The organism is Arenibacter certesii DSM 19833 (genome assembly GCF_000429545.1).
GTDB classification, from domain to species: domain Bacteria; phylum Bacteroidota; class Bacteroidia; order Flavobacteriales; family Flavobacteriaceae; genus Arenibacter; species Arenibacter certesii.
In genome coordinates, this window is sequence record NZ_AUCB01000003.1 from 115,344 (window position 1) to 173,014 (window position 57,671).

Sequence of the window (57,671 nt, forward strand, 5' to 3'; positions counted from 1 at the left end):
TTGATTTAGGAAAGCTGGTTCCAGGACTCTCTACCAAAATTTCAGGAAACTATTTAGGGTCTGATTATATGAGAAAAAAGTACTTAACCTTCCAGAAGAACTATGTATTTAATCAGGCTGATCCTGATGGCAATAGGTTTATTCCAGCAGCACCAGACCCAGATAAGACGAATACGTTTACATTTTCACAAAATCAAGAGTTTCTGAGCTATGATATAAATACACTATGGAGTTATCAGTTAAACTGGCAAATAAATTATTTAAAGTCGTTCGGTAAGAATGATGTGAGTGGTATGCTGGTATTGGAACAAGGTGAAAATGGAGGTTATGGAGCATTTGCCAAGGCAGAGGATCCTGTTACCAATTATGATCAGATGTTTGTATATTCTACGGATTCTGAACGAAGGTATGGTGATGGCTGGGAACAAATAGGTGCAAGGCAGTCAGCTATTGGTCGATTCAATTATAACTACGATCAGCGTTATATTGCGGAATTTTCTTTTCGATATGATGGAAACACCTTGTTTCCAAAGAACAAACGGTGGGGGTTTTTCCCATCCATGTCTTTGGCTTGGCGCCTGAATAATGAAAATTTTATGAGTAAATATGACAGTTGGTTGGATGACCTGAAAATAAGGATGTCCTATGGAACTACTGGGAACGATTTGGACGTAAATAATAGGAATATACGTGCATTTGGATATAGGCAGGTTTATCAGAATGCTGGCTCATATATTTTCGGCAATAATTTATATAGAAGTATTGCGCCAGGTGTAACGCCAAACCCTTATCTAACTTGGGCTACCTCCACCACCTATAATTCGGGTTTTGATATTGCTGTCCTGAGAAATCGGTTGGTTGGTATATTCGATATTTTTTACAAAAAGGAGGAAGATATTTTAGGGTCACGACTCGTAACACTTCCAGACAATTATGGACAGGATCTTGCACCCGAGAATTATGCTGCGAGATCGTGGAAAGGTGCAGAATTTTCTGCTATTTGGCGTGACGTGCTCCTAGAAAACGAGTTGTCATATTCTATCAATGCCAATATAGGATATGCAAAGGATAAGTGGGACATATTGGATGAAGGTGCCTCTTTCCAAGAAGGAGGATCACGTGCTTGGGAAAGCAAAATTGGACAGCCTTCCAATAGAATAATTGGATTGAAGCATGTGGGAATGGTTAGGACTCAAGAAGAACTAGATGGGTTATTGGCTTCTGGATTTAAACAATATGGTAGAGATCCTTATCTGGGTGGTCTACTGTTTGAGGATATTCGAGGTGACGGATATTCGGAGGGGCCTGATGGTAAAATAGATGGTAATGATATGCAAGTACTCTCCAATAATGCCGCGCCACGTATCAATTACGGGTTTGGTTTTAATCTTGAGTATAAAGGCTTTGTTGTAAACACACACTTTCAAGGTGTGGGTATGTACGATAGGATTGTCTCCAATGCAGAAGGGCCTGGAATGCGTCAACATGGTGGTTCTATTAGGCCATATTATCCAATCTGGGCAAAAGATGTTTGGACTCCGGATAATCCAGATGCAAAATATCCTCGTCCTATTGGAAAAAACTGGTATGAATCTGGAACAGGTGCATCCTCATTCTGGATTAGAAATGGTGCATATTTAAGATTGAAAAATCTTAATGTAGGTTACAATTTACCGAAAGCGTGGACTTCACTTATTAATATTAACCATGCCCAAGTGTTTTTCAATGGAACCAACCTTTTTGCAATATCAGAGTTGAAGGAATTCCATGATCCTGAACAAAAGGAGTATGATTCTTACCCGTTGATGAAATCATTTACGCTTGGACTTAATTTAAACTTTTAAATAGGATTAAGATATGAAGATTAAACAGAAGAAATCTAAAATAAATTTCATAGCCTCTTTGGTTATGTTAATGATAAGCTCATTCTATTTTGTTAGTTGTGAGGATGTTCTAGATATTGAAGATATAAATAATTACGATCCCGAGCAAATATGGAATGATGAGAATTTGGCTAATGCGTATATGGCCAATCTTTATCCTTTATTCGGTAATTGGAGTATTGGTCAGGATAGTTATTCCCAGCAATTAACGGGAATAAGGTTTTATCCGGATATGATTACAGTTACCAATGGTAATTTCAAAAACTGGGATTATGATCGTATTAGATTAATAAATCAAGCAATAGTTGATGTTCAAGAAGGGACTTTACCTCAAGATATGAAAGATCAAATTTTGGGACAGGCCTATTTTATGAGAGCTTATATTTATTTCGATATGATTAAATATCACGGTGGGATTCCATATATCAAAGTACCTCAGGATAGATATAACGACGATCTCCATGTGGCGAGAAATTCAACAAAGGAAAGTTTTCAATATTTAGTTGAAGATTTAGATAGCGCAATTGCATTACTACCTGAACGTATTGGTCCGAATTCAAATGAGTATGGGAAAATAGATGGAAATTTTGCTTTAGCATTTAAGGCTAAAGTAGCGTTATACAAAGCATCGCCACAGTTTAACCCTAGCAATCCATGGTCCAACAGTTATTGGGAAGATGCTTATACAATAAATAAACAGGCATATGACCAATTATCTTCCCAAGGGTATGCCTTAACAGATGATTATAGTGATATTTTTCTGGAAGAAAGAGGACCAGAGGTAGTTTTTGCAGTTATTAATACCTACCCTAACAAAACAGCCAATTGGGATGTAGGTGCACGTCCTGGTTCGGAGAGCCGTGGACCGGCATCGGTAACCCCTACATGGGAGTTTGTAAAGGAATTTCCAATGTTGGATGGGAAAATGTATAATGATCCTAGCAGTAGTTACTTTAAAACAGATGAAGAGTTTTTAATGGATTATTGGTCTGATAGGGATCCTAGATTTGATAAATCAATTGTGTGGAACGGAAAATTATATGAAGTTTCGGGCAAATCGGGTAAACGCCAGTATACTGCCTTGGGAATAGCCCACGAGCTAGATGACTTTGGAGTTAATCCCCAAGCTGCAGTAAACTCTACAAACCTTGATCGATATAGTGGTTTTTTTGTGTTGAAAGCATCAAAACTCAGTTATACTCAGGCTGAAGTTGAGCAGTACGATGTTGATTACGTTTTAATGCGCTTTGCTGAGGTCATGATTAATTACGCCGAAACAGCAAACGAAACAGGAAGATTAAACGAGGCAATGGAAATTCTTAAAGTTATAAGGAAGCGTGCTGGAATTGAACCTGGAGTAGATGGGAATTATGGGATTAGTGCAACAAATCAGGAGGAGATGAGAGAGGCTATATTGCACGAGCGAAATATCGAATTCAGTTTTGAAGGACATCGCTTTTGGGATTTACGTAGACTTAGAATGTTAGATCGTTTAGATAATACGACTAAATCTGGTGTGGAAGCCATTGCAATTAAACCGGATGGGACTGCAATGCCTATAGGGGAGGCCCGTAATAAAGCGGACAATTATGAATTGGTAGAATCTGATTTTAAATATAGCGTGCTTCAAGTGCCTTTCAGTGGAGTTAAAGTAAACTCTGTTCCTGAGACTTATTATTTCTTTCCAATACAACAAGAAATTTTAGATCGAAATAATAATCTTGAACAAAATATTGGATGGGGTGGAACTTTTAATCCTACTTTAGAAAATTAATCCGATTATTTAGAAATCCTAAATTAATGAAGGAAAGGGTGTTTATATTTTATAGGCACCCTTTTTTATAATTAGATTTTTGGTAGGCTCATTCAAAATCATTTAAAACAACCGTATTTATTTATAGTTTAGGGTAACCATAAGAATGTGATGTCTATGCAAGTGAGAGCTACTGAATGCTAATTTTGATATTCACAGATATTCTTGTGGTGTCCGTAATTGGTAAAATAATAAATAGAATCTTATAGCCTGCTACTGAGGTGCAATGTTAGGCTTGGAACAGGTAGATCATAAATTTGTATTGCAGATTCGTTTAAGTGCCCATGGCATGTTGTACAATAGGCTCGTATTTAATATGTGAGTAGTGGGCTTTTATATAACACAAAACTAGCAAAGAAGTCATCTCCGCTAGTTTTGCGATTAACAAGCTAACAAAATTTCCATTCGTATTATTTGGAAAAGTTTATATCCGCCAAAACAGGTCTATGGTCCGAGGAAGTGGAATCTTCAATAACGTCCGCTCTTTTAATGGTTATATTGGTATTATTCGCCTTATAAACAAGGTAATCAATTATTCTGGTTGGTTTTGTGGCCGGAAATGTTGGCTTGCAATCAATACATGTATTGGTGAAGTTAGCTTCTGCAATTTTAATTACATCTGACTCTGGAACCGCATTAAAATCTCCAGCTATAATAATATCCATATCCTTTACCTCATTCGTAATATTCACAATTTCTTTCATCTGTAGAACTCGGTTTTCTGATGATTTAGATGAATTTAAATGGGTATTTCCAAATAATATATGAGTACCTGGAGCAATCTCTATTTTAGCGGTTGCCAATACCCGATCTTCTTCATTTCCCTTTGTGGGTAATTTATGTATAGTTGTTTCTAATAGTGGGAACTTGGATAAAATTGCTACTCCATACGCTCCGCCACCAAAATCTATTGCTTTGGCAAAAAAATAATGCATATTTAATTTTTTCGCAATCATTTCCGCTTGGTTACCTTTCCCTGAACGTGCTGTATTTACGTCTACCTCTTGCAAAGCTACAATGTCGGCCTTTTGTGCTTCTATTGTTTTAACAATGGCATCCAAATCTATGGTATCCTTCAAACTTGGCGGATTACAATGATGGATGTTGTAGGATATGGCCCTAATGGTAGTATTAACTGTTGTGTATGGTAGTTCTCCATACGCAATTTTATCATGCTCTTTCTTTTCAGAATTACATCCTGCCAATAGGACTAAAATAAGCGTAATGGATAATATAGTTGAACCTGTACTTTTTGTCATAAAGGTTAAATTTTAGTTTTGAATGATTAATCCAATAATTAATGATTTCCATCCGTTAAGATGTAATAAACTCATTGACCCGTGATGTAGCCAATAATAGTATTAATTAATGGTTTATTTTAATTTTGAAAATAAAAATGGGAGTGGTTTACATCCACTCCCATTTTTACAATGGATTAATAACCTGGGTTTTGCTTTATTCCCGGGTTTACCCTTAAAGTGTTCTCATGGAAAGGCCAGAGGTAATTGTTGGATTTAAAGGATCTATCTTCTATTTTGATCGATTGAAGTTCTCCATTTACTTCCATTGTATGGCCTAGAGCTGGTTTATTAAGTACCTTATCCGCAATTTTCCAGCGAATAATATCATCGTATCGTAACCCTTCTCCGGCTAATTCTACCCTTCGTTCATTTCTAATGAGTTCTACCCATTGGTCATTGGTATATGCGCCATAGGTTGGTAAGGTTACGTCCGCAAAAGTCATATCTAAGCCAGCCCTTCTCCTTACGTCATTTATAGCTGATTTCGCTAACGGGTCTATCTCATTGAGCATAATTTTGGCTTCTGCATAAGTTAGTAGCACTTCGGCGTAACGCAGAAGAGCAAATTCCATATTCCCACTACCTTTAAATGCATCAGCTTCATCAACGAATTTTTTAAACCAATATCCAGATGCACTGGCCCTTTCTTTTTCGTAGTACATGGGGTTGTTCCCATTAAAAATATCAATTTCTTCTCCATAAAATATATCGCCATGACCTATTATACTTGCGCTATACCGAGGGTCTCTATTTAGACTGGGGTTTAATTCGTATTCCTTCTTAGAATGTAGAAGGCTATTATCAATTGGCTCTCCTTGTAAGGTCCAATACGAATCTACCAATGATTTTAAGGGCACTACATAGGATTGTCCGTTTCCGGTTCTAAAATGTGGACCTAAGTCTCTAAAAGTATAGGTGCTACCACTGTAGCTCTCCCTATTGTAGTGCATTATAAATTCCTTGTTATTAGAGGAAGCCTTATAATTAAATAAATCAGCGTATTCTGGATGAAGTTCATAAGCCTGGCTATCCATTATTTCCTTGGCCAATTTTGCTGCTAAAGCATACCTATTGTTGTATAGCGCATAACGCATTACCAAAGCCTTAAAGGAATAGTGATTAAACATAAACTTATCCGTAGCATACTCTTGTTTTGGCAAGTTATTTGCGATTTCTTCATAATTTGAAAACAAGTAATCCAAGATATCTTCCTTTGGCGTAGCAGGTTTTCTTGCGGTATCTAAGTCTGCTGGCTCAAGTGTAAATGGCACATCTCCCCATCTAAACGTTAATTCGAAATAATGCCAGAAACGAAGGCCCTCTAGTATACTTTTATAGCGTTGTCTAACAGATTCATCTTCCACATACGGCACATCAATATTGGCGATAAAAGTGTTTAGACGGCCTAGATGCTTCATATGTAGTTCATAATAATACAAGAAATCCCTACTTGAACTGTTGAAATTCCCATTTCCAACGTTTTGGTGATAATGACTTTGAATTCGACTATAGGCATTATCCGATTTTCCATCCTTGAGGTAGAAATTAGTTTGATGACTACCATTGTTGGTGAATACATCCCTATAACTACTATATACTACTCTCCTAAGATCGCCTTCATCGTTAAAAAATTCTACAAACGTAGTAGCGTTGGGATCCGTTTTATCTAGGTAATCTTCGCATGCGAACAAGGTGAAGAGCACAAGAACATATATTATATTTTTCATTTGCTTTATATTCAATAATTAAAATATGGTTAATTTGGCGCCTAAGGTATAGGTTGCCATTTTTGGATAATTGCCATTACCGCCATTTCTTTCTGGTTCTAGACCCTCCCATTTTGTGAAGGTAATAGCATCTTGAGCATTCAGATATATTCGGATATTTCGAATACTATTACCCAAGGATGGAATCGTATATCCAAGTTGAATAGATTTAAATCTAAAAAATGCAGCATCGCTTAACCAGACATCACTTAATACGGCATTAGGGCTAGAACCGGTCCAGACTCTAGGAAATCTACTATTCGGATTCTGTGGTGTCCAGCGTTTTTTCATATACTCAACTCGTGGTGTTCCTAAACTGTTACTGGAACCATCTACCAATACTGGATATCCTTCCATTCCGTTTAACCTCCCCAATCGTTTACCAACGCCTTGACCCAAAATGGAGAAGTCCCAGTTTTTATATCTCATATTTATATTGATAGAATAATTCATATGAGGAAAAGGATCCCCAAGATTAATTTTGTCTTCGTCATTGATAATTCCATCCCCATTTTGATCTACATATTTTATGTCTCCAGGTATAGTGTTGGGCAATTTGGCCTCTGTAGCCTCCACTTCTTCTTGTGTCTGGAAATAGCCATTACTTTTGTACCCATAATAGTTGTCCACGGCTATCCCACGGTACCAAATTTTATCATTATTTCCTTTAAAGATTAAGGTGTCATTTTGAGAATAACCTGCTTTTAGCACTTTGTTCTTATTGTCAAAAACCATTCCTTCTATGCTATAGGAGAAATCTCCAATCTTATCGGACCATTTAGCAGAGGCTTCCCATCCTTTGTTTTGAACCTCCCCAATGTTTACTGAAGATTCTAAGGACAGTGATCCAGTTAATGGGGGGACTGGAAAATTGGAATATATTAAGTCATACGAGTCTTTTTTATAGGTGTCAAAAGATATATCTAACCTATTGTCCATAAGCGTTAGGTCAAATCCTAAATTAACTTGCTTTTGTTTTTCCCAAGTAAAAGAAAGATTAGGAACCCTCATGGTCCAACCCCAATTATTCACAATTTCCTCCCATAAGTAAGGGCTAACATTTTCATTTCCAATTTTTCCATAAGAAGCTCTTAATTTTAAATTGTTTACTATCCCTTGGTTTTTTAAGGAAGACATAAATTGTTCGTTATGCATATTCCAACCGATAGATCCAGAAGGGAATACGCCCCATCTGTTGCCGGGTGCAAACTTACTACTGCCATCTGCTCTGATAGTACCTTCTAAAAGGTATTTATTTTCGAAGGAGTAATTTAATTTTGAAAAGAAAGAAGATTTAGATATTTCCCTATAATCTGAATAGGTATAGTTCATAGCCTCAGTCCCTAGAACTAGATAGATCTGATCCTTGTTGCCCCTTAATTGGGTTTCATAATTTAAAAGAGCACGGGCAGTAATCTGACTTTCACTAACGCCTTGGGAAGAGCCTACCGTATGCCCCCATGTTTCTACAGGTATTCCGTCTCCATCATAGAATTTAAACGTTTCCCGCTTATGTTTACCAGCAGATTTGTTCATCATATAGGACACATTGGCTGCAATGTGCAGTTTGTCATTAATGTAATAACGTGGCCTAAGGTTAATGGTGCTTCTATCGTGAAGATTGTTTCTTAGTCCTCCCTCCATAATACGAGCTAAAGGGTTCATGTTATTGTTATGCAACATATAATGGTCCTTTAATTCTGAATCATAAAATACATCTTGGGTAGGATTCATCCACCAGGCTCTTTGGTATAACCCATGACCGTCATCGTTCATATAAAGTCGGTCTACTTGTAACCTATGGGCATAAAAATCAGCCAATAGAACAAATTTATCTCCCATATTGATATTGGTATTGAAGCGGGCGCTAAATTTTTCTGTGCCTTCATTTACATTTAATCCATTTTCCTTAATGTGTCCTAACATAAGATTAAAGGTACCCACACCGCCACCACCGGAGATATTTGCCGAGGTATTATAAGAGTGAGATTTTTGTCTCATTACCACATCAAACCAATTCACATTTGGTAACTCCCCATTCTGGGATTTCATAATGTCCTCTTCTGAATACAATAAAGTTTGCCCTTGCATCTTTCTGGCTTCATTGTTTAAGCGCATGTAGTCGGCTGAATTTACTATATTGGGAGTATCTGTAGGGTCTTGCACAGACAGCCAAGTGTGTACTTCCGCCCTAAATTCACCTGTGGCACCACGATTGGTCTCTATTATAATTACCCCATTAGCACCTCTAGAACCATACATGGAAGCCGCCGCCGCATCTTTTAAAACGCTAATGCTCTTGACTTGATTGGGATCAATATCGTTTAACGATTGCTCCATGCCATCCACTATTACTAATGGTGACGCATTTTGTAAAGTGCTCAATCCTCTAATGGAGATCTCACTTCCAGAGCTGCCAGGTAAATTGTTTCCTTGCATACGTGTCACTCCGGGTATTGTACCGCTAAAAGCTTCATTTAGTTTAACAATTGGCCTAGAACTAATCTTGTCCATGTCCATCACCGCAATGGAGGATGCAAGATGTTTTCTTTCTATGGCGTTATATCCTACCGAGACAACAACTTCGTCCAAGGTTTCAACATCGTCTTCTAAAATGACATCTAAGATGTCTTTGTCCTGTATGTGTACTTCTTTTTCCTTGTACCCCATGCTACTGAAAATAAGGGTAGCATCACTTTGAGCCATTATCTCATAATATCCAAATTCGTTGGTAACAGTTCCCACGGTAGAACTTTTAACCAACACATTGGCAAAAGCGATCGGTTCTCCTTTACTATCAGTGACCGTTCCCGATACTTTAGATTGTATAGGTTGCCCTTTAAGATTTAAAACATTGTTTAAAGTCAATGCTATTTCCGTGCGATTTAAATCTGAATTTGCCTGAATTTGAAAAAAAAGAGATAACAGGACTAAAGTTGATAGCTGAATTTTAAGTTTAAATCGCAAGGGAATCCCTATACGAGTTACATAATCATTATAATTTCTCATACATTAAATAGTGTTCTGGTTATTAAATTTGTTTAGATAATAGAATACTAGCAGAGGGTGTTTACTACATCTTCTGGTTATAATTTTTTAGTTTAGCTTCATAATAACATTATCTCATAGGCATTTTAATTTTTTGGTTAATTGATAGTGAAGTAATTTTTTTATATTATTTTTCTTTCTACTATAGTGATAAACAACCTTTTAATTGTAGTTAAATTTTTACATTTAATTTTTTGACAATGCAAATTCTATAGGAAAAGCTCTCTTTTGCTTTTCACCATATTTTTTCAGTAAAGCAGTTTGATTTATGTTTTGCTATAAACGCAAATTTCAGATGCTAATAGCTCTAGCGTTGAGGTATTTAAGCTGATCCACCTTCTAACTAGGTCCACTCCTAACATATCCAACGTAAAAGCCCTGTTTATCCTCCTGCCGGGCAGTTGAAATAAAATGCACATAACTAAGACCGTGGATACTTTCTCGGTTTAGAAATAAAGTGGCTATTTCATTTCCGGCCTCATCCGTAACAATACAATTCTTATTCTTACCGGAAAGATCATAATTAAAAACCAAGGTTTGCCATTGGTTTGGTTGCAATTCTTTTATTGCAAAATTGTACATGGCAAACTTATAAGCGGTGGTGTCAGATGGATTAAACCAGCGGTCATTAAGACTTATTCTTCCCCCATGGCTGCCTTCAGGAATATATACCGAAGTTTTAAAGCGACCTTTTTGCAAAGCAGGGAAATTCCATACTGCTCCTTGGTTGGCTATTTCCAGGTCTTCACTATCCTTTCTAACAATTTTAAGGACTTGCTTTTTAGGTTCTTCTGGGTCTGCAACTAAATGAGCTCCTTTATCTCTATTGTAAGCACAATGACCAACAATTCCCTTCTTGTAAAGGAAGGTACTCCAGTTTTCCAATCCTGTAGAAAAATTGTCTTCTCTGCTTGTTTCATTGAGCCATTCTGAATCAAATAATAACATTTTTCTATGTTCTGCGTGCTGGCCTAGAGAGACTAATATCTTACCGCCTTGTAATTCAACAGACTGTGTTTGGTGAACGCTCATATCCAAGCTTAAGCTCTGATCAGCTTCTCCATAGTCGGGATCATTTCTGTTAGGGTTTAGGATTAGCTCTCGAAAACCTTTCCATGTTTTTCCGTCATCTTCAGAAATAGCGGCATGCAATACATCCCTATTGGTGAATACGTCTTCCCAAACACCATCATTTCCTTCTTTTTCCGGTAATGGGGTGGTGTTGTTCCAAATAAAAAGTAATCGACCATCTACCAGTCTGTTCATCGTTGGCATTGTAATGGTTCCATAAAATGGAGAGGGTGTTAATTCGCTCCATGTTTCACCGCCATCCTCAGAAAAACTTTCGTAGTGTTCATCTTGTGCCGTCCGGGCTATCATCCATATTCTTCCATCCTGTAATTCAATAACTGTGGGCTCTACAGCACCATGGTTCCATCGTTTACCTAAATGAACTCCTCCTGGTTGGTGATGGGGCGACTGAACAAACTGAGAACGTTTCCAGCTATCCCCATCGTCATCGGAATAGAAAACACCACATCCAAAACGTGCAGTGCTGTGGGCACCAACAAGGATGCGTGTACCTTTCCTAATGGTAACAGGCGGTTTTAACATAATATAACTGCCTTCGCCTTCTTTGGTTTCATAAACCAGGCTCTTCGTCCAATCTCCATCGATACTTCCGTTAGAACGGAGTGCCAATACACCGTTTTCACTTGTTTCCAAGCGGATATATTCTCCACTTATAGGACTTTTTACATCAGCTCCTATCCACTTGTTTTCCACTTGTATGGTGTCCCAAGTAAATCCGTTATCCTGGCTTCTGATATAAAATGAGTGGTCTTCTTTATTACCTTCGCCATAGTTGTAATGACGAATTTCCCCATTATCTAAACGTACTAGGCCAATAAAGGCATTATAAGGAGGGGTGCCAACTAAGGTGGGTTCATATATCTTATCTAACCGACTGCCGCAGCTCGTACTAAGTATAATAAAGGAAATTCCTATATTTCTAAGAATACTTGATCTAATCATACTGTGAGGCTGAGGTGTGCTTGTTATTGGCGCTAATTAATTGGTTTTCTATATTCAAAACACCCAAAAATATTAATTTCCGTAATTGTTATAGAGTTCCGTTATTTTCTACTAAGAACCTTAAAAAGTAGTTCTGGTTCATCCGTGGTGATATAATCTACTTTTTGCTCTAAAAAGAAATTCATATCCTCTTCTTTATTTACGGTCCAAACATTGACATTAAGCCCTAAATCCTGTGCTTCTTTTATCCAAGTTGGGTTATTTTTATAAACTTTGTGATTGTAGTCGATCCCTGTATAACCTACCTTTTTGATTTCCGCAGGAGTTTTGTCACCATTTAAATAGGCTACCTCTGCTTTGGGATCTAATTGACTGACCAATTTACCTGCATCGTAATCAAAGCAGATATATTCTACCATTGACTGCCCATTTAATTCATGGACCATTTCAACAGCTAACTCGGTCAATTTTAGGGTCCTTTCTTTACCGGAAGGCGCCGATTTAATTTCTAAGATCAATTTGGTATTCTTCTGTTTTAGGCCCTCTTCTAAATAAGCCTTCAAGGTTGGAATTTTCTCCCCGTTTGGAAGATCCTTTACTAACAGCTCTTCATAGGTAGAAGTTTCAATGTCAATCCCTAAGAAGTCTTTATCGTGATTTACCACTGGAACATTGTCTTTGGTAAGGTGAACATCGAATTCGGCGCCAAAACATTTCAATGTAATGGCCTCTTGCAAGGAAGCAATAGAGTTCTGTGGAATTTCTTGGGTTTTCCATGCACCTCTATGGGCAATAACAGGATTCTGTTTCTTCACTGCGCAACTGCCAAACAGAAGGATGAAAATTAGAAATATACCGCATCCTTTACTCTTTTTATTGGTTGAAAATATTGTCGTCATGTCTTTTTTTAATTTATTTTTGGAAAATTAAGGATTCTCGTCTGAACTTTTCTAAAGAACGAATCCTATATGGTACTAAATGGCAAATTAATCTTTACTTTTTAACGGGTTAATGGCTAACCTATGGGTGTTTAATTCGAACAGATTCTTTTTGATAATTCAGGATCAACTCATATTTAAAGAAAAAGCTTTTGGGCGCACCATGTTTTCTGTATACACGTTGCCAAAACGGTCGGTCACTTTAATCTCTAGTGTAGTACTGGGAGCCGAGGCCGTTACTTTAAATAAATGTGCTGTATCGTTCGTAACAAAAGCGCCCGTTGGGGTGGCTCCAACATTAAGCCGTAAAGCGTCATAGGAAATTATATGTAAGGGGTCTTTTGTATTTACCCGCGTAACATTAAGTTTATTATTGTTTTCAGTTACTTCAATTTCCCATTGGCTATCGTAGCCCCATATATTAATCAACACTTCGTTGTTTACATTTTTTTGCGTATACGGTCCGGCATAAGGCGCAAGCGTTTCCTCTGTAGTGTTAGGGGCAAACTCTGATGCGGTAATGTGAACTTGGTTCAGGTCATAGGAGCGAAATTGGTAGTCTTCTTCATAACCTATGCTCTTATACCGCCATTGAACATCTTTCCCGTTCATTTGCCAAATACCGTAACCCCCAGGGCTTCCATCCTTGCAAATGTGGTTCCCAGCATAACCATTTCTGCCCGTCCACCACCATGTAGCACATATAGCTGCGGTATTATGCTCCATAATATTTTCTTCCTCCTCTATCCTGTAATTCACATGGGTATGTCCAGATAACACGTGTACAGTGGAGAAATCCTTTAAGCAATTGATTAGAGTGCTTCCATTGTCCAACGCATGATTATTTACTTGGTCACCATAGGCATCCAGTGTTGGCCTTCTATACAAAGGTGTATGCATGGCAATCACAATGGGTGTGCTTTTATCTGTAATAGCTGCTAGATCTTTTTTTAACCATTCTATTTGTTCTGGACTAATATTGGTTTTGTAATTACGATCGCCAACTGTACCAATGGCTCCGCCGGTATTTATATACTCCACGTCGTCTAACACAACATAATGTACCTTTCCAAGATTGAAGGAGTAATAGGTAGGACCTAATACATCCCTATATTTATTTTCTGCCTCCCAGTCATTGGCATAATAAGGATCATAATCATGATTACCTATTACGTTAAAGACAGGGCAGTTCAGCATATTCATATAAGGGATATACTCATTCAGCCCAAAATCATTGTTGTACCAGTAGGTATCCCAAGTCATATCTCCCAAGGTTAGGACATAAACTTTGGTGCCGTCGGCTGAGTATTGATCGATAGCTGTATTTACATCGGGTAAAACCGTCCCAGTAAATTGGTCTATATCGTTGTTTCTATTTGCCAAATGCCAGTCTGCCATAGGAATAACCACATGCTTATCGTTGTTTGTTTTGATCAGCGAAAAATCCTTCTGTTCAATTGCAGTGCTGTTATTGCTCAGGCGCTTAAAGAATTGAGGAGCCTTCCCCTCATTGGTCACTTCGTAGTTTCCCGGAATAGATATGAATACAAATCCGATTTTCTTTAAGGAGGGGAGGTAATATACCCCTTCCTCATCGGTAACTGTTACCTCATAACCATCGGATACGACCACCCCCGGAATACCTTTTCCTTCCGAGTACACCACTCCTTTTACTGTCATGCCTTCAATATCTGGAATTTCGGTATTGGCCATTAAATTGAGGAGCACCGCACCTAAAATTAATTCCTCAGCTCCTCGTTCTACATTTATTTTATAGTTTCCGGTAGTTAACCCATTGGGAACCGAAAAGGTTACGGTTCCATCACCTACAGAAGTAACGTCGTTATTGAAGGATAAACCAGTGTCGAGCGTGGAGGTCAATTTTATTTTATCCCCCATATTAAATCCTTTCCCTGTGAGTGTAATGGTCCCCCCTTGTTTAACATTTAGACTTGGTGGGATAGATACCCCAGTAATATTTAAATTGTTGTTATCATCAAAATCAATTGATTCCTTATTGTCACAACTAGAAAATACCAGCCCTATTCCACTTAGCCCAGCGATGGTTGATAACCCACCTATTTTTATAAATTTTCTTCTTGTTTGGTTCATTTCAAGTTAGTTTATCAATCGATTATTTCTACTTTGATATCGTCAATGAAAATACGGTTCTTATTGGGTGACGCACTACTTAGGTCATAGGCTCCGCCCAGTAATTTTATACGTGTACTCGCATCCGCACCAGTAATGATGAACTCATATTTAGCTGTTTCTGCCTGCCATACTTCTGTGCATTCTGGGTCGGCATCATAATCTGGCCAATTGTCAATTGTTAGTGAGTTTACGCTTGGGGTTCCAGCACCAAGTGCCTCAATGTTAAGGGTGTTGGTATCCCGTGTTCCTCCTTTTGTTTGGTAGGGGACAGCTTTAAACGTTACCCGGACATTTGAGGTTTGTTCCAAATTGGATAATGTAGGAGAAGTTAAATCCCCTCCATAATTGGTTTTGCCTAACTTTACAAAACCGGTACGTGCATACACCAATTGTTGGTTACTAGAGTTGGTGTTTTCTGTACTGGTCCATCCTCGTTCTTTCTCGTCTGAGGTCCAACTGTCCATTCTTTTCTCACCTGAGGTATCATAGAATATGGTGCTTCCGTAAGTTAGCCAATCAAAGTTTTCTTCTAAAATAATATTCCCTGCAGATTGGGTAATAACAATTTCCTTATCTAGACTAGGATGTTGTGCTGAGCTAATTTTCACTTTAGTGGAGCGTTCTTCTCCACTATTTCTTTCTGCTCGTAATTTTATGCCATTTTCCAAGACCGCTATTTCAGTGAGCCAGCTACCATTTTCAAGGGTATAGATCCATTCTACATTTGCTTTTACGTGAATATTCAACTCGCTTTCCGCCGATGGGACAGCTATTCCCTTTTCTTCATCATCAAGGGTGATATAAGGTACATTAGCTTCCTGATCTACACGAAAAAGTAGGGGTTGCTCTTTCCCATCAACCACAAAGACAAAGTTTATGGTACGGGGATCAAAGGTGTCGTTTTCTGATATTATAACTTTAAAAATACCATCATCTTTACCTTCAATTGGGAAGGTCTTTGCCCAATGTGATTCTCCTTGCGGCACAATTTGCCAAGGACGGTTGGAACGTACCACATAACTTTTTGTATCGCCACTTACTCCCACGGCAAGTCCGGTCGGATTTTCTTCGATGATGAAAAAAGGATCTCCCACAAATTCGGTATCGTCATCATTACACGCGGTAAAGATTAAGGGTAAAAAGAAAAGGGCCAATACAGACAACAACCCTATTCTTCTATTCGATATTTTATTTTTAGTATACATGCTTTCTGTTTTTTACGGTTGTTATTTTCCTTCGTCAATGGCCTGTTTGCTCCACCATACGGGTGTTTTCATAGTATTGTCCCCACCCATTCGCTGTAAGGCCGCTTGTGCATTTTCATTATTGGTAGCCATAGTTGTGGTTGGGTAGGCAAAACGAGTTGGAAGGATATAATCGTTAAAAACTGCTCCGCTTCCAATGGTTAATTCGGGATATCCAGTGCGGCGGTATTCATGATAAGCTTCCATCCCGATCCAAAAAAGGGCTAAATACTTTTGGTTTCCTATCAATTCTTCTTTGTTGGTAGCATTGTCCCAAGATGCTAGATCAGAGGAAAGTAGAGTAGTGATATCAGTACTAGTAATCGTTATGGGAACCTCACTATATTGTCCCAATTCCGCCCATTTTTCCACAGATGCTGTTACCGCGTTTTCGTAGTGAGTTTTGGCAACTGATTCGCCACCAGGAATTCTTCCTTTTAAGGCGGCTTCGGCTAAAATAAATTGTACTTCGGCATAGTCCATAAAGGTTCCAGGCGCATCCGATCTTACAAATACTGCTGCGTTAAGCCATGAGGAACCACGGTCTGCTGTGCTCTGGTCTTGTTCTGGAACCCCAGCTATGGTACCTTTCCACAAATTATTTGGATTCACATTGATGTTTGGATTCTTTTTTCCATAAATGGGAAGGCGTGGATCTTCGTAGGTTTGATTGCCATTATCATCGCTAACTACTGTCATCTTAATGAGTTGTTCGGTTAATTTTCTGCCCGAACTGGTAAAGTCTCCTTCGTTACTATCAGAAAACTGACTGCGATAGGGATCATTTCCAGAGAAGGTAACCGTGGCATTATCTGCATTGGAAGTGAATATGGGAAACTTGTCTGGATTGTTAAGGATTTCGGTCATTTTTGTGCCCGTATTCATTTCGCTGCGGCCACTAACCCTATTGAGTAATCTTAGATATAACGAATTGTTAAATTTTCTCCATTGTTCCATGTTACCCTTATACATCCCATCTAAGGCAGGTTTTGCAAAAATTGGCTTTGTGGCATAAATTTCATTAGCCTCCATAAGATCTGTAAACATTTGTAGGTAAACTTCTTTTTGGGGGTCGAATTTCGGTTTAGTGGTACCATTTGCTTTTCGCGCAGTAAAGGCTTCGGAATATGGAACGTCACCAAACATATCCGTAAGATTGGACATATATAATACCTTTAGTGTTAAAGCAATAGCCTCCAATGATCGTTCTTCTTGCTCTATGCTCATATCATACATATGTAAGGCATTATTGGCATATCTGGTATAAAGGTTCCATACGCTCTGCCAGTTCCCGTCACTAATAAAATACCGGTGCTCTTGACGGGTAGTTCCACCCGTAAATGCGGTAAATTGAACAAGCTCATTATTCCAATACCAAGAATAGTTCATCCAAGCGTTAGCACCATTATAAAGCAAAGGTTCAAACATGCCACTTGCTTGTATTTCCCCAACTGTTGTTCTGTTCGGGTTTGTATTTATCTCCTCAAAATCAGATGTACAGGCAAAAGTGACTCCTACTATAAATCCAATTAATATTATTTTTTTCAAATTGTTCATTTCCTGATTGTTTAAAATGAGAATTTTACATTAAAACCATAAGATCTTGTCATAGGGAATGACATGGATTCTATTCCTTTATAAATATTTGATCCATTTACCATTCCTGTATCCGGATCGTATTGTGGGAAATCTGTTATCGTAATTAAATTGGTGGCATAGACTCCAAGACTAACACTGTGAAATAGATCTGTTTTTTGCAAGAAACGCTCTGGTAATTGATAGTCCAGTCTTACTTCTTTTAATTTTAAATAAGAAGTATCAAATGTATTCATCTCTGTATTGTTACGATTCCAAATATAGGAGTTGTAATACGTCTGAATACTCTGGGTTACGGTATTGTTCTTGGTATAGCTCACGGATCCATCATTGTTATTTACAACATTTACCCCAGGGTGAACCAATCCATCATACCTTCCTTCCAAAGAGTTTTTTAGCTTTCCTTGATAGGAAAGGGCAAAGTTGGTTACGGAAAAGGCATTTCCTCCCATTTGCCCTGTAAAGGCTGCTGTTAAGGATAGGTTCTTGTACCTAAAACGCTGAGTCATTCCTCCTCTCCAATCAGGATTTACGTTTCCAATTTTACGATTTGGTGATTCGTCTAAAATGGGATATCCGTCTGCGTTTACAAGATGCATTCCTGAAGCGTCTACCTGTTGGCCATTCTCATCTGTATACACTGAACCTTCGGGTGCTCTTTGAAAACCTCTTCCATAGATTACGTGCATTTGTTCACCTACATAGGAATAAATGTAAGTACGTCCTCCAATGGTAGTCCCCATGTCTGTTTGCAAAGGCTCATTGGGATCCCATCCATCTTGTAAACTTACCAGTTTGTTCTTGTTTTTTGACCAGGTCAGATCAAAGGACCAATCAAAATCTTGGGTTCTGACCGGAGCAAAATTTGCCGATACCTCTATTCCTTCGTTGGTAATTTCTCCGGCATTGATCTTCATCCCAGTTGCCCCTGTAATTTGATCTACGTCTACCGAAACAATCTGGTTAGTAGTAGAGGAGTGGTACCAAGTAACATCAAATGACACTCGATTTTTGAAAAGTTTGGCTTCGATTCCCGCTTCCCAACTTTCCACATTTTCAGGTTTGATCAATGGATCTGGAATAGTACCTGGCAACGTATATCCGCCAGGGTAGGAGGAGTTTCCATAGTATTGATCTAAGGAATAGGGCGATGTATCATTCCCTACATTTGCCCATGAGAATCTTAGTTTAGTAAAGTCTATCCATGGTACATTCGACTTAAAATCCAGTACTCTGTCCATAAGAATACTCGTAGCCACCGAGGGATAGAAGAAAGACCAGTTACCTCTGGATAGGGTGCTAGACCAATCATTACGCCCTGTAATATCAACAAAATAGGTGTCGTCCCAGCTAAGTGAGGCCATCCCGAATAAGCTGTTCACAATTTTTTTACTACGGTAATTGTAGGGCTCCGGAATTACTCCCGTTGGAAGGTTGGAAGTATGATAGATTCCCTCTTCCCCTAGTTTGTCCAAAGTGAGTCTGTTATTATAGTACTCATTGATCCTGTTATTACCTCCTACAAAAGTTGATAGTCCAAAACGGCCGTCCGCTATATTATTGTTGGTATAACGCAACATAAAATCGTTATTGTTTTCTATGACTCTAACAGTTTGTTCCCTATAAAATCCGTCTTGATATCCATCGGTGTAAAATGGTCTCCGTTGGGTACGGAATTCATCCGACCAATCCAATCCAGAACCTACGTCTAAGGTTAATCCCTCCATTATGTCAAATGTGAGTCCTACACTTCCGAAAACTCTATTTTTATCATATGCATTAGTTGCTTCGTATAAGGTTCGATAGGGATTATAGCCACTGGTAGATGGATATACCAATCCTTGGCCATCTTCCCCTTGTGCGGCCCAGTTGGCGTAATTATAGCGTCCTTCAAAATATTCTTCTTTCCAAGCATCTATACTGTTAACATTAAAGCCCCAGACCAATGCATACATTGGATTACTGGCACTATATCCACCTCCGGGCATGTTGTCACTACTTTTTAAGTAATAATTGATTTTAGTATTGAACTTTATTTTATCGCTTATGGGCGTATTAAAAGCCAAGGAAATGGTCTTTTTATCGAAACCTGTATTTGGAAGTATCCAATCGTTTTTATAATCTGTTACTGAAAATCGGGTACTGGTGCCTTTTCCATTGCTGCCACTAAGACTAACGGTGTTACTAGTGGTTAAACCGGTGCGGAATAGACCTGTATACCAGTCGTCTTGATATTCCCATGGTAATTTGGAGAACTCGCCCGTGTCCCAGTTTTTAGACGCATATAAATAGCGTAATTTACCTGAGTCAAATTTTTCCCCAAAGGTGTAGCGGGAGTAACGTCTTGGTACGGCCACCCCGTCTGGGGCCATTTCGGGAGTTAGTTCCCACAAAGAATATTCTCCAGACCCCATATCGGAACCATTACCGTATTCTTTTTGAAAATCGGGAAAGTACCCTGCTTGTTCAAAAGTTACCGAAGAACTTACCGATACCCCTAGGCCTTTACTTTTCCTACCCGATTTTGTAGTGACAACAATTGCTCCGTTGGCTGCCCTTGAGCCATATAGTGCAGCTGCAGCCGGACCTTTAAGTACCGAAACGGAGGCAATATCATCGGGGTTAAGATCACTCATTCCGTTACCGTAATCTATTGGTGCATCGCCCTGCGCATAATTACTTACACTCTTTGTTGCCGTTGCTCCTGAAGTAACTGGAACACCATCTATTACAAAAAGTGCTTCGTTGCTTCCATAATTCAAAGATTGGTCTCCTCTTAAGGTTACTCTCATAGATCCACTTGGGCCCGTGCCAGCCTGATCAAAAGTTAAGCCGGCAACTTTTCCGGACATACCATTTAGCCAGTTACCGGTAACCGCTTTATTTATTTCTTCTCCTTCCACTTTAGAAATGGAATAACCCAAGGACTTTTCTTCTCTGGTAATATTAAGTGCTGTAACAACCACTTCATCCAGGGCATTTGTATCCTCTAGCATGATTATTTCTAGACGTTCTCCCGATTTGGTGGTTACCTCTTGGGTGATATATCCTATGAACGAAACAATTAAATTAGTTTCTTTTTTTGTGGGTTTTAAACTAAAGATTCCATCAAAATCGGTAACAACCCCGTTGTTGGTGCCTTTCTCTAAGATCGTGGCTCCTGGTAATGGATTTCCATCGGCATAAACAGTTCCTGTAACCGTTTGTCCATACGTAAACGATGTTATGGTAAATAACACCAGTAGCGTAACTAGTTGGTTAATTTCTCTCATTTGAATTTAATTATTTAATAATTCTGGGCCAAAATTAGGTCCTTGGTTCATTCTAAATATTAAGCTAACATTAAGTTCCTCCTTTATCACTGGCGGTTGCATTTAAAATAGTTGGACCCTACGTGTTTATGTTTTTAAGCAATATCATAGTTGTAGTGACTGTTGAAATAGGTTATAATGGTTTCGATTTATATTAAGCAGATATCAATAATACATAAATTATCTTATATATGAAATAAAACGAAGCAAATCATAATTTAATGATGTAGAGCGTATTCTGTTTTGGTTGAGGGGGGTGCTTCTGAATTTTTTCTTTATTTAGTTGGTTCAATTTAAATAGGGACTTGCATTAATATTAGGAAAGTGCTAACATCAGTAGCGCAGCTAAAGTACCTCCCAAAATAGGTGCTACTACAGGGATCCACGCGTAGCTCCAATCGCTGTTCCCTTTGCCTTTTATTGGTAAAATGGCATGAATGATTCTGGGACCTAGGTCTCTAGCTGGATTAATGGCATAACCCGTTGTGCCTCCCAATGATAGTCCAATGGCCCAGACCACAAAGGCAACTGGTAGTGCCCCTAAAGATCCAAGCCCTATAACGGTATTCTTGTCCATAATTGTAGCATCCGTAAAATAGAGCACCGCGAATATTAAAACGAATGTGCCTATTACTTCGCTAATAAAATTGGCGCTGGTATCCCGGATTGCGGGATCGGTGCAGAATACCGCTTTTTTTAAACCTTTATCATTAGTTGCTTCAAAGTGTTTTCTATACATTGCCCAAACCAAGAATGCCCCAATCATAGCGCCAATAAACTGGGCTAAAATATAGTACGGAACTTCGAGCCAGGGAAATAGGCCGGCTACGGCCAAACTTATGCTTACCGCGGGGTTAAGATGTGCACCGCTGTAAGGGGAGGCAACCACAACGCCTACATAAACTGCTAATGCCCAGCCTGTGGTTATAACGATCCACCCACTGTTTTGGCCTTTGGTCATATTTAATACTACATTGGCCACTACACCACCTCCTAAAAGGATTAATAACATGGTGCCGATAATTTCTGCTATATATGGAGTCATGATAGTTTTATATTTGGTTATTATTTTTGTTCTGTCCAATACTGAAGAGCCTCAACTGCCCGGTACCAACCTTTAATTCCTTTTTCTATTTCAGTCTGTTCTTCAGTGGGTGAAAAATGGACATCGGTTTGCCATATTTTTTGAATTTCTTCTAAATCTTTCCAATATCCAACGGCTAAGCCAGCTAGGTATGCGGCGCCCATTACGGTGGTTTCCACCACTTTGGGGCGGACGGTTTTGGTATTTAGGACATCGGACTGAAATTGCATCAAAAGTTTGTTGACCGTAGCGCCCCCGTCCACTCTTAGTTCTTTAATAGTTACCCCTGAATCGGCTTCCATGGCTTTCAAAATGTCCATGGTCTGATATGCTATGGATTCCAATGCGGCCCTTGCAATATGGGCGTCAGTACTACCCCTGGTAAGTCCAAAAATGGTGCCCTGTGCCTTTTGGTTCCAATGGGGGGCGCCTAAACCAGCAAAAGCTGGGACAAAGTATATGCCGTCAGAGCTGGAGACAGAATTGGCCAATTTTTCCACTTCGGAAGAGTTATTTATCACTTTAAGGCCATCCCTTAACCATTGAACTACCGCTCCGGCGATAAAAATACTTCCCTCCAGTGCATATTGGGTTCTGCCATTTATTTTCCATGCAATGGTAGTTATGAGGTTATTGGTGGAGATAATGGGTTTTTCTCCAATATTCATTAACATAAAACAACCTGTACCATAGGTGTTCTTTACCATTCCAGGTTGTGTGCACATTTGGCCGAAAAGAGCCGCTTGTTGATCACCCGCAATGCCAGCAATAGGAATCCTTGTTGCGAAGAAATTGGGATGCGAATGACCATATATCTCGCTAGATTGTTTTACTTGGGGCAACATATTCTTTGGAATGGTGAACAGGTCCAAGAGCTCTTGATCCCATTCCAAAGTATTTATATTAAAAATAAGTGTTCTACTGGCATTGGTAACATCGGTTAAATGGAGTTCACCCTGTGTCATTTTCCATATTAGCCAAGAATCTATGGTGCCAAATAGTAATTCCCCTGCTTCGGCACGTTCTCTTGCACCGCTTACATTGTCTAAAATCCACTTTACTTTTGTTGCCGAAAAGTAGGAGTCAATAACTAACCCCGTCTTTTCCCTTATTAGGTCCGATTTTCCATTAGCTTTAAGCGTGTCACAGTAATCAGAAGTACGTTTGTCTTGCCAAACAATGGCATTGTAAACAGGCTCTCCTGTTATTTTGTCCCAGACCACAACGGTCTCGCGCTGGTTAGTAATACCTATGGCCGCTATATTAGCGCCACTAAGCCCTCTTTTAGTGACTACTTCTGCCGCCATTCCAGCTTGTGTAGACCAAATTTCTATGGGGTCGTGTTCTACCCATCCTGGTTCAGGAAAGTATTGGGTAAACTCTTTTTGGGCCGTGGAAACAATGTTTCCTTTCTTATCAAAGATAACAGCTCGGGAGCTTGAGGTGCCCTGATCCAGGGCAAGTATAAACTTTTCCATTATTATTAATAGTCTTTGTTATAGGTTGATCTTTTGTTTTTTATCAAGTGGAGGGGTTGGAATTTCCTGTAGAACATATTGAGCGGCGATTGCATTGTATGCTGTAACTTGTTTTTTTTGCCAGTCTAAATCCTTATTCATTTCCAATGCCATGATTTCCGCAACTTTCGGAGCCATTTCCACAGATGCTTTGGCGTCAAGGAACAATGCTCTTACCCGTCTTGCAAGAACATCTTCAACCGTCCTTGCCATTTCACATCTTACTGCCCAAACCACTTCTGCACAGAAAAATTCGAGGTTAGGATGTAGTTTCTTTCCTAGTTCCGGTGACTTGGCCATTAATTCTAAAATCGCTGTTCTATCGGATCCGTAAGCGTAAAGGTGGTCATTGCTTTCCATTTCACGGGTTGAACCGTGAATGGGGAGGTGTTGCGTAGCGCATGCTCTCTTTGGAAGTTTTCCTATCCTAATAACCTTATCAATGGTGTCTTGAGCCATTTTTCTATAGGTAGTCCATTTTCCGCCTGTTATGGTAATCAAGTGCGATTTTGACACTATAATTTTATGGCTTCTAGATATTTCTTTGGTTTTCTCTGATTCATCCTTAGGGGCTGCCAAAGGTCTTAATCCAGCGAAAATACTTAGTACATCTGCCCTTGTGACCTTCTTGGTTAGATAGCTGTTCGCTGTTTCTATTATAAAGTCAATTTCCTTTTCAAGTGCAACTGGTTCTAGGCTATGGTCGTCCAGTATGGTGTCTGTAGTGCCTATTAACACTCTATTGTGCCAAGGGACCAAAAATAACACCCTGCCATCATCTGTCTTTGGGATCATAATGGCATCTTCGCCAGGTAAAAATGATTTGTCCAGTACTAAATGGATTCCTTGGCTAGGGCGGACCATATTTTTTGCATCGCGATTATCCATCTTCAATATTTGGTCTGTGAAGACTCCCGTGGCGTTAATTACAACTTTGGCCGGTAATACATACTCTTTATTGGTCTCCACATCTTTGGCAACTACCCCGTTTACTATTCCTTCGCCATCTTTTGTAAGTTGGGTAACCTGAAAATGATTTAAAAGGGTTGCACCTTTTTCAATACAGGTTTGTGCAATATTTACAGCTAATCTGGAATCGTCAAATTGACCATCGTGATAGAGAACTCCTCCCTTTAGCTTATGGGTGTTAAGTGTGCCTAATCTGCTAGCTGTCTCTTTACGGTTTATATGAACGGATTTGCCCAAGCTCAATTTGCCCGCAAGTACGTCGTACACTTTTAATCCTACCGTATAGAACATACCACCCCACCACCTATAATTAGGTATGATGAAAGACTGGTTCTTTACAAGATGGGGTGCGTTTTTTAAGAGTAGACCTCTTTCATATAACGCTTCCTTTACTAGGCCTAAGTCGCCCTGCGCTAAATAACGAACTCCTCCATGCACCAATTTGGTGCTCCTGCTAGATGTTCCTTTGGCATAATCTACCTGTTCTAACAATAGTGTCCTATAACCACGGACCACACTATCTATTGCAACACCAAGGCCGGTTGCACCACCACCAATAATGATAACATCCCATTTATCAGGGGAGTCCAAATGCTGTAAAATTGCTTCTCTCTTAAATAAATCCACTTTCGAAAAATTTCAATTCTTTTCAATATTAGTTAAAATTATGCTAAAACAAAACATGTTGAGCTAAAAAAGAAGATTATCGAAGATGTTTTTATTCGATTTTAATTGAATTATCGAGAAAAATGCTCATGTAATTAGGGGGTTTGGCTAATTTTTGGTTTCATATTATTTTATTTTTAGGTTGCCAAAACATTTTAAACCTAATTTTGATACCTTCGTAGAGATCTATTATTGCAATCGCTGTAGTCTTACTCGCGAACAGTGGTTAAAAGCAAGTGGTTGTTAATAATAAATAATTCGTAATCATCGATAAACCAATAGTCATGAAAAGACACCAAATTATATTAGAGAAACTAGCCCAAGAAAAGTATGTCGAGGTCTTGGATCTTTGTAAAATATTGGGAGTTTCAGCCGTAACCATTAGGAAGGATCTTAAGTTTCTAGAAGAGAAGGGATTGTTGTTTCGCACCCATGGTGGAGCGTCATTGGAAGACCCATATATTAACGATAGGCATGTAACGGAGAAGGAAAAAATATCTGTAGAAGAGAAAAATGGTATCGCTCAGGCGGCGGCAGCGCTTATTGTTGAAAACGATTCTATTTTAATCGGATCTGGAACAACAGTACAGGCATTAGCTAAATTTTGTAAACCAATTGGTAAGTTAATGGTAATCACTTCTTCTGTTCACGTGGTATTGGAACTCATAAAATTTAAGGATGTAGATGTACTGCAATTAGGAGGATATGTAAGACATAGTTCTGCCTCCGTAGTTGGTAGTTATGCCTTGCACATCTTGGAAAATGTTTCCTGTAGTAAGTTTTTTTTAGGGGTAGACGGAATAGATTTGGAATATGGCCTTACTACCACTAACTTGGAGGAGGCCCAATTAAATAGGAAGATGTTGTCCTCTGCTCAGAAGACTATAGTTCTGGCAGATTCTTCAAAATTTGGTAAAAAAAGTTTTGCTAAAATAGGTAACCTCGATCAGATAGATCACATCATTACTGATAAGGGGGTGTCCACTACAGTATTGGATAAATTGGAAGATATAGGTATTCAAGTTACTATCGTCTAAGAGTGAAGGTTACCCAATAAAGATTCTCTAGTTTGGGCTCGCCTATAGATCAGTGTGTAGTTGACACTGTTTATTATCAGTAAATCTTAAAAAAAAATTCAGGGTGTAAGGTGTGGGGGATTATAAAAATTTCTAATTTCTGCTTAGTTTATCCATATTAATCATAGCTTTGCCGCTAAAATGGGGTGCTTGCTAATTTATGTAGGCTGAGATGATACCCAAGAGCGCTTTTACGCTGTACCTGATCCGGATAATGCCGGCGTAGGGATTTTAGTTTATGGATGTCCATAGTACTTCTCTTGATTCATCGTCCCATCTCATTGCTTAAAACAAGATTAATGATTGTGGACATTTTATCAAATCTTACCTTATTGGAGGCGTTGGGAACTGCCTTTGGAATTACTCAGGTCCTTCTAGCTAGAAATAATAATGTTAATAATTACCTATTTGGTATAGTATCTATTTTACTGGGGATATATGTGCTGTATCATTCTAAATTATATGCAGATATCCTATTGAGCATGTACTATTTTGTAATGAGTATTTACGGCTGGGTATATTGGAAATTTGGAAAGCATAAAGAAGAGGCCCCTATTTCCGGTTCTACTACTCAAGAACATCTAAAAGCGCTTGGTATTGTATTTGGCTGTTTTCTTTTAATGGCCTATTGGCTGCGATACCATACCAATTCCGATGTTCCATTTTGGGATGCTATTGTAGTAGCATTCGCCTGGGCAGGAATGTGGCTAATGGCGAAAAGAAAACTTGAAAATTGGATATATCTTAATATCAGTAATATAATTTCCATACCTCTATTATTTTATAAGGGCTTATACATCTACGCAGGTTTAACCATTTTTTTATTTATTGTGGGCACTTCTGGGTATTTAAAATGGCGTTCAATTGTTAGAAATGAAAGACAAGAAAAATATCACCAGGCTAAGGGAGCTATGCTTAAATAAAGACAGTTTCCCTAAGGCTGTTTTAGACTGGATTGAAAAAGAAAATTTTTGGAATATTTGGGTGCCACAAAAACATGGTGGTCTTCAAATGTCCTTGGTTGAGGGGTTGGGTCAGCTAAAATCGCTTGCAAAGATTGATGGGAGTCTAGGTTGGACAGTTACGTTATGCAGCGGGGCCAATTTTTTTATTGGCAATCTGCAGCCTGCAGTGGTGCAAGAAATCTTTGGGGTAAATGCGTCCCAGATTTGCTTTGGAGGTAGTGGAGGTGTGTTTGGTACGGCGGAAAAACAAGGAGATTCCTATATCATCTCGGGGAGGTGGCATTATGCCACGGGAGCTGACTACCTCTCCCATTTTACCTTAAATGCCAAAATTATGAAGAATGGTACAGCATTGATTAATGAGGATGGTTCCCCTATGATTCGATCTTTTGTACTTCCCAAAAATAAGGTCCAAATTATAGAAAATTGGAATACCATGGGATTAAAGGCTACCGTAACCCATTCGTTTGATGTAAAAGAAGTAATGGTTAATGAAAAATTCAGTTTCCTTTATAATCAAGTGCTGTTGGATTATCCAATATTCAAAATTCCATTTTCTGTTTTTGCCGATCTTACCCTTTGGGTAAATTATATTGGAATGGCTCAACATTTTTTGGAAGAAGCTACTGCAATCTTGCCAAATGAGCAGTTAAATAAGTTAGAAGACACTATAGAACAGGCGGATACATATATAAGTGGATTTGCTCGGGAGATAGAAGCTACAATTGCCAATCAATTAGTTTGTGTGGAGGACAGCGTAGTAAAAATCCACTCCCGAGCAGCAGATTCTGTTCAAGCTATCACAAAATCCATTATTGAAGTATATCCATTGCTTGGAGTTGGTGCAAGTCGAGAGAACAATCAGATCAATCAAATTTTTCGGGATTATTTTACTGCCACTCAGCATCATATTTTTACTCGCTAGGTGAGCATAGATTATCCGATGGGGCCTGCCCGTACTGTATAAGCGGGCCAGCCCGTATCCGCTCCGTGTGTGTTGATCTATAATCGGTATTATTCGTCTGATGATAGCTTTTGGGTTTTACCTGGGTAATTATCTGGGTAGAAATAGTAGCATTAGCCGATTCTTTAAGAAAATTATAACGACTTATTTTTCGTCTTCATGACTTATAATTTTATCTTGAGCTAAAAGATAAAAGAATGGAATTAAAAGGAAAAGTGGCCTATATAACAGGCGGATCAAAAGGAATAGGGTACGGAGTTGCCCAAAGATTGTTGGAAGCAGGAATGAAAGTTGCTGTTAGTGGTAGAAACTTAGATTCGGTAACCAAAGCGGCCAGGAAATTAGGAACTGAAGAAAATGTGCTTGCACTCGAATCCGATGTTACTAAGCTAGAGGATGAGAATAACGCTATTTCTCAGATTGTTGCTAAATGGGGAAGTGTAGATGTGGTGCTCGCCAATGCTGGTGTAGGTCACTTTGCACCCGTAGATCAACTCTCTGATGATCATTGGCACCAGATGATGGATACTAACCTAACTGGGGTGTTCCACACGCTAAAGGCCTCCGTAGAGTCTCTAAAAAAGAGTAAAGGGTACTATATTACTTTAGCAAGTCTTGCAGGCACTAACTTTTTTGCCAATGGTGCGGGCTATAATGCCAGTAAATTTGGTGTGGTAGGATTTACCCAAGCAGCTATGTTGGATTTAAGAGAGTATGATATAAAAGTTTCTACCATAATGCCTGGATCCGTAGCCACTCATTTTAATGATAATGAACCTTCGGAAAAGGATGCATGGAAAATTCAACCAGAAGACATAGGGGATTTGGTATTGGATCTTTTGCGCATGAATCCGAGAACCTTACCTAGTAAAATTGAGGTAAGGCCAACGAGACCTGATAAGAAATAAGCTAAACTTCCTTTTCAGTAAGGGGAATGTTTGGATTGCAGATTTCGGCTATAAGCTGATTTAAAGCAGTGGTAAAAAGGGCCATAGTTTCTTGGGTAATTTGATTATCCTTGGATCTGCTGCCCTTCTTCTCTTTAGTGGCAAAGCTTAAAACACCTGAGTTTAAATTTTTAAAGGAAATAATACCTGCTTCTATACTGTGGATTGGAGTATTAGCGTAATACATTAAAGCGTAACATAGTAGCTGAAAAGCTTTGCTGTATTCGTACTCCTCTATAAGTGAATCCCATTCCACTAGCTCTACTTGAGGCTGGGTTACCCTGCCAGTTTTGTAATCTATAATTCTAAGAATCCCATCTATCTCATCAATACGGTCTAGCTTTCCTTTTAAAATAACAGGGAACTCTGTTCCTGGTACAGAAAGTTCTAACCTAAGATTTTCTTCGATCCCCAAAATTCTTATTTTGTGCTTTTTTATTGTGTCCAGCTCTATTGCTAGAAAATTGGAAATATATCTTAAGACCACTTGATAGGCGATTAAATTTTTCCCTTTGGAAATATCCCCTTCCGCAAAACTTTTCGCAAAATGATGTAAGACCGTAGTTTTTACCTTCCCTTGCATGCTTTTGATCATGGTGGGATCTAAAAATTGATTGATGTAAGGTTTATATAAATCTTCCAAGCTGTCATGCACAATGGTACCAAAGGTGTTACTTGCCACCGTTTCCTCCACTTCCATCACATCGTTTATTCCCAAAAGGTTTCTTTTATAGAAATCGATTGGATTACGTATATAATTGCTTAATGATGTAGGGGAAAAGCCATTGGATGCATGTTTTTTGATCAAATCCATAAGTGCCAAATCCTTATTTATAGATTGCAAGGTTTTAGGGGCGGTGTGTATCTCGGGAGCTGCAATAATTTCGTTTATTTGCGGAATTTTGTTCTCGTCTGTAAGTAGCTGTATGAGGAGCCTACTCTTTTCACCGCCTTCCAATACATCAGGCTCTGTATTATATACAAGATATATATTTTTCGCTCGCTGTAGCAGTCGATAAAAATGGTAAGTATAGACCGCATCCTTTTCCTTGTAGGTAGGTAGTTGGTAATACTTTTTTAAATCAAATGGAATAAAGGAATTATTAGATTTTCCCGAAGGAAGTATATCTTCGTTAACGGAGGTCAATATTATGGTCTCAAAGTCTAGCGCCCTACTTTCTAACATCCCCATTATCTGCAATCCTTCTAGAGGCTCTCCTTGGAAGTCTAGAGTTTCCGTTCTTAGTAACTCGGTATATAAGCTCTCCATGGATCTTAAATCGTTTATAAACGCATATTTTATTACCATTTCCTGGAGCTGGTTGAAAAGCGAATAAAACTTATAAAGGTATTCTAATCCCAAGTGATCTTTAGAACTTGAAAATTTGTCTTTTAATTTAAGTATTATTTCTTGACAGTGGACTAGGAATTTAGCCCCGTTTAACGGCCCTTGATAGAAGAATAAATCTATAAGTTCAAGAATATCCGGAGCAGCGGATTTTAGGTTATTCGAATTTACAAAGGCCCAGTTGTTTTTTTTAATGGTGTCTACCAAGAGGCTGGCATTATTTCTTCTTTCCTCGGTAAATAGTATTTGGATATAGGGGTGCGACAGAAAATCGAGAATTTGTTGATAATACCACCCTTCTCCATCTCTTTTTAGGTATAGATCTAGGAATTGGGAAAATAAGCTTGCAAGCGGCGTACTGGTTAATGGGTAGCCCATGGTAATATTTACCGTATCTATTTCTTGGGGAATTGAGTTCAAAAGTGGATTTAATAGGTTTTCGTCACCAAGTACTACGGCTGCGTTCTTAAGGATTTCTGGATTTTCCTGATGTATTTCTAATAGGAGGTTGCCTACATATTTCATTTGGGAAACATTTTTAGGCACACCTATGATGTTAATATTTTTATTTTCCGAGTAATAGTTGGTAACACCCTTTAAAGGTTTGTTCTGCAACCAAGTCCAAGTCTTTTGGTGTTGTCTTATAAAGTAGCCTGCATCATGTACTGGATCATTTAGAAAATAAGGGTCGCTGTCCCAGAAAATCTCCGCATTACCTTTAGATAGTATTTCCTGAATAATGAAGGATTCGGCGGTATTAAGGGCATTAAAACCGACAAAAATATGGTTTTTGTTGCTATTGCTACTTATGTATTGGGGCAGTTGCTCACAGGCGGTGCGGTAAATTAGTCCCTGATGGCCTAAGTTCTTTTCTTTTAGTAGTTGGTTAAAAGCGGTATAGAGTGGATGTAACTGGTTCCAGAACTCGATATAGTTGCTTATGATTTCGCTTTTGTCCTTTTGTAAAGACCAATGGTTTATTTCCTGTATATCTGCTAAATAGGAAAAAATATCTTTTGTATCTATTAAGTATCGATCTATCTCATTAAAATCCTGGAGTAGGATCTGTCCCCATTTTGTAAAAGAGGAAAAGTTATCCTTTTCCTCCGCTTCAAGGGTTAAGTAGGCTTTGTACAAGGTAAATAATTGTTCGGTACTATTGGCTGTTTCCAATTCGGAAATATGCTCTACAAAGTTTTCAATGCTATAAATTTTCGGAGCAAAACAAGTTTTGTTAGCTGTTTTTGCCAAAGTAGTTCTTAAGACCGTTCCTGCTCTTTTGCTTGGAAGTATCAATACAACATTATCTAGGGAAGGGTAGGTGGTTAAAAGGTGGTGTACCAACTGTTGAAGAAAACTTTTCACAAATATATTTTTTGGTAATTGATCTATAGGCTAAATATAGGGTATAGATTGGATTTAAATAAGTAGAAGTTGGTTTAAAGTTTTGTCAAAATGGGTTTCGTAATCCAGTTTATAATCACTTTTAAATTCAAGTTTAAGCAAAAAAAAGCTCCGCGATCGCGGAGCTTTTAAATATAGTTTTAGAAATAACTGGTAATTACTTTACCAAGTTAATTTCAACTCTTCTGTTTTGTTCTCTTCCTTTAGCTGTATTGTTAGTAGCGATTGGCTTATCCTCACCGAAACCAACTGCAGATAACCTGAATTCTTCAATTCCTTTGTCTACTAAGAACTGCTTAACAGAAAGTGCTCTAGACTCAGAAAGTTTTTGGTTCAAAGAATTGCTACCTACACTGTCGGTATGTCCTTCTACAGTAAACTTAGCAGTTGGGTACTCATTCAGTATAGTAATAATGTCTACCATTACAGATGTAGAAGAAGCTTTTATAGAGGATTTACCCGTATCAAATAAGATAGTTTTAGCAAATTCATTCAATTGCTTTTGAACTTCTTCAGTAACTTCAGGACAACCTTGGTTAGCTACAGTCCCGGCTACTTCTGGACACTTATCGTCTTTATCCAACACACCATCTCCGTCAGTATCAGGCCATGGACATCCTTTGTTTTCAGCAGGACCAGCTTCGTTAGGACACTCATCATCCTTATCGGCAACACCGTCACCATCAGCATCAGGACAACCATTTAAAGCAGCAGATCCAGCTTCGTTAGGACAAGCGTCATCTTTGTCAGCAATACCATCACCGTCAGAATCAGGACAACCGTTCATTTCTTTTGAACCCGCTTCGTTAGGACACTCATCATCCTTATCAGGAATACCGTCTCCGTCAGAATCAGGACAACCATTAAATTCAGCTAAACCAGGAACTTCTGGACAAGCGTCGTCTTTATCATAAACACCATCACCGTCTGTGTCAACACCACCAAATTTAATGGCAAGACCAGCTAAATGCTGAAAATGGGTAATTGCTGCAGGGCTGCTTGGCGTAGCATAATCTTCAAAAACATGCTTATAAGCAGTCTGTAGGGTTAGGCCTATGTTATCTGTGAACCAGATATTAAGTCCAACACCACCATTAACAGTACCAGCACCTATTTCATCCATCCAAGTATAACCACCACCGATTTCAACGAAAGGATCAATTACAGTGTTGTTTAAAAATGCATATTTAATAGTACCATCTACAGCGTAATGAGAAAGGTCGTCTACCTTCATATCACCCCATTTATCAATGCGGTTTAATGAACCTCTTGCTCCAATAGAAAAACCACTACCAACGTATTTGGATACTCCAACATACGATATAGAAGGTAACATATTCCAGTGCTCGGACACATTGAAAAACTCCTTACCGAAGCTGCTAACATCTCCGGTTGGGAAAACGTCAATTGCGTTAGCTCCGAAACTTACTTGCCAAGGATTATTTTCGTCTTGCGCTTGTACGTTGTTGAAACCTACGAAGAGTAAGGCAACAACCAATAATTTGCTAAGATGTTTCATTTTTAATTTTTTAAGTTTAAGTGTTTATTAGCTGCAAATGTAAGTTGTTAATAACTATTAACAAAATCATTTAATTAGTTTTTTTAACACAAACAGCATGTTGAAAGCCTCATTTAAATTATATTTAAGGTTTTTCCAACTTCTGTAAACGCTTTAATTGCGTGATCTAAATGGGCTCTCTCATGTGCAGCAGATAGTTGCACTCTAATCCTTGCTTTTCCTTTGGGAACAACTGGGAAAAAGAAGCCAATTACATAAATTCCTTTTTCCAGTAACATTTCTGCCATTTTTTGGGATAATTTGGCATCGTAGAGCATTACTGGAACAATGGCAGAATCTCCATCAATGATATCAAAGCCGGCGTTTTTGATGCCCTCTTTAAAATACTTGGTGTTTTCGTCTAGTTTTTCTTTTAGGCTATTGTCTCTTTCTAATATTTCAAAAACCTTTAGAGATGCACCTACAATTGCTGGAGCTAGGGAGTTGGAGAATAAATAAGGTCTAGAGCGTTGTCTTAATATCTCAATGATCTCTTTTTTACCTGTGGTATATCCGCCCATAGCGCCTCCCATTGCTTTTCCTAAGGTTCCCGTAATGATATCTACTTTGTCCATTACATTCTTTTCCTCTAAGGTGCCTTTCCCTGTTTCTCCAATAAAACCAGTCGCGTGACACTCATCTATCATCACCATGGCATCATATTTGTCTGCTAACGCACAAATTTCGTCCAAGGGTGCTACTAGTCCATCCATTGAGAATACGCCATCGGTTACAATTATTTTGAACCTGGCCTCATCTGCATTGGCCTGTTTTAATTGAGCTTCTAGATCTGCCATATCATTATTGGCATACCGGTATCGTTTTGCTTTGCACAGTCGCACCCCATCTATAATGGAAGCGTGGTTTAGTGAGTCCGATATAATGGCATCCTCAGGACCTAATAAAGGTTCAAAAACCCCACCATTGGCATCAAAGGCAGCAGCATATAATATAGTGTCCTCTGTACCGTAGAATTCTGCTATCTTTTTTTCCAATTGTTTGTGGATGTCTTGGGTTCCGCAGATAAAGCGCACGGACGACATACCAAAACCATGGGAGTCCAAGGTATCCTTTGCCGCTTGTATTACCTCTGGGTGGGAAGATAGTCCTAAATAGTTGTTAGCGCAGAAATTGATTACCTCTTGCCCTGTATCTATTTTTATGACTGCCCCTTGCGGTGTGGTAATTATTCTTTCTTCTTTGTATAGTCCAGCCTCCTTAATGGCCACTATTTCTTCCTGTAAATGTGATTTAATTTTTCCGTACATGATTCTTGTTAAATAATAAAGTCCAATATAATATCCTTGTTGATATATACAATGATTTTGTCCTCAATTTTATATCCCATCCCTTCCAAAGCATCTGCATATGCATAAAGTTGCTGGTGATAACTGCTGTTTTTATTTCCAGTTTTATAATCGATTATTGTGGCTTTATCGTTGTTCAGTACAATTCTATCCGGTTTTAAAATTTTGCCATCCATGGTAAGAATGTCCTGTTCATTCATTATAACTAGATCGTTGTTATAATATCTGGATAACTGGGGATGCTCAACAATGGAGGAGACCTTTTCCATTATTTCCTGGTGGTCATCTTGTGAAAGGTCCCCACTCTTAATGGCGCCTTTTACAGCACTATCAATATCTGCCTTTGTTTTTATTAGGCCCATTATTAAATGGACCAGATTCCCCTTGTTTATGGCGGTTTCCCTTTCAGTGTCCCATAACGCTCCAGATTTCGTTAGGATGCGGAATTCTGGGCGGTCCTTATAACTATAAAGGTAAGGAATGTTTTCTTGTGTATCCTTAGGGTTTAAAATACTGCTTGCAAGGTCTAACTCTCCAAATTGGTATAGCAGTTGGCTTTCTTGCCATAATCCCTTTTCTATAAGATAATGGATAAATAAACCGGAATAATATTTTGTTTTATGTTCCCCTTTTTGCGTAAGGTCTTGCTTGGAAATAATATACAAACCTTTCTCGGCCCTAGTTAAAGCTACATACAAGAGATTAAAGGCATCTAGCTCCAGTTTGTGCTGCTCCTCATTATATATGGTCTCCGACGTTGCGCCATAGGTAGGTACTTCCTGATTTTTATTGATGAGCAGTTCATGGAAGCCATTAAAAGATTCGGCCGGAACTGGGATCCATAGTTTAGGGTTTATTTCTTCGTATATATTGGAATTGGCAAAGGGAAATATTACAATGGGGAATTCTAGGCCTTTGGACTTATGGACGGTCATAATCTGCACAGCATTCACGTTCTCGGGAGCGGTGATGCTCAGGGACTTTTTTTTCTTTTCCCAATGCGCTAAAAATACTTGGCTATTAGCGCCATCCTTTTGTTCTACCTCTTGTACAACATCTAATAGATAGGTAATATAAGCATCTGAACTTTCCGCTAGATCAAATTTCTTAATGGCCAGTTCCAATCCATCGTAAACTGAGGATTGCTTTAATGTTTCAATATTAAATCCATAGTGGTCCCTTAATAAGATGGTGACCTCTTCTAGATGAGTGTGAATATATTTATGTAGATTATTTTCGCCCTTATATAGAAATGAGATGATGTCAAAGCTAATTTCTAAATCCGTTGGTTGAAGGCTATAACGAAGAAGGTTAATTAAAAAACGAACTTTGGGATTGCTGTTCAGTAATAGGGTTTCTGATGAAATTATAGGAATATTACGTTGCATTAGAAAGTCTGCTAATAGGATCCCTTCCTTTTTCTTCCTGGTAAGGATACAGATGTCCTTAAGGGAATATTTCTTTTCCAAAACTTGTTCCAAAGTAGTTAATACTGCTCTACAATATAACTCTCCCTCATCTACCTCTACCTCTGGATCTATAAATGACAGTTGAACCATTCCTCCCTTTTTACAGTTGTACGCTTGTTGGTTGCCATCTATAAACAATCTATTATAGGTGCTACTTTCTAAAAAGGGACTAGTAAGAGTGAAAAAATCATTATTAAATTTTATGATCTCTTCATGACTTCTATAATTGGCAGGAAGGTTAGTTGTTTTGGGTGGAAATACAAACGGATTTTCCTTTGTGTTGATCAGATTTAGAAATTGCTCTGCTCTACCACCTCGCCAGCGATATATGGCTTGTTTGGCATCACCTACAAGCATTAGGGAGCCAACTTTCCCTAGATCATCCTCGCTTTCCAAAGCATTGCTTATCAGTGGAGTAAGGTTGTTCCATTGCATTTGGGAAGTGTCCTGAAATTCATCGATAAAATAATGTCGGTATTTCTCACCTATTCGTTCATATATAAAGGGTGCCGGCTGGTCTTTTATCTCATTGGAGATAAGGCTGTTGAAGGAAGAGATTGGTAGGAGATCCCGTTCCAGTTCTAAAGCCTTAATCTCTTGTTGTATTGCGTTTAAAACAGTTAACGGAACTAAATTGTTATAGGCGTTCCGCATTAGAGAAACGGAAGTGTTGTTTTGCTTAATACGTTGAAAAAATATACTGAACTGAGGGTGGAGGCCGTCTAAAATATCTTTGATGCCCTGTGGGCAACTCTTGGTATATAAGGAATCCGAATCAAAATTTTGTTTCCATCCAGCTTTAAAGTCCATCTTTAAATCTCCATCGGCAATTTTTTGAATGAATTTTGGAAAGTAGCTCGACTTAAAATTATTGAATTCCAAGCCATTTTCATCCATTATGCTTAAGATGCTTTGGGCATCTTCCTTAATTTCTACCTCTAATATTTTTATGTTTTGTATTAAGGTCGATTTAAGAATAAGAAAATCTTCTATATTTTTCCCTTCCAGTTTTTTAAGATGGGGATGGTGATTTTCATTAAAAAGCAATCTTCCTACATTAAGCAGGTCAATACTGATATCCCAACTTTTATCTTCGTCAATTTTTTCTAATGCAAAATCTATCAGAACTTTTGTTAGCTCTTTGTTGCTGCCTGCTTTATTGAGTAGTTTGGCAATTGCCTCGTCCAATAAAAGGTCGGTATCCAATATTACTTCAAAATTTTGTGGCAACTTTAAATCCTTTGCAAAGGTTCTAATGAGCCGGTGGGTAAATTTATCGATGGTAGAAACGTCAAAGAAGGCATAGTTGTGCAAAATTTCTTTAAGTGTCTGCTTGGCTCTATTCTGAAGTATTTGGATTTCAACTCCCAGCTCTTTGGATATATCCAACAACATTGGGGGAGCTTCAGAGGTATTGCCAAGTTTGCCAAATGCAAAAAGGCTGCCCAAGATACGCTGCTTCATTTCATTTACGGCCTTATTGGTAAATGTAATCGCAAGGATATTTCTATAGCTTTTATTAAAATCAGAGGAAAGAATAATTTTTAGGTATTCTTTGGCAAGGGTATAGGTCTTTCCTGAACCAGCGGATGCATTATAAATTTTGTACGGAGCCTCTTGCACGTCGTTTTAGTCGCAAAATAAGCAATATTCAATAGTTCTTAACAAATATTTAGCTGAAAATCTGACTTAATTTGTTAATTTTGGGAAACAACATTATTTAACTTAAAAACATAAATATTATGGCTTTTGAATTACCAAAATTACCTTATGCGTACGACGCGCTGGAACCACATATTGATGCTAGAACGATGGAAATTCATCACACAAAGCATCACAATGGTTATACTACCAATTTAAACAATGCTATTGAGGGGACCGATATGGCTAATAAGTCAATTGAAGACTTGTTAAAAAATATGGATATGTCCAATGCTGCGGTTAGAAATAATGGGGGAGGTTTTTATAACCATTCCTTGTTTTGGGAGATCATGTCGCCAGAAGGCGGTGGCGAGCCAACCGGTGATCTGGCAGATGCCATAAAATCTAGTTTTGGCTCTTTTGAGTCCTTTAAGGATGCTTTTGCAAAAGCGGCAGGAACAAGATTTGGTTCTGGATGGGCTTGGCTATGTGTTCACAAAGGTGGTAAATTGGAAATTTGTTCTACCCCTAACCAAGATAACCCCCTTATGCCAGATACAGGCTGTGGAGGCTTCCCAATCTTAGGCTTGGACGTATGGGAGCATGCTTATTATCTAAATTACCAAAATAGAAGGCCAGATTATATCAATGCCTTTTTTAATGTGGTGAACTGGGAAAAAGTTGCTGCCTCTTACGGAGAAAATAAGTAATTAGTGTTATAGTCCAACGTTAACGCGTATTGTTAACGAATGGTGAATTTTAATGTCCCGTCTTAATATTATATTAGGACGGGACATTTTTTTATAGACGGTAGAAAACAGAAAAGGGCGGGGAAACCCCACCCTTTTCATCCCAAATCTTACCATAAACTTAACCTACTTATGCTATGGCGGGACTAAAATACTGGTATTGTGAGATATAAAAAAGTTTTTTTGGGAGTTTTTCAGGTATATCTATTGTAAAAACAGAGGATTTATTGCACAGCTTGCATTATTTTTTGTTAAAATGCTGATTTTCAATAATTAAGATTAAAGAGGTTGTAATTGTGTTTTTGCAAACTAGGATAAGGAAAGATGGATATGCTTTTTAATCACAAAAGATTATGGGGTGTAAATTACAGGGAAAAAACCGTAGGATGTAAGAAGTCCTATGAGCTCCTAAATCTTGTTGAAAATAAAAAGGCAGAGCATGATGCTCTGCCTTTTTCCCCAAATCTTACCATGAACTTAACCTACTTATGCTATGGTACATCAAACATAAGGCTATAGTTGATAGGGAGAAAAGGTTTTGGTTGAATGTCGCTTTAATAGGTTGAAATGCATTTTTATAGTTAAAGCGTTATAAATAAACGTTGAAGAAAATTGGAAGAAAAGATGCGCGATTATTGACAATAAAAAAGGCGGGGATTTCCCCGCCTTTTTTGCCCCAAATCTTACCATGAACTTAAACCTACTTATGCTATGGTGATACTAAAGTAGTAGTGCTCAGTACGATTGTAATTATAATTGCGTTGAAAAGTGTTAATTATCGATGAAATGCACTTTCTTGTTAATTTATGATAAGTAAATGTTAATATGCTCTTTCATTCTTGCCTTCATAAAAGTTTATAAATGCCCTATTTACTACCCTGTTGCCTCCTGGGGTGGGGTAATCTCCTGTAAAATACCAATCACCTAAATTTTTTGGACACGCTTGATGAAGATTATCAATGGTCTGGTAGATGATTTGTACTTCGGCATTAATATCGGAAGGACTCAATAATTTACCAATTTTATCCGAGATTTCCTCATCTGTAAATGGCGTATAGAAATCCTTAACATAGTTCACCACCTCGGTATCCTTATTGTTTACTTGTTGTAGGCATTTCTGATATATATCTTCTACCAAATGCATGGTGTTTCTTTCTTCATGCAAGGTTAAAGCAGCTTTAAATGCAATGAAATCTTCTAGTTTGGCCATGTCTATTCCGTAGCAATCGGGGTAGCGGATCTGCGGTGCAGAGGAAACTACTATAATTTTCTTGGGGGATAAACGGTCCAATATACCGAGGATGCTCTTTTTAAGGGTGGTTCCCCTCACAATACTATCGTCAATAATTACAAGATTGTCGCCCTTTTTTACAGAACCGTAGGAGATGTCATAAACGTGAGCAACTAAGTCGTCCCTACTACTGTCCTGAGTAATAAACGTTCTTAATTTTGCGTCTTTAATGGCTACCTTTTCTATTCTTGGACGTACTTCTAAAATAGAATGCAATTCTTCTGCAGTTATTCTTCTGCCTATAGAAAGAATCTGCTCTTCCTTCTTTTTGTTCATGTAATTCTGCGCTGCGATTACCATCCCAAAGAATGATGTTTCGGCAGTATTTGGAATATAGGAGAATACGGTGTTGCGTATATCCTCTTCTATGGATTTTAAGATCAAAGGGAAAAGTAGTTTTCCCAACTCTTTCCTTTCTTGGTATATTTCCTTATCGCTTCCTCTTGAAAAATAAATACGCTCAAAAGAACATGCTTTTCTTTCTGTGGGTTCTAGAATTTTTTTGATTTTGACGGTGCCATTTTTTTTGATGATAATGGCATGACCCGGGTCTAATTCTTTAACATCCTCGAAGCTTACGTTAAAAACGGTCTGAATAGCGGGTCTCTCTGAAGCTACAACCGCAATTTCGTCGTCCATATAATAATAGGCGGGTCTTATCCCTGCAGGGTCTCTAAGCACAAAAGAATCTCCGTGGCCTAATAATCCGGCCATGGTAAATCCGCCGTCAAAATTTTTGCCAGCTCTTTTTAGGATTTTTGCAACATTTAATCTTTCGGCTATAAGTGGAGAAGCTTCCCTTTTATTATATCCTTCTTTTTTTACCTCTTTATATAGCTTTGCTACCGCATCATCCAAAAAGTGACCTATTTTTTCCATAACGGTTACGGTGTCGGCCTTTTCTTTAGGATGTTGGCCAATTTGGATCAAGTTGTCAAAAAGCTCATTAACATTGGTCATGTTAAAGTTTCCTGCAACAATAAGATTGCGGTGCATCCAGTTGTTTTGTCTTAAAAAAGGATGTACGTTTTCTATACTATTTTTTCCGAAGGTTCCATAGCGTACATGGCCTAAAAGCACTTCCCCTATATAAGGAATATGTCTTTTTTGTTTGGCTACATCATCCACATATTCTGGATGCTCTTTAAAGCTAGTGTTTATGCGTTCGTTGATCTGGGAAAAAATATCCTGAATAGGTTGCTTATCTATGGATCTAACTCGGCTCATATATCTTTCGCCAACTTCCATATCTAGCTTTATACTGGCAAAACCAGCCCCGTCCTGACCGCGGTTATGCTGTTTTTCCATCATCAAGTACATTTTGTTCACCCCGTAAAATGCGGTGCCGTACTTTTCTTTATAATACTCTAATGGCTTTAGCAACCTTATTAGGGAAACTCCACATTCGTGTTTAATGGCGTCGCTCATCTTTATCTAGAATTAAAAATGCCTTGAAAGTTCAAGGCATATAATTATTGTAATTCAATATCAAATTGGGTTAATTCCCTAAATTGGATCAACCTATTGTTTACTTCTTTTTTGTTTAAATCCGTCATTCGTTCAGTTCCAAATTTTTCTACGCAAAACGAGGCAAGGTTAGAACCGTGAATTACCGCACGTTTAAGATTGCTAAAACTAGCATTCTTGGATTCTGTTAAATAGCCTGTAAATCCACCAGCAAAAGTATCTCCTGCCCCAGTAGGATCAAATACCTCTTTTAAAGGAAGTGCAGGAGCAAAGAACACTTTGGATTTGTGGAACAGCAAGGCGCCGTGTTCCCCTTTTTTTATCACAACGAATTTGGGGCCCATTTGCTGAATTTTTTCAGCGGCTTTTACCAATGAGTATTCATTGGTAAGCTGTCTCGCCTCTTCATCGTTTATGGTAATAACATCTATATGCTTTATTACTTCCATTAATTCTTCTAATGCATTGTCCATCCAAAAGTTCATAGTATCCAATACTATCAGCTTTGGTCGTTCTTGCATTTGATTAATTACACTCATTTGAGTGCTAGGATGCAAATTTCCCAACATTACTACATCGGCGTCCTTAAAATTTTCGGGAACTATGGGTTCAAAATCTGCGAGTACGTTTAATTCAGTAGATAAAGTATCCCTGGAATTTAAATCATTGTGATATTTGCCGCTCCAAAAAAAAGTTTTGCCACCTTTTATCACTTGTAAGCCAGTGAGGTCTATGTTCTTTCTGGTAAGCAAATCTAGATATTCTTGAGGAAAATCTTCACCAACTACGGAAACTATGGCCGATTCTAAATTAAACTGGGACGCTGCTAGGCCTATGAAGGTTGCTGCTCCGCCGAGAATTTTGTCTGTTTTCCCAAAAGGGGTTTCAATAGCATCAAAGGCTACAGTGCCTACAATTAAAAGTTTACCCATTAAGTCTTAAAATTTGTGCAAAGATAGGGTATTGAAATGCTAATCCCATGGCTATAGAATTCAAATTTCAAAAATTACTGTTAATTTATTTCCGGCCGAAATCTGCTGGAATTTCGCCCCAGGCCTTGGTTTCCCATTTTACAATAACTGTATTGTAAGAATTGGTTTTCAGCCAATTTTCTGCACGTTTAATGAGGTCAAATACGTCTTTATTTTTAATGGACTCCTTTAGTTTTGAATTGCATTTTTTCTTGCGTACCCAGCTCATTGCCGTTTTGGAATCTGTGTAGATTATTCTGTTGCTATTATGTTGTTTTAAAAATGCCAATCCGTGTACCAGTGCTAGAAATTCCCCAATATTGTTTGTGCCCTGTTTAAAGGGGCCTTGTTTAAAGAGTTCTTTTTTGGTCTTGGTGTCTACCCCTCGATATTCCATAATGCCTGGGTTACCGCTAGATGCGGCGTCTACAGATATGGAATTGTAATTAGGGCTTCCTATCTTCAATAGTTGTTCCTTAGATAATGATGTGGTTTTGGTTTTTTTGCCTTTATGATCCTCATAATTCCCGTTGAAAGCTTTTTTGGCCTCTTCAAAAGTAGGGAACGATTTGTATTGTGCACCTTTGTAATTGGCAATGGCTGCCTTGCATTCTTTCCAGCTTTGATAAATTCCCGGCTTATGGCCTTTCCAAACGGTATAGAATTTTTCGTTTTTGGCCATTATTGTCCCATTACTACTTTATGAATCACCTTTGGGAAATGTTCATATTCCAATTGGTGTACTTTTTCAGCTATAGATTGTGGGGTGTCTGCAACTTCTATAGTTACTTTCACTTGCTTAATAATAGCGCCTTCATCATAATTTTCATTAACAAAATGAATTGTAATGCCTGTTTCGGATTCATTATTTTCTTTTACGGAATTATGCACATGCATTCCATACATTCCTTTTCCTCCATATTTTGGGAGTAGGGCGGGGTGAATGTTTATAATTTTATTTGGGAAATGTTGAATAAGATTTCCTGGAATTTTCCATAAAAACCCGGCAAGTACAATTAAATCGGGTTTAAAGGATTTAAGAATTTCCAATACACAGTCTGATTGGTAAAAGGAATACTTGTTAAAGTACAATGCGTTAACGTTTAGTCTGTTGCACCGTTCAAAGACGTTGGCGTCCTTATTGTTTGAAAGTACGCATTTAACGCTAACTTCGGTGCTATCTTGAAAATAATTGATTATATTTTCAACATTGGAACCAGAACCGGATGCGAATAGTACAATTCTTTTCATGGGATGTTTTGGGGTTGTAATAGGAAATAATTTTAGGCTAAAATAGCACTCTTGTATTTAAATTTATTAATTTAGGTCACATTTTAACCACAAATGGTGTTATTAATCTAAAGTTTTTTATTTTTGCCAATCAATTTAAATTTTTAAAAACGATATTATTATGTCAGACATTGCATCAAGAGTAAAAGCTATCATCGTAGATAAGTTAGGTGTTGACGAGAACGAAGTGGTAACCGAAGCTAGCTTTACCAACGACTTAGGCGCGGATTCATTGGATACTGTTGAGTTGATAATGGAATTCGAAAAGGAATTTGACATCCAGATTCCAGACGATCAAGCGGAAAACATTGCTACAGTTGGTCAAGCTATAAGTTATATAGAAGAAGCCAAGTAATTTTATGATTTCTTGAACAAGTTTCAAAATTATCCATGTGGTAACGACGCTGCATGGATAATTTTTTTTAATTTACGCATTACTTATTAGGTTAAACAAAAATTTGTTTCAATGCAATTAAAGCGAGTTGTGGTTACTGGTCTTGGTGCTTTAACGCCCATAGGCAATAATATTGAGGAATATTGGGAAGGTTTAAAGAGCGGCAAAAGCGGCTCTGCACCTGTTACCTATTACGATACAGAAAAATTTAAAGTAAAATTTGCCTGTGAGTTAAAGGGCTATAATTCTGAAGATTATTTTGATAGAAAAGAAGGTCGAAAACTAGATAGGTTTGCGCAATATGCTCTTATAGCCTCTGATGAGGCCATTAAAGATTCCGGTCTAGATTTAGATAAAATAGATAAATTTAGAACTGGAGTAATTTGGGGAGCAGGAATTGGTGGCTTAGAAACTTTTCAAAATGAAGTTTTAAATTTCGCTGCAGGTGATGGAACACCAAGGTTCAATCCTTTCTTTATTCCAAAAATGATTGCAGATATTGCACCAGGAAATATTTCCATTAAATATGGATTTATGGGGCCTAACTATACTACGGTCTCTGCATGTGCCTCTGCTGCCAACGCTATTATAGATGCTTTAAACACCATTCGTTTAGGTTATTGTGATGTAGTGGTGACGGGGGGTAGTGAAGCTGCTGTGACCATTGCAGGAATGGGTGGTTTTGGAGCTATGCACGCACTTTCGACTAGAAACGATGAGCCAGAAACAGCTTCTAGACCATTTGATGCTACAAGGGACGGTTTTGTTTTAGGTGAAGGAGCTGGTGCCTTAATATTGGAAGAATATGAGCATGCCAAAGCAAGGGGTGCCAAAATATATGCCGAAGTTGCTGGTGGTGGATTGTCTAGTGATGCATATCACATGACCGCACCGCATCCTGAGGGAACCGGAGTGGTTCGCGTAATGGAGAACTGCCTAAAAGATGCCGGAATGAAGCCGGAGGATGTAGATGCTATTAATACTCATGGTACGTCTACCCCTTTGGGAGATGTAGCGGAATTAAAAGCTATCTCAAAGGTTTTTGGAAAGCATGCTCCTAACATAAATATTAATTCTACAAAATCCATGACTGGGCATTTATTGGGTGCAGCAGGTGCAGTTGAAGCCATTGCCTCTATATTGGCCATGGAGCATAGTTTGGTGCCGCCAACAATAAATCATACCACGGTAGATGAGAATATAGATCCAACACTGAATCTAACGCTGAACAAAGCGCAAAAACGAGAAGTGAACGTTGCTTTAAGCAATACTTTTGGTTTTGGTGGTCATAATGCTTGCATTATTTTCAAAAAAATTAGTTAAGTCATCAGGTTATGAGCTTTCCTTCCAATTTATTTTATTCCCATTCCAAAAAGGATGGGGATTTTTTTTTGGGGATGAGAAAAATACTGGGGTTTAAGCCAAAGAATCTAGAGATATTTCAAAAAGCCTTTGTTCATCGTTCTGCAAATAGGAAAGATAAGGATGGTAATCCCATTAACTATGAACGCTTAGAGTTTTTGGGTGATGCCATGTTAGGAACTATTATTTCTAAACATTTGTACTTAAAAGTGCCCGATGGAGATGAGGGGTATCTCACTAAAATGAGATCTAAAATTGTAAGTAGGGAGCATCTCAATGAATTGGGTAAAGATTTGCGTCTAATTGATTACGTGGAAAGTAAAATTCCGAAATCCCGTTTCGGAGACAATATTCATGGTAATGTTTTTGAAGCTTTGGTTGGAGCAATTTACTTGGATAGGGGATATAAATATTGTGAAAAATTTATTTCCGAAATGGTGATTGCCCCTTATGTAGATATTGAGCAGTTGGAAGGAAAAGTTATTAGTTACAAAAGTTTGGTTATCGAGTGGTGCCAGAAGCAAAAAAAATCCTTTAACTTTGATGTATATGAGGATACAGGCAATGATGCTGTTAAGCACTTTGCAGTAAAACTCACCATAGATAATAAAATTGTGGCAAAGGCTAGAGCTACTTCTAAGAAAAAGGCAGAGGAGAGAGCGTCAAAACGAGCCTACTTTGCTTTACAGGACAAAATGAAGAAATCTTAACGTAAAATATAGTGAACTCCAACGTTTTCGTATTGCCTAGATGTTTTTATAGGTATCATAGACTAGGCTTGTTTCTATATTAACCCTATATTTACGACTTTTCACGGAAAGTATGGCGGCGATATACAAAATTTCGGAAGATAGCTATGATGAGCATTTTACCTTAATCGCTTTACACTCTAGTAGAGAGGATCATTCACTTGTGTACGCACTAAATTCTTACTTGAAAATAAAATTAAAAAGAGCTGTAAAGGATCTGGAAATATCTCCCAATGGATCGTTTCCCTTTTTTGACTGGAGGGATGAAATTCACGATCGCTATTATACCCTTATAAGTAATAATAGCGTAGCAAAGGAGGAATTAAATGTAGGTAACCTATTCCAAGACCTTCCCTCATTTACTGCCTATAGTCTAATTCCCGAATATAAGGAAGTAGATTATTTTTTAAAGGTAGAACATGATGAACTGGACGTGGAGGAGAAAATCCTTAAGTCCGTTCTTTCCATCCCAAAGGTAATAACTGCCTATAGTGTGGATGCAAACAAACTTAAATCAAGAAATAATTTAATATATTAATAGAATGCCAGCATTAAAAAAGACAAAAATAGTAGCCACCTTAGGGCCAGCTACTAGTAAGAAGAGTGTTCTAAGGGACATGATAGGAGCAGGAGTGGATGTCTTTAGGATAAATTTTTCACATGCCGACTACGAAGATGTTAAGGAGCGCATAATAATGATCCGCGAATTAAACGAAGAGTTGGGAACCAATACTTCTATACTTGCAGATTTGCAAGGCCCAAAGCTTAGGGTAGGGGTAATGGCAAAGGAAGTAATCGTTTCCGCAGGAGATGAGATTACCTTTGTTACCGGAGAACCTTTTGAAGGTGATTCCGAGCGAGTTTATATGAACTATTCTCAATTTCCAAGGGACGTAAATGAGGGCGAACGCATTCTTTTGGATGATGGAAAGTTAATGTTCCAAGTAATCTCCACTAATAAAAAAGATGAGGTTAGAGCTAAGGTTATTCAGGGTGGACCTCTTAAATCCAAAAAAGGGGTAAACTTACCTAATACCAATATATCCCTACCAGCGCTTACAAAAAAGGATATCAAGGACGCTATTTTTGCAATTTCCCAGAATGTAGATTGGATTGCTCTATCCTTTGTTAGGTTTAGTCAGGATTTAATTGATCTACAGAATATTATAAAGGAGCATTCCGAACATAAGATTCCAATTATCGCCAAAATAGAAAAGCCCGAAGCAGTAGAGAACATCGATAAGATTGTTGCCTATTGTGATGGCTTAATGGTTGCCCGTGGAGATTTGGGTGTAGAAGTTCCTGCCCAAGAAGTACCTCTTATTCAAAAGCAGTTGGTATTACGTGCTAAAAAGGCAAGGATTCCTGTAATCATCGCCACGCAGATGATGGAAACCATGATAACTAGCCTTACGCCTACCAGGGCAGAGGTGAATGATGTGGCCAACTCTGTTATGGACGGTGCAGATGCAGTGATGCTATCTGGCGAGACTTCTGTAGGGAATTACCCAGTACAGGTTATTGAAAGAATGGCAAGCATTCTAATGAGTGTGGAGAATTCAGATCTTATTAAAGTGCCACATGAACATCCACACATCAGAACCAATAGGTATATTACCAAATCTATCTGTTTTCATGCGGCCAATATGGCAAATGAAATAAAGGCCAAGGCTATTTCAACCTTGACTAATAGTGGCTATACCGCTTTTCAGATTTCAGCTTGGAGACCTAAGGCACATATTTTGGTATTTACCTCTAATAAAAGAATCCTTACGCAACTTAACCTGTTATGGGGAGTGAGGGCGTTTTATTATGATAAATTTGTGTCCACGGACCAGACTATAGAGGATGTAAATAAAATTGCTTTCGAAAAAGGATTTTTGGAAGTGGGGGATATGTTGGTCAGTTTAGCAGCCATGCCTATTAAGGCGAAAGGAATGGTAAATACGCTAAGGGTATCTGAAATGGGAATTGATAATCTTAAAGCTTAACCAGCTTAAATTTTTATAGCAAAACCTGTTGGATTTTAATAATCTAACAGGTTTTTTTATTTCGTTTATAAATCGAATTTCAGTTGTATGGAAAGCGATTTTTCGGTTGCTGGGGTGCTTTTCTCCGTGTTTAGGTTAGATAAGGAGATTCCTAACAGGCGAACAGAATTTTCCATTTTTTCTTGATAGAGCAATTCCTTTGCTAATTCCAAGATCACATTTTTATCTGCAATAAAATAAGGTACGGTCTTACTTCTTGTTTGTAGGGTGAAATCGCTATATTTTATTTTTAGGGTGATAGTCTTTCCAGCGATATGAGACTTTTTAAGTCTCCGCTCCAACTCGTTGGCAATGTGTTTTAAGCGCTCTAGCATAAATACCTCACTGCTTAGGTTTTCACTAAAGGTACGTTCTGCACCTACCGATTTTGGAATCCTATTTGGTTTTACCGGACTTAGGTGTATACCCCTTACCACATGATAATAATATTCGCCACTCTTTCCAAAATGGGCGCTTAGGAATTCCAAAGTCTTTTGCTTTAAATCCAGCCCAGTGAATATTCCCAGTTGGTACATTTTATCTGCGGTAACCTTACCTACTCCGTGGAATTTACGGATTTCTAAGTTTTCCAAAAATGGAATTACTTCTTCAGGGTTTACAGTTTTTTGACCGTTGGGTTTGTTATAGTCACTGGCTACTTTCGCAATAAACTTATTTATTGAAATCCCTGCCGATGCTGTTAGGCCTACTTCTTCATAAATTCTTTTTCTTATTTCCGCAGCAATTAAAGAAGCAGAGGGATTTCCCTTTTTGTTGATGGTAACATCCAAATAGGCCTCATCTAAGGAAAGTGGTTCAACCAAATCTGTATACTCAAAAAATATGTTGCGAATTAGCAGGGATATTTCTTTGTACCGGTCAAATCTAGGCGGCACAAAAATAAGGTCTGGGCAATTTCTTTTGGCCATGTAGCCGCTCATTGCGCTACGTACCCCATATTTTCTGGCTTCATAGCTAGCTGCAGCCACAACTCCCCTTTTTTCAGCCCCACCAACAGCAATGGGCTTCCCTTTTAGAGTGGAATCATCCATTTGTTCTACAGAAGCATAAAACGCATCCATATCCACATGGATTATTTTTCGTAGCGGAAAATCCAATTTCATACTGTAAATTTATAACAACTATAGGGGAGTACATATAATTATTGATTAAACTCGCACCTTAAGAATTTTGGTCTATGAACGAACAATTAAAAACCGCGATTATATTAGGAGCTACTGGTTTAACTGGAGGTATCTTATTAAGAACACTATTGGAAGATGATCGCTATGGTAAGATCAAATTGTTTTCCAGATCTACCATCGGATTTTCTCATCAAAAATTGGAAGAGTACCTTGGTGATCTGCGCAATCTTGAACAGTTTAAAATGGATTTTAATGCCGATGAGGTATTTTGTTGTATTGGAACCACAAAAGCCAAAACGCCGGATTCCGAAAAGTATCGCGAAATAGATGTTGGTATCCCAGTTTCAGCAGGGAAGCTTTGCAAGTTAAACAATATTAACACTTATATTGTAATTTCTGCCTTGGGTGCCAATCCTAAGAGTAGGGCTAGTTATAACCGGTTAAAAGGGGAGATGGAGAATGCTGTTTTGGCATTAGGTATACCTAAAACTCATTTTTTGCGTCCTTCTTTGATTGCGGGTAAGAGAGCGGAACAAAGATTGGGAGAAGGTTTGGCAAATCAATTTATGAAGGTATTGAATTTTGTGTTCGTTGGACCATTGGACAAATATAAGTCTATTAAACCAGAGACAATTGCTTCTGCTATGGTCTGGCTTGCCAATAAACAGTACAATGAAGTTTATATCGAATCAGACCAGATAAGAAAGCTTGCAGCTGAATAAAGAGTAGTAGAGAAGATCAATTCAATAATAAATAGTGTGATAGAAATAGAGCGTAAGTTTTTAGTGAATTCCGAAGCGTTTAAGGAGGTTTCGGTAAGTGCTTATAGAATTGTTCAGGGTTTCCTTAATACAGATCCCTTACGTACGGTAAGGGTGCGAATTAAAGACGATGCGGGATTCCTTACTGTTAAGGGAAAGGGAAATGATTTGGGGACAACCCGTTTTGAGTGGGAAACGGTTATTCCGGTTGAGGATGCCGAATCCTTAATGGAATTGGCAGAACCCGGCGTTATAGAAAAAGTTAGATATGAAGTGCCAGTGGGAGAGCATTTATTTGAAGTAGACGAATTCTTTGGTGAGAACAGGGGGCTAATAGTAGCCGAAATAGAACTGAATTCAGAAGACGAGCCTTTTAAAACTCCTTCATGGTTAGGTAAAGAGGTAACGGGAATAAATAAATATTATAACTCCCAATTGAGTAAACAACCCTTTAAAACATGGAAATCGTGAAATAATTGAGTTATATATTTCCTTTTGGTTTAGTATTTTCATGTATGAAAACTTTAGAAAATAGTATGAAGGGAAATAATGTAATAGAAGGGAAGAAAATTTCTATTGTGCATACAAAGCAAGAATTGGAAGAGCAGGGCTTCTAAATATTGGATTATGTAGATAAAGATACTAAGGATACCATATTGATGTAATAATATTTTATGGTCTTCTTAAAATGAGGAGAAAACACGTATCTGTGTAAGACAGAGTTAGACACTATGCAAGTTTTGCATTTAGCGCATCTAGAAAGAAGGTATCTATTGGGTTATGCAGATATATCAGGTCCTTTTGGGGATGATGGAGAAATAAGGAGAATTACCATTTATAATGTGCCAACTCAGAAAATGGCGGTTAGTCTTGCCAATTTAGACCCAATGATTGCTGCCGGGAGGCTTACTATAGAAACTCAGCCTTGGTGGGCTGCAAAAAAAATTTCCTTTGAGGTTGCCTAAGTTTATTACACCGCTAATAGAATGGCTACATAATGGCAAATAGCAGCGGCCAGTACAAAAAAATGCCACACAGCATGGTTGTAGGGGTATCTTCTCCATAGGTAAAAGATTACCCCCAATAAGTAAAGTCCACCTCCAATAAGAATCATGGTCATTATAGCGGAGGGAATAGTTTCAAAAAAAGTACGACCGCCTACGAGCATAATACAGCCCATTGCAATGTAAATGAGTGTTGAAATAATGTTCCACTTACCGGTAAAAAAGATCTTAAAAATAATTCCAAAAGCCGTTAGGCTCCACAACACACTCAATAATGAAATGCCAAAAGCATTATTCATATAAATTAATAAGAAAGGGGTATAAGTGCCGGATATTAGGAAATAGATGCTAATGTGATCTAGAATTTGAAATATGGGTTTTACTTGGGCGTGTTGAAAGCCGTGATAGAGTGTAGAAAAAGTAAAAAGTTGTAGAAAGCAAAATCCATATATTGCTGCGCCAATAACGCCGGGTGTATTATTGCTTTTTATGGCAAAGGCAATTAGAATAGGAATACTCACGATCCCAAAAATAATTCCAAAGCCATGGATGATGCTATTTACCAGTTCTAGTTGAATTTTGGTTGTGGAATGTTGTGCCTGCATACTGCTGGATTGAAGCTTACTATTAGCAATTGAAAACTTTTACTAAAGTACCAAAATGGATTCAGTTTGTTGTGCCTTTTGAAGCACTGAATATTATTTGCTTTATATTTAGACGGGATGGAAGAGCAAGATTTATTCCCTAAAAATATGACACTATTATTCAAAGAAATATTCTAAATAGTGTGGCAGTAATAAAAATAATAATAATATAAAAGTTATCGCAAAGCACCTTCTGGGAATTTAACCTTATCTGGAGCTTCGTTCAACAAGGGCAGAGCATATTTTAAAATACGGTTTCTACGAGCAGTAGTATCTTTAGGTTCAACAGGATAAGCTACTACTCCCTCTATCCAAGCGTACTTGCTTATCCTAAAATGGACTGCGGCATCCCATTTTACATATTTTTGATTTGCTAGCTGCGGATAACTTTCCTTAAAATCTCTAATAGCTGCCTGCAATAAACATTCTTCCACAAACTTTAGATCACTGGTATAGGCCACTTGAATTGCAATTTCATTCCAAATGAAAGGAGCTTCGGGTCCAGTATAATTAATTATTTCCTCTCTCAGTATAAGGCTATTGGGAAATCTAATTACTCTTCCGCTTTTGCGATCGTTGCCCAGATAATCTCCGCTACATTCCATAATGGAGGTGTCTAAATAACTTATTTCTACCACATCACCACGGAAGTCTTTTATTTGAATACGATCTCCTACTAGATAGGATCTACGAAAAATTAAATAAATCCACGCGATAAAAGAGGTAATGGGGGCTTGCAAGGCAAAACCTATAACTAAGGATATTAATCCAAAACTGACGACTGCCGCGTATAGGTTTTGAAATAGAAAGGAAGCCACCACTATAAGGCTGAATACCATCGCTAAGAAGCGGACAATTCTCAAGAGGTTATACCTATCCCCTTCAGAATTTGTTTGGGTGTCTATAATCTTAGCAATAATTTTGCTTATCAGATAGATTATGGCAATTAAAAATAAGCTTATAGTTAGTTTTTTTGCGAAAGGAAGGTACTGATCCCATGGATCAAATACGCTTAAGTCTAATAAATAATGTATGGCAATTAGCAACAATGCCATCACTCCATACATCGTAATCCCACCTTTAGTTTTCATAGAGTTTTGATGCTATATAACCTACATACATCTAACTATTTTATTGCCATCCCCCGCCAAGTGCCTCATAAAGTGTGACTATGGCGTTTAATTGACCAAATTGGGAGTCAATAAGATTTAATTGGGAATTAAGTACATTTTGTCTGGCAGTCAGTACCTCTAAATAATTGGCTAAGCCGTTATTTAGCAATTCTTCAGAATAGGTCTCGGCCAGCATATTGGATGCGAGTTCCATTTTTCGCACTTCAATTTTTTTGCTTTCTGCCTCATATTCATAGAGGGCGTCCGACACTTCCTTTCCCGCCATCAACAATGTCTTTTTGTAGCGTAGTAAAGCTTGCTCTTGTTGCGCTTGTGAAACTTCATGTTGCGTCCTTATTCTTCTTCCGTTTAATATGGGCTGGGCTAAGGACCCTGCTAAATTTGAGAATAGGGAGCTGGCGCTGAATAAATTATCCAACTCCAAACTTTGAAAACCTCCAGCAGCGGTAAGTCGCAAAGAAGGGTAAAAATGGCTTCTAGCCACATTGGTAAGCTCAAATGCATTGATTAATCCGTACTCCGCTTGTAAAACATCGGGTCTGTTCACCAATAAATCTGCAGGTACACCAGTGGTCAGTTCAGTTTGTACTTCTTGGTCTTCCAATGCACCTCTTAACACACCTCGTACCGATTCGCCCATTAGGATAGAAAAAGTGTTCTCTAATAGTTTAATATTCTTTTCAATGTCTACCAAAATAATTTCTGTGGAATACAATTGCGCTTCGGTTTGTTTTACCGCTACCTCTGTAACTTGGCCTGCGTCTTTTAAAGCTTGAGTGGTGTTTAAGCTACTTTTTCTGGCTTCTATGGTTTCCTTAATAATATCTTTCTGCTTATCAAGGGCTAAAAGTCTATAGTAAGTACTGCTTATGGCAGCAATGAGGTTTGTTTTCACCGCTTGGTGCGCGGCCACGGATTGTAGGTAGGTGGCTTGGGATGCTCTGTCTGTACTTCTAATTTTCCCCCATATATCTGCCTCCCAAGATAGGGAACCTGATAGTTCAAATTGTTCAGAGGCAGATCCGCTATTCATTCCCATTGCACCGTTTTCTGAAAAGGTAGATCGGCCATAACTTGCCATAGCATCCAAAGTAGGGTAATAGCCAGCTTTTCCTTGCCTTAAATAGGCCTGTGCAGCATTAATGTTTTCTAATGCAACCCTTATATCCAGGTTATTGTCTAGTCCTCTTTGGATATAATCCGTTAAAATAGGATCTGTAAACAGTTGCGTCCAAGACAATTCGGCTATAGAAAGACTATCTGTTTTAATATTGTCTGTACGGTAGAGGGCATCGCTTTCTATTGCAGGTCTAACATATTCCTTGGCAGAAAAACAGGATTGCATCAATACCGGAATTATAGTTAATAGAAAGAGTCTGTACAAAGTGTTATTTCGCATAATATATAAAACTATTATTCTTCAATGGTTTCTACTGTGGGTACCCCGGTAACTTTCTCTTGCAACCATTGAAAGAGAATAAATAGAACTGGGATAATAAAAATTCCTATAACCGTACCTACTAACATTCCTCCAACAGCTCCGGTTCCAATGGCATTGTTCCCCGCAGCTCCTACGCCTTTTGCTACTACTAATGGCATTAATCCTAGGATAAAAGCAAAGGAGGTCATTAAAATAGGTCTTAATCGGGCTCTTGCACCGTCTATGGCAGCTTCGGTAATAGATAGACCATGCTGTCTTCGCTGTATGGCAAATTCTACAATTAGAATAGCATTTTTAGCTAACAGACCAATAAGCATAATCAAAGCTATCTGGAAATAAATATTATTTTCCAAGCCTAAAAATTTAGTGGATAAATAGGCGCCCGCTACCCCAATTGGCAGAGAGAGCAATACTGCAAACGGTAATAAATAGCTTTCGTACTGTGCGGATAAAAAGAAGTAAACAAATATGATACTCAGTAAAAATATGACCCCAGACTGTCCTCCGGAAGAAATTTCCTCTCTAGTTATCCCAGAAAAGGCAATCTCATAGTTCCGTGGTAAATTCTGTTGTGCAACCTCTGTTACCGCATCAATAGCATCTCCAGAACTAAAGCCTGGACCCGCTGATCCGTTTATTGTTACCGAATTAAATAGGTTAAATCTATTTACCGTTTGGGGTCCGTAAACCCGACTTAACGTTACAAACTGCGATACAGGGGCCATTTCCCCTTCGTTATTTCTAACATACATGCTGTGCAAGCTGTTTTCGTCCTTTCGGTCTTCTGGTTTAGCCTGTACCATTACTCTAAACTGTTTTCCGAAGCGACTGAAATCTGCGGTGTATAAGCCGCCAATATACCCTTGTAGTGTCCTTAGGATGCTACTGATCTCTACTCCCGCTTCCTTGGCTTTTGGAATATCGATATCCATTTGTAACTGTGGAAAATTGGTGCTAAACGAATTGGAAGCATAGCCAATTTCGGGTCTTTGTGTAAGTGCTGCGGCAAATCCGTTCGCTATGGTGTCTAACGCCTTTAGGCTCCCTGCAGCACGGTCTAAAATCTGAACCTCAAATCCATCTGAAGCCCCAAACCCTGGGATACTTGGAGGTGCGAAGAATATTATATTCGCATCTGTAATATGCCCAGTTTTAGCAAATAATTGCTGAATAATGGATTCTGAAGAAGTTTCATCAGTTGTTCGCTTATCAAAATCTTCTAACAGGATAAAGCCCATTCCATAGGAGCTGCCTGCTCCGGAAAAGAAATTTCGACCCCCTTGTAAAGATGCAGATCTTACTCCTTCGATAGATTCAATAGCTTTATAAATGTCTTCGGTAATACTGAAGGTACGGTCCAAAGAGGAACCTTGGGGAAGTTCCATGTTCATAAAAATTACGCCCCTATCCTCAGAAGGAACAAAACCTGTTGGGGTAGTGCTATTGGCCCACCATATGCCAAATACGGAGACTAAAAGAATGATTACGGTTACCCAACTATTCTTTACTAAGAACCTTAGGGACTTAACATACTTGTGAGTGGTTGCTTCAAAACCTGCGTTGAAAGCGGTATAGAACCTTGTTACAATAGTTTTCTTCTTTTCACCTTCCTTCTTAGGCGGTTTAAGGAAAATAGCACATAATGCCGGACTTAATGTTAACGCGTTAACAGCAGAAATTAAGATAGCAATCAAGAGAGTCACCCCAAATTGTTCATAAAATACCCCAGATGGACCTTGAATAAAGGTAATAGGGATAAAAACCGCTGCCATTACCAAAGTAATAGAAACAATGGCGCCACTAATTTCATTCATAGCACTCAAAGAGGCCTTTTTTGCTGAAGTGTACCCATCCTCTAGTTTGGCATGTACCGCTTCTACCACTACAATAGCATCATCTACTACAATACCGATGGCCAAAAGAAGTGCGAAAAGAGTTAAAAGGTTTAAGGAGTAGCCCAGGAGATTAAGGAAGAAAAAGGTTCCTATAATAGAAACTGGTACTGCTATTGCTGGAATTAAAGTTGATTTAAAATCTTGAAGGAATAAGAAAACCACTAAGAAAACCAATAAAAAGGCCTCTATTAGCGTCACTTGCACCTTGGTCATAGATGCCGTTAGGAATTTATTGGTGTCGAAGTTTACAACATAGTCTACCCCTGAAGGGAATCCTTCTTTTAACTCATCCATTTTCTCATAGATTTGCTCTATGATCTGCTGTGCATTAGATCCTGGAGTTTGGAAAATTCCAAAACCTACTCCGGGATAGCCTCTTGCGCGACCAATGGAAGTATAGGAAAATGCATCTAACTCTACTTTGGCTACATCACTTAGTTTTAGAAACTGACCATTACCCAAAGATTTAATAATTATATTCTGATACTCTTCAGCGGTCTTATACCTTCCTTTGTATTTAATAACATACTCAAACGCTTCCCCGGAGTTTTGCCCAAGGGATCCGGCAGCAGCTTCCATACTTTGCTCTCCAATGGCTTGGGTGACATCGGTCACGGTTAAATTATACGCGGTTAGCTTTACGGGATCTAACCATACGCGCATGGCGTAATCCTTGCCCCCAAAAACATTTACATCACCCACCCCTTTAATACGTTGCAATTCTGGTTTGACGTTAATGTTGAGATAGTTCTGTATAAAGGTCTCATCATAATCGGGATTGGTAGAATATAGGGACGCGTACATTAGCGCCGAGCTTTGTCGTTTTTGGGTTATTACTCCAGATCGGATAACCTCTGCAGGTAACAGTGCATTGGCACGAGCTACTCGGTTTTGTACGTTTACAGCAGCAATATCAGGATCTACGCCTTGTTCAAAATATACCGTAATACTCGCACTACCTGTGTTACTTGCTGTGGAGGTAATATAGGTCATGTCCTCTACCCCGTTGATCTGTTCCTCTATAGGAACAATGACACTCTCTAAGATGGTTTCCGCATTTGCTCCTGGGTAACTGGCAGATACTTGTACAGTAGGTGGTGCAATATCCGGGTATTGGGTCACTGGTAAAGTGAGTAATCCCAAACCACCTAATAATAATAGGATTATAGATATAACGGTGGAAAGTACAGGCCTTTCTATGAATGTTTTTAGCATGCTGACTTATTTAAAAACAGGATTGAAAGAATATATAATGCTGTCCAAACTGGTGGGTTGTGGTATAATTTTTTGCCCTGGCCTAACTTTGCCAAGTCCGTTTGCCAATATCTGCACTCCCTCTTCC

The 57,671-nt window shown here is 38.4% G+C and carries 41 protein-coding genes (2 of these 41 cut by a window edge); 15 read left to right on the top strand and 26 right to left on the bottom strand.

Going from position 1 to position 57,671, the window contains the following annotated elements; genetic code table 11:
• Nucleotides 1–1,844: the 3' portion of a SusC/RagA family TonB-linked outer membrane protein gene (locus G466_RS0100500; RefSeq protein ID WP_205622012.1), read on the top strand. Its footprint begins 1,462 nt before the window's first position; the window shows 1,844 of its 3,306 coding nt (coding positions 1,463–3,306); its start codon lies off the left edge, out of view; the stop codon is at nt 1,842–1,844.
• Between the two features lie 13 nt (nt 1,845–1,857).
• The gene (locus G466_RS0100505; protein ID WP_026811865.1) at nt 1,858–3,657 is read left to right on the top strand and encodes a RagB/SusD family nutrient uptake outer membrane protein; all 1,800 of its coding nucleotides are present in this window, start codon (nt 1,858–1,860) and stop codon (nt 3,655–3,657) included.
• A gap of 449 nt (nt 3,658–4,106) precedes the next feature.
• On the opposite strand, the gene G466_RS21200 is transcribed toward G466_RS0100505, so the two are convergent.
• The 12 genes from G466_RS21200 to G466_RS21205 all read right to left on the bottom strand — a co-directional run bounded on the left by G466_RS21200 (nt 4,107) and on the right by G466_RS21205 (nt 25,285).
• Nucleotides 4,107–4,955 (bottom strand): endonuclease/exonuclease/phosphatase family protein, encoded by an 849-nt coding sequence (locus G466_RS21200; RefSeq protein WP_051315470.1) that lies wholly within the window; start codon nt 4,953–4,955, stop codon nt 4,107–4,109.
• A gap of 176 nt (nt 4,956–5,131) precedes the next feature.
• The gene (locus G466_RS0100515) at nt 5,132–6,724 is read right to left on the bottom strand and encodes a RagB/SusD family nutrient uptake outer membrane protein (protein ID WP_026811866.1); all 1,593 of its coding nucleotides are present in this window, start codon (nt 6,722–6,724) and stop codon (nt 5,132–5,134) included.
• Between the two features lie 18 nt (nt 6,725–6,742).
• On the bottom strand, nt 6,743–9,772 hold the full coding sequence (locus G466_RS0100520; protein WP_084418658.1) for a SusC/RagA family TonB-linked outer membrane protein: 3,030 nt from the start codon (nt 9,770–9,772) through the stop codon (nt 6,743–6,745).
• A 378-nt stretch (nt 9,773–10,150) separates the two neighbouring features.
• Nucleotides 10,151–11,845, bottom strand: coding sequence for a sialidase family protein (locus G466_RS0100525; RefSeq protein ID WP_026811868.1), 1,695 nt, complete (start codon nt 11,843–11,845; stop codon nt 10,151–10,153).
• 101 nt (nt 11,846–11,946) lie between these two features.
• Complete coding sequence (locus tag G466_RS0100530) at nt 11,947–12,744, bottom strand: glycerophosphodiester phosphodiesterase family protein (protein ID WP_084418660.1); 798 nt, start codon at nt 12,742–12,744, stop codon at nt 11,947–11,949.
• A gap of 165 nt (nt 12,745–12,909) precedes the next feature.
• Nucleotides 12,910–14,895, bottom strand: a complete 1,986-nt coding sequence (locus G466_RS0100535) for a calcineurin-like phosphoesterase C-terminal domain-containing protein (protein WP_051315471.1) — start codon at nt 14,893–14,895, stop codon at nt 12,910–12,912.
• Between the two features lie 14 nt (nt 14,896–14,909).
• Nucleotides 14,910–16,142 (bottom strand): BACON domain-containing protein, encoded by a 1,233-nt coding sequence (locus tag G466_RS0100540; protein WP_026811871.1) that lies wholly within the window; start codon nt 16,140–16,142, stop codon nt 14,910–14,912.
• 21 nt (nt 16,143–16,163) lie between these two features.
• On the bottom strand, nt 16,164–17,738 hold the full coding sequence (locus G466_RS0100545) for a SusD/RagB family nutrient-binding outer membrane lipoprotein (protein WP_026811872.1): 1,575 nt from the start codon (nt 17,736–17,738) through the stop codon (nt 16,164–16,166).
• A gap of 11 nt (nt 17,739–17,749) precedes the next feature.
• Complete coding sequence (locus tag G466_RS0100550) at nt 17,750–21,049, bottom strand: SusC/RagA family TonB-linked outer membrane protein (RefSeq protein WP_034234300.1); 3,300 nt, start codon at nt 21,047–21,049, stop codon at nt 17,750–17,752.
• A gap of 355 nt (nt 21,050–21,404) precedes the next feature.
• Nucleotides 21,405–22,133: an MIP/aquaporin family protein gene (locus G466_RS0100555; protein ID WP_026811874.1), complete on the bottom strand. Its 729-nt coding sequence runs from the start codon at nt 22,131–22,133 to the stop codon at nt 21,405–21,407.
• Nucleotides 22,134–22,153: 20 nt separating this feature from the next.
• Nucleotides 22,154–23,650, bottom strand: coding sequence for a glycerol kinase GlpK (gene glpK / locus G466_RS0100560; protein ID WP_026811875.1), 1,497 nt, complete (start codon nt 23,648–23,650; stop codon nt 22,154–22,156).
• Nucleotides 23,651–23,668: 18 nt separating this feature from the next.
• Entirely contained in the window at nt 23,669–25,285 is a 1,617-nt protein-coding gene (locus tag G466_RS21205) for a glycerol-3-phosphate dehydrogenase/oxidase (protein ID WP_051315472.1), read from the bottom strand.
• Between the two features lie 323 nt (nt 25,286–25,608).
• On the opposite strand from G466_RS21205, the gene G466_RS0100570 reads away from it, so the two are divergent.
• The 4 genes from G466_RS0100570 (at nt 25,609) to G466_RS0100585 (ending at nt 29,237) form a co-directional block, all read left to right on the top strand.
• Nucleotides 25,609–26,361, top strand: coding sequence for a DeoR/GlpR family DNA-binding transcription regulator (locus G466_RS0100570; RefSeq protein WP_026811876.1), 753 nt, complete (start codon nt 25,609–25,611; stop codon nt 26,359–26,361).
• 338 nt (nt 26,362–26,699) lie between these two features.
• A complete protein-coding gene (pnuC, locus tag G466_RS21210; RefSeq protein WP_034234302.1) occupies nt 26,700–27,323 on the top strand; it encodes a nicotinamide riboside transporter PnuC in 624 nt (207 codons plus the stop codon).
• Entirely contained in the window at nt 27,274–28,290 is a 1,017-nt protein-coding gene (locus G466_RS0100580; protein ID WP_026811877.1) for an acyl-CoA dehydrogenase family protein, read from the top strand. The genes pnuC and G466_RS0100580 overlap by 50 nt, the downstream gene beginning before the upstream one ends.
• A gap of 236 nt (nt 28,291–28,526) precedes the next feature.
• A complete protein-coding gene (locus G466_RS0100585) occupies nt 28,527–29,237 on the top strand; it encodes an SDR family oxidoreductase (protein ID WP_026811878.1) in 711 nt (236 codons plus the stop codon).
• 1 nt (nt 29,238) lies between these two features.
• Here the strand turns inward: G466_RS0100585 and G466_RS0100590 are convergent, their stop codons facing one another.
• From G466_RS0100590 to G466_RS0100605, 4 genes are all read right to left on the bottom strand, one after another.
• Nucleotides 29,239–31,989, bottom strand: a complete 2,751-nt coding sequence (locus tag G466_RS0100590) for a PD-(D/E)XK nuclease family protein (RefSeq protein ID WP_026811879.1) — start codon at nt 31,987–31,989, stop codon at nt 29,239–29,241.
• A 196-nt stretch (nt 31,990–32,185) separates the two neighbouring features.
• Nucleotides 32,186–33,547, bottom strand: coding sequence for an OmpA family protein (locus G466_RS0100595; RefSeq protein ID WP_026811880.1), 1,362 nt, complete (start codon nt 33,545–33,547; stop codon nt 32,186–32,188).
• 113 nt (nt 33,548–33,660) lie between these two features.
• Nucleotides 33,661–34,854 carry a glycine C-acetyltransferase gene (kbl, locus tag G466_RS0100600; RefSeq protein ID WP_026811881.1) on the bottom strand — a complete coding sequence of 398 codons (1,194 nt, stop codon included), beginning with the start codon at nt 34,852–34,854 and terminating at the stop codon, nt 33,661–33,663.
• Nucleotides 34,855–34,862: 8 nt separating this feature from the next.
• A complete protein-coding gene (locus tag G466_RS0100605) occupies nt 34,863–37,985 on the bottom strand; it encodes a UvrD-helicase domain-containing protein (protein ID WP_026811882.1) in 3,123 nt (1,040 codons plus the stop codon).
• A gap of 119 nt (nt 37,986–38,104) precedes the next feature.
• Here G466_RS0100605 and G466_RS0100610 point away from each other — a divergent pair, with 119 nt between their 5' ends.
• Complete coding sequence (locus tag G466_RS0100610; RefSeq protein WP_026811883.1) at nt 38,105–38,713, top strand: superoxide dismutase; 609 nt, start codon at nt 38,105–38,107, stop codon at nt 38,711–38,713.
• Between the two features lie 859 nt (nt 38,714–39,572).
• Here the strand turns inward: G466_RS0100610 and G466_RS0100625 are convergent.
• The 4 genes from G466_RS0100625 to purN form a co-directional block, all read right to left on the bottom strand.
• A complete protein-coding gene (locus G466_RS0100625; RefSeq protein ID WP_026811885.1) occupies nt 39,573–41,471 on the bottom strand; it encodes an amidophosphoribosyltransferase in 1,899 nt (632 codons plus the stop codon).
• A gap of 44 nt (nt 41,472–41,515) precedes the next feature.
• Nucleotides 41,516–42,442 carry a PfkB family carbohydrate kinase gene (locus G466_RS0100630; RefSeq protein WP_026811886.1) on the bottom strand — a complete coding sequence of 309 codons (927 nt, stop codon included), beginning with the start codon at nt 42,440–42,442 and terminating at the stop codon, nt 41,516–41,518.
• 85 nt (nt 42,443–42,527) lie between these two features.
• Nucleotides 42,528–43,163 carry a ribonuclease H1 domain-containing protein gene (locus G466_RS0100635; RefSeq protein ID WP_026811887.1) on the bottom strand — a complete coding sequence of 212 codons (636 nt, stop codon included), beginning with the start codon at nt 43,161–43,163 and terminating at the stop codon, nt 42,528–42,530.
• Nucleotides 43,163–43,732 carry a phosphoribosylglycinamide formyltransferase gene (gene purN / locus G466_RS0100640; protein ID WP_026811888.1) on the bottom strand — a complete coding sequence of 190 codons (570 nt, stop codon included), beginning with the start codon at nt 43,730–43,732 and terminating at the stop codon, nt 43,163–43,165. Before purN ends, G466_RS0100635 begins: the two co-directional genes overlap by 1 nt.
• A 160-nt stretch (nt 43,733–43,892) precedes the next feature.
• Here purN and G466_RS0100645 point away from each other — a divergent pair, with 160 nt between their 5' ends.
• The 5 genes from G466_RS0100645 to pyk all read left to right on the top strand — a co-directional run bounded on the left by G466_RS0100645 (nt 43,893) and on the right by pyk (nt 48,267).
• Nucleotides 43,893–44,126 carry an acyl carrier protein gene (locus G466_RS0100645; RefSeq protein ID WP_008269813.1) on the top strand — a complete coding sequence of 78 codons (234 nt, stop codon included), beginning with the start codon at nt 43,893–43,895 and terminating at the stop codon, nt 44,124–44,126.
• A 111-nt stretch (nt 44,127–44,237) separates the two neighbouring features.
• Nucleotides 44,238–45,488: a beta-ketoacyl-ACP synthase II gene (gene fabF / locus G466_RS0100650; protein ID WP_026811889.1), complete on the top strand. Its 1,251-nt coding sequence runs from the start codon at nt 44,238–44,240 to the stop codon at nt 45,486–45,488.
• A gap of 11 nt (nt 45,489–45,499) precedes the next feature.
• Complete coding sequence (gene rnc / locus G466_RS0100655) at nt 45,500–46,237, top strand: ribonuclease III (RefSeq protein WP_026811890.1); 738 nt, start codon at nt 45,500–45,502, stop codon at nt 46,235–46,237.
• 112 nt (nt 46,238–46,349) lie between these two features.
• Nucleotides 46,350–46,814 (top strand): IPExxxVDY family protein, encoded by a 465-nt coding sequence (locus G466_RS0100660; RefSeq protein ID WP_026811891.1) that lies wholly within the window; start codon nt 46,350–46,352, stop codon nt 46,812–46,814.
• 4 nt (nt 46,815–46,818) lie between these two features.
• Complete coding sequence (gene pyk, locus G466_RS0100665; protein ID WP_026811892.1) at nt 46,819–48,267, top strand: pyruvate kinase; 1,449 nt, start codon at nt 46,819–46,821, stop codon at nt 48,265–48,267.
• Nucleotides 48,268–48,332: 65 nt separating this feature from the next.
• Here pyk and dinB read toward each other — a convergent pair whose 3' ends face one another.
• Nucleotides 48,333–49,430 carry a DNA polymerase IV gene (gene dinB, locus G466_RS0100670; RefSeq protein ID WP_026811893.1) on the bottom strand — a complete coding sequence of 366 codons (1,098 nt, stop codon included), beginning with the start codon at nt 49,428–49,430 and terminating at the stop codon, nt 48,333–48,335.
• Between the two features lie 74 nt (nt 49,431–49,504).
• On the opposite strand from dinB, the gene G466_RS0100675 reads away from it, so the two are divergent.
• The 3 genes from G466_RS0100675 to G466_RS23705 all read left to right on the top strand — a co-directional run bounded on the left by G466_RS0100675 (nt 49,505) and on the right by G466_RS23705 (nt 51,177).
• Complete coding sequence (locus G466_RS0100675) at nt 49,505–50,173, top strand: Rossmann-fold NAD(P)-binding domain-containing protein (RefSeq protein ID WP_026811894.1); 669 nt, start codon at nt 49,505–49,507, stop codon at nt 50,171–50,173.
• A 36-nt stretch (nt 50,174–50,209) separates the two neighbouring features.
• A complete protein-coding gene (locus tag G466_RS0100680; protein WP_026811895.1) occupies nt 50,210–50,683 on the top strand; it encodes a CYTH domain-containing protein in 474 nt (157 codons plus the stop codon).
• Between the two features lie 260 nt (nt 50,684–50,943).
• Complete coding sequence (locus G466_RS23705; RefSeq protein WP_157373778.1) at nt 50,944–51,177, top strand: YciI family protein; 234 nt, start codon at nt 50,944–50,946, stop codon at nt 51,175–51,177.
• 5 nt (nt 51,178–51,182) lie between these two features.
• Here the strand turns inward: G466_RS23705 and trhA are convergent, their stop codons facing one another.
• The 5 genes from trhA to G466_RS0100710 all read right to left on the bottom strand — a co-directional run.
• Nucleotides 51,183–51,821, bottom strand: coding sequence for a PAQR family membrane homeostasis protein TrhA (trhA, locus tag G466_RS0100690; RefSeq protein WP_026811896.1), 639 nt, complete (start codon nt 51,819–51,821; stop codon nt 51,183–51,185).
• A 215-nt stretch (nt 51,822–52,036) separates the two neighbouring features.
• Complete coding sequence (locus G466_RS0100695) at nt 52,037–52,951, bottom strand: mechanosensitive ion channel family protein (protein ID WP_051315473.1); 915 nt, start codon at nt 52,949–52,951, stop codon at nt 52,037–52,039.
• A gap of 40 nt (nt 52,952–52,991) precedes the next feature.
• Nucleotides 52,992–54,392: an efflux transporter outer membrane subunit gene (locus G466_RS0100700; protein ID WP_026811898.1), complete on the bottom strand. Its 1,401-nt coding sequence runs from the start codon at nt 54,390–54,392 to the stop codon at nt 52,992–52,994.
• A 14-nt stretch (nt 54,393–54,406) separates the two neighbouring features.
• The gene (locus G466_RS0100705) at nt 54,407–57,544 is read right to left on the bottom strand and encodes an efflux RND transporter permease subunit (protein ID WP_026811899.1); all 3,138 of its coding nucleotides are present in this window, start codon (nt 57,542–57,544) and stop codon (nt 54,407–54,409) included.
• A gap of 6 nt (nt 57,545–57,550) precedes the next feature.
• On the bottom strand, nt 57,551–57,671 hold the end of the coding sequence (locus tag G466_RS0100710) for an efflux RND transporter periplasmic adaptor subunit (RefSeq protein ID WP_026811900.1). 989 nt of this gene lie beyond the right edge of the window; the window shows 121 of its 1,110 coding nt (coding positions 990–1,110); its start codon lies beyond the right edge, outside the window; its stop codon occupies nt 57,551–57,553.

What these genes read in the sequence shown, in the direction of transcription:
- G466_RS0100535 (WP_051315471.1), bottom strand. Translation starts at nt 14,895, where the DNA reads ATGAACCAAACAAGAAGAAAATTTATAAAAATAGGTGGGTTATCAACC.
- rnc (WP_026811890.1), top strand. Translation starts at nt 45,500, where the DNA reads ATGAGCTTTCCTTCCAATTTATTTTATTCCCATTCCAAAAAGGATGGG.
- pnuC (WP_034234302.1), top strand. Translation starts at nt 26,700, where the DNA reads ATGATTGTGGACATTTTATCAAATCTTACCTTATTGGAGGCGTTGGGA.
- G466_RS0100700 (WP_026811898.1), bottom strand. Translation starts at nt 54,392, where the DNA reads ATGCGAAATAACACTTTGTACAGACTCTTTCTATTAACTATAATTCCG.
- G466_RS0100570 (WP_026811876.1), top strand. Translation starts at nt 25,609, where the DNA reads ATGAAAAGACACCAAATTATATTAGAGAAACTAGCCCAAGAAAAGTAT.
- dinB (WP_026811893.1), bottom strand. Translation starts at nt 49,430, where the DNA reads ATGAAATTGGATTTTCCGCTACGAAAAATAATCCATGTGGATATGGAT.
- G466_RS0100660 (WP_026811891.1), top strand. Translation starts at nt 46,350, where the DNA reads ATGGCGGCGATATACAAAATTTCGGAAGATAGCTATGATGAGCATTTT.
- G466_RS0100705 (WP_026811899.1), bottom strand. Translation starts at nt 57,544, where the DNA reads ATGCTAAAAACATTCATAGAAAGGCCTGTACTTTCCACCGTTATATCT.
- pyk (WP_026811892.1), top strand. Translation starts at nt 46,819, where the DNA reads ATGCCAGCATTAAAAAAGACAAAAATAGTAGCCACCTTAGGGCCAGCT.
- G466_RS0100635 (WP_026811887.1), bottom strand. Translation starts at nt 43,163, where the DNA reads ATGGCCAAAAACGAAAAATTCTATACCGTTTGGAAAGGCCATAAGCCG.
- G466_RS0100550 (WP_034234300.1), bottom strand. Translation starts at nt 21,049, where the DNA reads ATGAGAGAAATTAACCAACTAGTTACGCTACTGGTGTTATTTACCATA.
- G466_RS0100515 (WP_026811866.1), bottom strand. Translation starts at nt 6,724, where the DNA reads ATGAAAAATATAATATATGTTCTTGTGCTCTTCACCTTGTTCGCATGC.
- G466_RS0100540 (WP_026811871.1), bottom strand. Translation starts at nt 16,142, where the DNA reads ATGTATACTAAAAATAAAATATCGAATAGAAGAATAGGGTTGTTGTCT.
- G466_RS0100595 (WP_026811880.1), bottom strand. Translation starts at nt 33,547, where the DNA reads ATGAAACATCTTAGCAAATTATTGGTTGTTGCCTTACTCTTCGTAGGT.
- G466_RS0100610 (WP_026811883.1), top strand. Translation starts at nt 38,105, where the DNA reads ATGGCTTTTGAATTACCAAAATTACCTTATGCGTACGACGCGCTGGAA.
- G466_RS0100505 (WP_026811865.1), top strand. Translation starts at nt 1,858, where the DNA reads ATGAAGATTAAACAGAAGAAATCTAAAATAAATTTCATAGCCTCTTTG.
- G466_RS0100525 (WP_026811868.1), bottom strand. Translation starts at nt 11,845, where the DNA reads ATGATTAGATCAAGTATTCTTAGAAATATAGGAATTTCCTTTATTATA.
- G466_RS0100530 (WP_084418660.1), bottom strand. Translation starts at nt 12,744, where the DNA reads ATGACGACAATATTTTCAACCAATAAAAAGAGTAAAGGATGCGGTATA.
- G466_RS0100545 (WP_026811872.1), bottom strand. Translation starts at nt 17,738, where the DNA reads ATGAACAATTTGAAAAAAATAATATTAATTGGATTTATAGTAGGAGTC.
- G466_RS0100675 (WP_026811894.1), top strand. Translation starts at nt 49,505, where the DNA reads ATGAACGAACAATTAAAAACCGCGATTATATTAGGAGCTACTGGTTTA.
- glpK (WP_026811875.1), bottom strand. Translation starts at nt 23,650, where the DNA reads ATGGAAAAGTTTATACTTGCCCTGGATCAGGGCACCTCAAGCTCCCGA.
- purN (WP_026811888.1), bottom strand. Translation starts at nt 43,732, where the DNA reads ATGAAAAGAATTGTACTATTCGCATCCGGTTCTGGTTCCAATGTTGAA.
- G466_RS0100585 (WP_026811878.1), top strand. Translation starts at nt 28,527, where the DNA reads ATGGAATTAAAAGGAAAAGTGGCCTATATAACAGGCGGATCAAAAGGA.
- G466_RS0100645 (WP_008269813.1), top strand. Translation starts at nt 43,893, where the DNA reads ATGTCAGACATTGCATCAAGAGTAAAAGCTATCATCGTAGATAAGTTA.
- G466_RS0100520 (WP_084418658.1), bottom strand. Translation starts at nt 9,772, where the DNA reads ATGAGAAATTATAATGATTATGTAACTCGTATAGGGATTCCCTTGCGA.
- G466_RS0100625 (WP_026811885.1), bottom strand. Translation starts at nt 41,471, where the DNA reads ATGAGCGACGCCATTAAACACGAATGTGGAGTTTCCCTAATAAGGTTG.
- trhA (WP_026811896.1), bottom strand. Translation starts at nt 51,821, where the DNA reads ATGCAGGCACAACATTCCACAACCAAAATTCAACTAGAACTGGTAAAT.
- G466_RS0100580 (WP_026811877.1), top strand. Translation starts at nt 27,274, where the DNA reads ATGAAAGACAAGAAAAATATCACCAGGCTAAGGGAGCTATGCTTAAAT.
- G466_RS0100555 (WP_026811874.1), bottom strand. Translation starts at nt 22,133, where the DNA reads ATGACTCCATATATAGCAGAAATTATCGGCACCATGTTATTAATCCTT.
- G466_RS0100695 (WP_051315473.1), bottom strand. Translation starts at nt 52,951, where the DNA reads ATGAAAACTAAAGGTGGGATTACGATGTATGGAGTGATGGCATTGTTG.
- G466_RS0100630 (WP_026811886.1), bottom strand. Translation starts at nt 42,442, where the DNA reads ATGGGTAAACTTTTAATTGTAGGCACTGTAGCCTTTGATGCTATTGAA.
- kbl (WP_026811881.1), bottom strand. Translation starts at nt 34,854, where the DNA reads ATGTACGGAAAAATTAAATCACATTTACAGGAAGAAATAGTGGCCATT.
- G466_RS23705 (WP_157373778.1), top strand. Translation starts at nt 50,944, where the DNA reads ATGCAAGTTTTGCATTTAGCGCATCTAGAAAGAAGGTATCTATTGGGT.
- fabF (WP_026811889.1), top strand. Translation starts at nt 44,238, where the DNA reads ATGCAATTAAAGCGAGTTGTGGTTACTGGTCTTGGTGCTTTAACGCCC.
- G466_RS21200 (WP_051315470.1), bottom strand. Translation starts at nt 4,955, where the DNA reads ATGACAAAAAGTACAGGTTCAACTATATTATCCATTACGCTTATTTTA.